Below are 46,069 nucleotides of genomic sequence, written 5' to 3' on the forward strand. Positions count from 1 at the left end.
CGGTGGTTTCTGCCGTGTCAAACCGGTGTTTCGCGGTTTGGCGGGCTTCCACCCTTTTGCCGGGCACCACTATTCGACCGACTCGCGCCGGGCGTTTCGTGGATTTCGGCAGGACGGCCGCTGCGGTCTCCCGCTCGTCGTCCGTATCCCTGCCGGCCGGTAACCATACCCGGTCGGTTCCGCCTCGCCAAATCCGCCTCGCGGCGAATTCGGGGCACCGCCCGTTTGTGGTCCCTGCGCTCCGGCCTTTCAGGTCTTTCGCCCTGTTTCGTCCGTTCCGCGCTGGCAGAGAGAAAGTTACGCGCCCAGCGGTTTGATCGTCAAATCCGCTGGGCGCGTCCCGCGTCACATTGTCGAGGTTCGGCTATTTGCGCAGCTCAACGCCGGCGAACGAACGCTTGCCCCGGCGCAGCACCAGGTAGCGCCCGTGCAGCAGGTCCTCCGGCGACACCGTTGCGTCCACCTCGCCGATGCGGGTGTTGTTGACATACGCGCCGCCCTCGGCGATCACCCGCCGGGCCTCCTTCATGCTCGGCACCAGTCCCGACTCCTTGAGCAGGCCGGCCACGTCCGGCAGCTCGTCGAGGTGGACCAGGCCGGCCTCGGTGAGCGCCGCCCGCAAGGTCTCCGGCGTGAGTTCATCGAGCGAGCCCCGCCCGAAGAGCGCCTGGCTGGCCGCCACCGCCTGGGCCATCTCCCGCTCACCGTGCACGAGCGCGGTCAGCTCCTCGGCGAGGGCCCGCTGGGCGAGCCGCGCCTGCGGGCGTTCCGCCGTCGCCTTCTCCAGCTCCTCCAGCTCCTCCCGTGAGCGGAAGCTGAAGTAGCGCAGGTAGCGGGTGACGTCGCGGTCGTCGGCGTTGACCCAGAACTGGTAGAAGGCGTACGGGCTGGTCATCTCCGGGTCGAGCCAGACCGCGCCGGTCTCGCTCTTGCCGAACTTGGTGCCGTCGGACTTGGTCACCAGCGGCGTGGTGAAGGCCTGCACCGGCCCGGCACCGCGCCGGCGGATGTAGTCGACCCCGGCGGTGATGTTGCCCCACTGGTCGGAGCCGCCGTACTGGAGCTGGCAGCCGTGCCGGCGGTGCAACTCGAAGAAGTCGTTGGCCTGGAGCAGCTGGTAGCTGAACTCGGTGTAGCTGATGCCGGTCTCCAGCCGGGCCTTGACCACCTCGCGGGCCAGCATCTTGTTCACCGGGAAGTGCTTGCCGACGTCCCGGAGGAACTCCACCACCGACATCTGGCCGGTCCAGTCCAGGTTGTTGACCAGTTGGGCAGCGTTCTCCCCGGTGTACGAGACGAACGGCGCGAGCTGGTCGCGGATCCGTTGGACCCAGCCGGCGATGACCTCGGGCGGGTTCAGCGTCCGCTCGGCGCTCTCCTTCGGGTCACCGATCTGGCCGGTGGCGCCGCCGACCAGCAGCAGCGGCCGATGCCCGGCGAGCTGGAGCCGGCGGGCCATCACGACCTGCATGAGGTTGCCGACATGCAGGCTGGGGGCGGTCGGGTCGAAGCCCACATAGAAGGTGGCGCTCGGGCCGTCGAGCAGCTCGCGCAGCTCGTCGAGGCCCGTCGAGTCCTGGATCAGGCCCCGCCACCGCAGGTCTTCGAACAGAGGGTCCCGCCCGTGCGGGAGGTTGCTGTCGGTCACAGTCACCGATTCTCCCCCATAACCGGGCCCGGCCCGTAGCGGGTTTGCCCACGGGCGGGGCGACTAGGCTGGCGGCGCCACCGGAGGCGAGGAGGGGCTGCCGTGGAGATGCCGGAGCTGACCGGGGGCTTCGTGGCCCTGCTGGGCCTGAAGTTCGAGGAGGTCAGCGGGGACCGGGTGGTGATCCGCTGGCAGGTCCGCCCGGAGCTGCACCAGCCGTACGGGATCCAGCACGGCGGGGTCTACTGCTCGGTGGTGGAGACGGCAGCCAGCATCGGCGGCGCGCTCTGGCTGGGCGACAAGGGCCAGGTCGTCGGGGTGTCCAACCAGACCGACTTCCTGCGCGCGGTGCGCGACGGCGAGCTGGCCGCGGTGGGCACCCCGGTGCACCGGGGCCGCAGCCAGCAGCTCTGGCAGGTGGAGATCACCGACGCCGACGGGCGGCTCGTCGCCCGGGGCCAGGTACGCCTGCAGAACCTGACCGCCGCCTAGCCCGCCGCACCGTCGTACGCGACGCGGGCGAGGTCGGGACGGGCGCGGACCAGCCCGTCGAGGGCGCCGCCCAGCCGGGGGGCGAGGGTGCCGGCGTAGGTGGCGGTCAGGTGGTTGTTGTCCCGGTAGACCAGCACGCCGCCGATGATCGGAGGGCAGCTGGTCGCCGGGCAGATCGCCTCGTTGAGGTTGAGCGGGACGACTCCGTGCAGGTCGGTGGCGGCCCGCTCGTGGCTGGCGCTCAACTCCGCCGCCGCCTGCTGCGAGAAGCCGCACTCGCTGAGCTCGTCCCGATGCAGGGAGACGCACTCCGGGATGTCGAAGTCCGGGCGCGGGGTGTCCCGCAACGCCACGACGAGGGTGCCCGGCCCCGTGATCGAGGACCACGCCTGCCGCAGGGCGTCGACCGTCGCCTGCTCGTTCTCCGCCCCGTGGAGCGGCTCGCCGTTCCGGATCACCTGGTACGCCGAACTGGCCGTGGCCAGGACCAGGTCGGGCCGGTCCGGGCCGGTCAGCGCGGTGCGGACGTTGTCATTCCACTCCACGCAGCTCGGGAAGGGCTGGTTCTTGACGAGCACCCCGGCCGTCATGAACGGGCACGAGGACTTGATGTACGTGACCAAGCGCCACCCGCGCGCTTCCGCCACCTTCTTCAGGGCGGGGAACCACTGCGCGGCGTGCGAGTCGCCGACCAGCGCCACCGAGAAGTCGCTCTGCTCGTCGCCGTAGACGCAGGTCCTGGCCGCGGAGTCGGTGCCGGAGACGATGCAGCCGTCCGCGTAGACCTCGGCGACGTCCTCGCGGGCCACGGCCGGATCCGGGACAATCTGGTCCACCTGTTCCACGACGGGCGCGTCGCCAGCCGATTGCTCGGACGGCAGCGCCGCGGCGCCGGGAATGGCGGCCTGACCCGGTCGCGGGGCGGCCGGGGCGAACCCGAACTGGAAGGCGATCGCGGCGACCACCGGCACCACGGTGCAGAGCAGACCGAGGCGCAGCGCGCGCACCGGCTCCGTGGCCAGCCGGGGGCTGCGCCGCACCGGATCTTCCACGAGGCGGTACGCCAGCGCGGCCGGCACGACGGACAGGGTGACCACCGCCAGTCCCTCCGCAACGCTGAGTTTGCCCAGGCGTGCCTCGGCGACCACGAGCAGCGGCCAGTGCCACAGGTACAGCGAGTAGGACAGCGCACCGACGGCCCGCATCGGCCGCAGCCCGAGCAGCAGTTCCGGACCGGCCCGGCCGGCGGTGAATCCGCCGGCGATGATCGCGGCCGTGCCGAGCGTGGGCAGCAGAGCCGCGTACCCGGGGAAGGCGGTCAGTGGGGTGATCACCAGGCCGGCGCCGACCACGGCCGCGAGCCCGGCCCAGCCGAGGGCCGCGGCGACCGCGCGGGGCAGCCGGGCCAGCGCGCCGGCGGCGATGGCCAGCGCGGCGCCGACGGCGAGCTCCCACAGTCGGGTGGTGGTGACGAAGTACGCGCGGGCCGGTTCGGTGCCGGTCAGGTGAACCGACCACAGCAGTGACGGCACGGCGATCAGGGCCAGCCCCACCATGGCCAGCGGGCGCAGCGGACGCCGGCCGGTGCGGGCCGCGAACCGGGCCGCCAGCACGCCCACGGCGATCAGCAGCAGCGGCCAGACGAGGTAGAACTGCTCTTCGACGGCCAGCGACCAGAAGTGCTGGAGCGCGCTGGGCGCGTCGTCGGCGTTGAGGTAGTCGACCGCCTGGGCGGACAGCCGCCAGTTCATCACGTACAGGCCACTGGCGACGACGTCCCAGGCCGTGTCCCGCCAGCGCAGCTGCGGCAGGAACAGCAGGGTCAACAGCAGGGTGGTGACGAGCACGACGACCACGGCCGGCAGCAGCCGCTTCGCCCGGCGGGCGTAGAAGCCGACCAGCGAGATTCGGCCGGTGCGCTCCAGTTCGGCGACGAGCAGTCCGGTGATCAGGAACCCGGAGATGACGAAGAAGACGTCCACGCCGACGAAGCCGCCGGGTAGGAAGGGGACACCGGCGTGGCCGAGCATCACCAGCAGCACCGCCAGGGCGCGGACTCCCTCGATGTCGCGGCGGAAGCCGCGGTGCGGGGCAGGGGGGCGGGGGTCAGTCAGGGCCATCAGGAGGCCATCCTTTTGCGGTCTCGCCTCGTCCCCCCCGCGTGGGATCCGGCGGTGTTGTCATGTGCGGCGGCGACTGTAACAGGGGCTGCCGGGGGTGCCACCTGGCACGGCGAACCGCCTACGCCGGATGTTCCGAATATGCGGATAAGGGGGGAAATCCGGACTATCGTCGCGGCGATGAGACCGTACCGCCGCCCGACGTGAGGAAGCTCCTCGCCGCCACCCTCGGCGTCCTCTCCGCCATCGGCGGCTTCGTCGACATCGGTGACCTGGTGGCGGCGAGCCAGGCCGGTGCCCGCTTCGGCATGGCGCACGCCTGGGTGCTGGTCGTCGGGGTACTGAGCATCTGCGCGTACGCGGAAATGGCCGGCCGGATCGCGGCGGTGAGCGGCCGGGCGGTGTTCGACCTGGTCCGGGAGCGGCTCGGACCGCGGGTGGCGCTGCTCAACCTGGTCGCCTCCTGGCTGGTCACGGTGATCACCCTGGCGGCGGAACTGGGCGGGGTGGCCCTGGCCCTGCAACTGGCGTCGGGGTTGAGCTACCTGCTCTGGGTGCCGGTGGCCGCGGTGGCGGTCTGGCTGGTGCTGTGGCGGATGCGCTTCGAGCTGATGGAGCGCGTCTTCGGGCTGGCCGGGCTCGCCCTGCTGGTCTTCGCGGTCGCGCTGTTCGCACTGCCCACCGACTGGGCCGAGCTGGGGTACGGCGCGATACACGTCAGCTCCGCCGGGCAGGGCTGGCCGGTGTACTGGTTCGTGGCGGTGGCGCTGTTCGCCTCGACGGTCAGCCCGTACGAGGTGTTCTTCTTCTCCTCGGGCGGGGTCGAGGAGAAGTGGAGCGCGGCCGACCTGGCCCACGCCCGCTCGAACGTGCTGATCGGCTTCCCGGTCGGTGGCTTCCTCGCGTTGTCGCTGATCGCCGTCGCGGCGGTGGCCTACCACCCCAGCGGCACGTCGCTGGACACCCTCGACCAGGTGGCACGGCCGGTGGCCACCGCGCTGGGCGGGGTCGGGCTGGCGGTCGCGGTGCTGGCGTTCTTCGCGGTGACCTTCGGCGCGGCGCTGGAGACCGGGCTGTCCGCCGCGTACGCCGCGGCGCAGTACTTCGGCTGGCAGTGGGGCAAGCGGATCACCCCGCGGGAGGCGGCCCGGTTCCACGGCGTGCTGCTGGTCGGCGTGCTGCTCGGAGTGCTGCTGCTGATGACCACCGTCGACCCGGTGCAGCTCACCGAGTACATGCTGGTGCTCAGCGCGGTGGTGCTGCCGCTGACGTACCTGCCGATCCTGGTGGTGGCGAACGACCGCAACTACCTCGGTGACCGGGTGAACGGCCGGTGGATCAACCTGCTCGGGGCGGTGTTCCTGCTGCTCATCCTCGCCGCATCGGTGGCGGCGATCCCGCTGGCGATCATCACGGGGATGGGACGATGAGGATCCAGCTCGCCAAGCAACTGCTCGACCGGCAGATCGTCGACCGGGACGGCCGGCTGGTCGGCCGGGTCGACGACATCGCCTTCGCCGTCGACGCCGATGGCTTCCCGTACGTTGACTGCCTGCTCACCGGGCCGGGGGCGCTCGGGGAGCGGATCGGCGGGCGGATCGGCCGGATCCTGGTGGCGGTCGCCGACCTGTTCACCGACAACCCGCCGCAGCCGCCGCTGCGGATCCCGCTCGACCAGATCGCCCAGGTGGACAGCGCGGTGCGGCTGCGCTGCCCGGCGGCCGACCTGCCGCCGTCGCCGGTGGAGACCTGGCTGCGCCGGCATCTCATCGACCGGATTCCGGGAGCGCACCGTGCGAGCGAGTGAGCTGCTCGGCAGGACCGCGTACGACCTGCACGGACGACGGCTGGGCCGGGTGGTGGACGTGGTGGTCCGGGGCGGCTGGCCGCCGGACCGGTTGCGGATCACCGACGTGATCGTCGCCGGCCACTGGTGGACCCGGGTGAGCAGCCGGCTGATCGGGCCGGAGCGGCACCCGTCCGGGCCGTGGCTGCTGCGGGCGGTCGCCCGGGTGCTCGGTCGCAGCACCCACCAGCTTCCCGCCGACCAGGTGCAGGTGCTACCGCCGGTGGCCGGCTTCCCCTTCGGCCCGCCCGGCGACTGAATCGACCGGCGCGGCACCGCCGACCGGAATGTCCAGGTCTCAGCGGTCCGCCGGACCGGCGGTCGCCTGCTGGCCGGTCGCGGCGTCCGGTCCGGCGGCGGCGGGCAGGTCGAGGACGTACGCGTCGCCCTCCCGGCGGAACCCGAGCCGGTGGTAGTACGGGGCGACCATGCCGGGCGGGCTGACCACCCGACGGAAGCCGCGGTCGGTGAACAGGCGGCTGCGCCGGTAGACGAACTCGCCCGGGGTGAAGTCGCGGAACCGCTGAGTGACGTAGTCGAGGTCGATCTGGGCCACCCCGTCGGCCTCCGCGTGCGACACCACCACGCCGACCACCTCGTCGGCCCGCACCACCAGGAACGCCGACCGGTCGGCGGCCGGGTCCCAGCGGAAGGCCGGGTTGAACCGGGCGATGTCGGCCTCGTGCACCCGCAGCGTGTGGGCCAGGAACGCGTCGTCGGTGCCCACCTCGACCACCTGGTACGTCTGCTCGTCGTGCCGGGTGGCCAGCATCGCCCGCAGGTACCAGACGTTGATCCCGGCGAGCACCACGTTCAGCCCGACCATCGGCCACACGTGCACGGCGGCGTTGTAGCCGATCAGGATGAGGCAGCCGACCAGGTTGAGGGCGCGCAGCCGCAGGATGCGCGTCTGCAGCAGCGACCAGACCAGCAGCACGGAGCCGGCCCAGCCGACGAATTCCAGCCAGTTCATCCGGGGGAGGGTAGTGCTTCTCCTGCTCGGGCCGGTGGGCGGGATGCCCTGGTGGCGACACCCGGCTCCGCGGGGCCGTCAAGCCGGGGTCGACTCGGTCAGCCGTCCCTCGTCCTCGCGGTACTCGGCCCCGGTACGTGGGCAGATCCACCGGCCATGATCCTTTGCGACGAGCGGCTCCCCCGCCCGCCCCACCCAGCCGACCCGGCGGGCGGGCACTCCGACCATGAGCGCGAAGTCGGGGACGTCCCTGGTGACCACCGCCCCCGCCGCGATCAGCGCCCACCGGCCGATCGAGACCGGTGCCACGCAGACGGCGCCCGCCCCGATCGCCGCACCCTCGCCCACCACCACGCCGACCGCGGTCCAGTCGTCGCCGCTCTTGAGCCGCCCCTGCGGGGTGACCGAACGCGGGTACTCGTCGTTGGTGAGCACCGCGGCCGGCCCGACGAAGACGCCATCGGCCAGTTCCGCCGGCTCGTACACGAGGGCGTAGTTCTGCAGCTTGACGTTGTCGCCCAGGCGGACGCCCGGCCCGACGTACGCGCCGCGGCCGATGATGCAGTCCCGGCCGACCGACGCACCCTCGCGGACCTGCGCCAGGTGCCAGACACGCGTGCCGGGACGGATGGTGGCGCGCTCGTCCACATCGGCCGTCGCGGCGATCTGCACTCCGTCGCGCGGCGTTCCGTGGGCGTCCGTCATCTCTCGTTCCTTTCCGCTGTACGGCGATCTTTTGTGGGGTGGAAACGGTAGACGTTCGGCAACAAGGCCAATGTCAGGAAGCCGACCCAGTGACCACAGAAGGGGCCATTAGAGGAGGGCGGGCAAACCAAACGGACCGGTTGACCCCGGCGGCACCGCCGGATTTCGGTCTCGGCGCTGGCGCACCCGGCGACGACCTCGGTAGCTTCCCGACTGGACGTCGCGACTCGTTTCCCCCCTCGGCGAATGGTCCTGTCCTGACTAGCGAAACGGAATTCCGTGAACTCATCGCACGCTGCCGACGAACCGATCGGCGTAGCCGTCATCGGCGCCGGTTACTGGGGGCCGAATCTTGTTCGGAACTTCCAAAACTCCGCCGAATTCCGGTTGCACTGGCTCTGCGACCTCGATGTAGGCCGGGCCCAACGGGTGCTCGGTGACTACTCCACCGTCCAGGCGACCGACGACCTCGCCGCTGTGCTGGCCGACGACACTGTGCACGCGGTGGCCGTCGCCACCCCGGCCGGCACCCACCTCGAGGTGGCGATGGCGGCGCTGCGGGCCGGCAAGCACGTGCTCGTGGAGAAGCCGCTGGCAGCCAGCGTCGAGCAGGGGCGCGCCCTGGTCGCGGAGGCGGAGCGGCGGGGACTGTCGCTGATGTGCGACCACACCTACTGCTACACGCCGGCCGTGCTGCGCATCCGCGAACTGCTGCAAGCCGGGGAACTGGGCGAGGTGCAGTACCTCGACTCCGTACGGATCAACCTCGGTCTGGTCCAGCGCGACATCGACGTGATGTGGGACCTGGCGCCGCACGACCTGTCGATTCTCGACTTCATCCTCCCGCCCGGAGTGGTGCCGGTCTCGGTGGCCGCGCACGGCGCGGACCGGATCGGCGCGGGCCGAGCCTGTGTCGCCTACCTGACGCTGCACCTCAGCACCGGCGCGATCGCGCACATCCACGTCAACTGGCTCTCCCCGGTGAAGATCCGGACCGCCATCATCGGCGGGTCGAAGCGGACGTTGGTCTGGGACGACCTCAACCCCAGCCAGCGGCTGTCGATCTTCGACCGCGGCGTCGACGTGGCCTCGGTGGACGAGCTCGGCGACGAGCAGCGCCGGGACATGCTGGTGTCGTACCGCTCGGGGGACATGTTGGCGCCGGCGCTGACCGAGCGGGAGGCGCTGCGCACGATGGTCGAGGAGTTCGCACGGTCCATCCGCAGCAGGACGCCCGCCCTGACCGACGGTCGGGCCGGCCTGCGGGTGATGACCATTCTGGAGGCTGCGTCTCGTAGCCTCCACGATGGCGGAAAACTGGTCGATCTCAGCGAATGGACCGAAGCGTGAGCGGGCGAATCATCGAACTTGGTGCGGCAATTCCTCAGAGCGGCACGGAGCGAGGCGAGGTAACGGCATGAGCGCGGTGGAGATCGCCGGGGCACGCGCCCTGGTCACCGGTGGAGCGGGCACCATCGGTTCCCATGTCGTCGACCAGCTGGTCTCCGGCGGCGCGGCCGAGGTGGTCGTCCTCGACAACTTCGTCCGTGGCCGGCGGGAGAACCTCGTCCGAGCTCTGCCGCACGGCAGTGTCAAGCTCGTCGAGGGCGACATTCGCGACGTCGCGCTGGTGCACGAGCTCGCCCGGGGCAAGGATCTGGTCTTCCACCTCGCCGCCATTCGCATCACCCAGTGTGCGGAGGAACCCCGGCTCGCCAACGAGGTTCTGGTCGACGGCACCTTCAACGTGCTGGAGGCGGCGGCCGCCGCCCAGGTCCGCAAGGTCATCCTGTCCTCGTCGGCCTCCGTCTACGGGCTCGCCGACGAGTTCCCGACCACCGAGCGGCACCACCCCTATCACAACGACACGTTCTACGGCGCCGCGAAGGCGTTCAACGAGGGCATGCTGCGCAGCTTCCACAGCATGTACGGGCTGGACTACGTCGCCCTACGCTACTTCAACGTCTACGGCCCCCGGATGGACATCCACGGCCTCTACACCGAGGTCCTGATCCGCTGGATGGAGCGGATCGAGTCGGGAGTCCCCCCGCTGATCCTCGGCGACGGCCTGCAGACGATGGACTTCGTACACGTCGCCGACATCGCCCGGGCCAACATCCTCGCCGCGCAGGCAGACGTCACCGACGAGGTGTTCAACATCGCCAGCGGCACCGAGACCAGCCTCCGGGAGTTGGCCCAGGCGCTCAGTGACGTGATGAAGTCCGACCTTGCTCCCGAGCACGGCCCCGCCCGCGCGGTCAACGGGGTCACCCGCCGGCTGGCCGACACCACCGCCGCCGCCGAGAAGCTGGGCTTCCGCGCCGAGATCGGCCTGCACGAGGGGCTTCAGGGGCTGGTCGACTGGTGGCGGGCCGAGAAATGAGGGCTCCCCGGATCCCGGTCATGATTCCTCGGCTCGGCGAGGAGGAGGCACAGGCCGCCGCCGAGGCGGTCCGCTCGGGCTGGGTGGCCCAGGGGCCACGGGTGGCCCGGTTCGAGCAGGAGTTCGCCGCCCTGGTGGGTGCCGGCCACGGCGTGGCCGTCAGCTCGTGCACCACCGCGCTTCATCTGGCCCTGGTCGTGCTGCGGATCGGCCCGGGCGACGAGGTGATCGTGCCGTCGTTCTCGTTCATCGCCACCGCGAACGCGGTGCGCTACGTCGGAGCCACCCCGATCTTCGCCGATGTGGACATCAGCACGGGCAACCTCACGGTGGCGACGATCGACGCCGTACGCACCCCCCGGACCCGGGCGGTGATCGCGGTCCACCAGGGCGGCGTGCCGTTCGACGTCGCCGCGCTGCGGGCCGCCGCCGACCGCTGGGGGGTGCCCCTGATCGAGGACGCGGCATGCGCCGCCGGGTCGACGGCGTACGGTCGGCCGGTCGGCTTCGGCTCGACGATCTCGGCCTGGTCGTTCCACCCGCGCAAGCTGCTGACGACGGGCGAGGGCGGGATGGTGACCGTGGACGATCCGGACCGGGCCGTCCGGCTGCGCCGGTTACGCGAGCACGGCATGAACGTCTCCGCGGCCGACCGCCACGCCAGCGCGCAGCCGGTGCTGGAGGCCTACCTGGAGACCGCGTTCAACTACCGGATGACCGACATCCAGGCGGCGATCGGGCTGGTGCAGCTCGGCCGGCTCGCGGAGCTGGTGAGCCACCGACGCGCGCTCGCGTCGCGCTACCACGAGCTGCTCGCGGGCATCGAGGGTCTGACCCCGGTCCGCGACCCGGACTACGGCGAGACCAACTACCAGTCGTTCTGGGTCCTGATCAACCCGGAGTACGGAACAGGCCGCGACGAGGTCCTCGCCGAGCTGGCCGCCGCCGGGGTGTCGGCCCGGCGCGGCATCATGGCCGCCCACCTGGAGCCGGCCTACGCGGACGTGACGCCCGGGCCGCTGCCGGTGACCGAGCGGCTGACCCGCGACTCGCTCATTCTGCCGCTGCACCACGCGCTGACCGAGGACGACCAAGACCACATCGTCGCCGTGCTGCGCAAGCTGGCCGGCCGCCAGCTGGTCCCGGCTCCGGGGGATGACCTGCGGTAGTGCGGAAAGCCCAGGGCGGGCGCGGCGTGGACACGCCACCGCCCGCCCAGGGCGGTTTCAGGTGGGAGGCCGCTCATCGCGCCTCCCGTCCCGTGGGCGGCAGGTAGCGCACGAGCGACTGGCGGGTCACCGCCTACGCGGGTCTGGGGACCAACTGCTGAGTGGGGGTGCCGTCGATCGTGCCCACCACGTTGTTCGTCCAGTCGGCAAAGGTGACGGAGCATCCGGACCCGCACTGGCTCGTGTATCCCCAGTGCGTCGGCCCGAAGACGTTGTTGCGCAGTCGCAGCCCCTCGCCGTCCTGGGCGTACAGCCCGAAGGCTCCGAGCGAGATGAAGCTGTCGTGGACCTGATAGTTGCGCAGCGTGGATCCCCCAGAACTCTGAGTGAACAGCACGGCGGTGATCGCCTGCCAGTAGTTCGGGACCGCGGCGCCGGTGTAGGCGTCGACCCCCGGTTCGAGGCGGCTGTGGCTGATTTCCAGCGGGCCGATGCCGCCGTAGGGGAAGACGCCGCCGGTGTGGGCCTGGGAGGGATCAGCCAGGTGGGCGATGTAGTTGTCGTGGAGCCAGCTGTACTCGATGGTGGTGTTGGCCCCGCACAGGCACATGCCGCCCGTGTTCGCCACATCGACGCGACTCAGCCGGATCGTGCAGGTGTCGCAGTCGTTGATCGCATGATCGGTCAATGGGGCGCTCTTCATACCCAGACCGACGGGCTCCGGTCGGATGGTCGTGTTGCTGATGTTGAGCCGGAGGCTGCCCGAGGCGTTCGCGTTGACCAGGATGGCCCGATTGAGCGAACCGGGTGGCGGCGCGATGATCGAGTTCGTGATGTTGACCGTGCCATGGCAGCTCGTGCCGATGTAGATGAACGCGTGGAAGTACTTCCGGTCGAGATTCACCGTGCCGTTGCAGTCGTACAGGTCCCACTCTTTGCTCGCGTTGTTGTGCGGGAACACCTCCTGATAGCCGGCCGGCACGGGCAGCCTGGCGTCGGACTGGCGATACTTGCCGACACCGGGCGCACCTACCGAGAAGCGCTGGGGGTACCTGCCGCCACCGGTGGGGTCGCTGCCGGTCGGGGCCGGTGCGGACGTGGTGGCGCTGGGGGTCGGCGTCGCGGGCGGCGTGGCACTGGGCGGCGTGGCACTGGGCGGTGTTGTGGGTCGGGGGGATGCCGTCGTGGTGGTGGGCCGAGGGGTCGGGCTGGCGGTGACGGGAGTGCCCGGCTTGAAGACCACGTCGACCCAGTAGTTGGTGGCCTTGTAGCCCTGGTTCGGAAACCCGCTGGCGCCGTATCGGTAGACGCCGTTCGCGCCGCGCGCTCCGTCGGCCGGCGCGCGCAGCGGGCCACGGCTGCGACCAGCCGTGAAGTATCGGTCATCGGCCGAGTACTGCCCCACGTTGGTGTGATACGACACCACGTACAGCGCATTGGCCTTCACGGCCACCGGAGCCGCGAAACCCGCGTACTGCCATCCGGACCGGGTCTCGTTCGAGAACCGTACCTCTGCCAGCCGAGTGCCGTTGCTCGCCCAGAGGGTGCCCGTGTGCACGCCGGTGTTCGTCCGTGACTTGTAGAAGCGGACGCCGAGGACGGTGCCGTCCTGCACGGCGGTGAACTTCACTCCCAGTTCCACGGCCTGTGTGTCCGGGTCGGTCACCGTCCGCGGTACGTCCGAGCCGCTCCACAGCGAATACGTTCCGGAGGGTGCCGCCGCGGGCTGAGCGCCGTCCGTGTTGGTGGCTATCCGACCCGCCAGCGCCGTTCCGGAGATCGCCATCGCGCCGGCAACGGCCAACACAACGACAGCTCGTGAATTCCTGACCATGTGGTTCCCTTCTCCACATTCGGTGTCACTCGGACCGGTGCGGGGGAACGCCGGTACGGAAGCTCGTGTCGCGTACCTCGGACGGCTCGGTAGTCACGCACCGTCAGCCGGCGGCGCGGGTGAGACTCATCGCGCCGCCAGTCCTGGCGACCGGCGGACGCGCGCTGTGGACAGCGCCGTGCGCGGAGGTGGGGCCCGGGCGCCGCCGGACCCGCCGACTCGCCCGGAACTGCTGCGATCCTGCCGGGGGCACGACACATAAACGACCCAGATGCCCCTCAAGTCACCCGCTATCGCGGGTGGCCCGCCGGTGAACTGGGTAAACGGCCGAAGCCGTGCGAAGCGGCAGGTGGTCAGCCGGCGGGCCGCTGCGGTGCCGTGGCGACCAGCAGGTTGGTCAGGAAGGCCACCGTGGCAGGGGCCGGCTCCCGCCGCCCGGCCAGCACCTCGTCCAGCCAGGCCTCCCGGACGATGCCGTTGTTCCGCAGCGGTGCGAGGACGTCCGGCTCGTTGCGCCAGTGCTCGGCGACGAGCGCCGCAACCTCGGCCGCGCCCAGTTGCGCCCGGCCGGAACGGCGCAGCCGCTGCCGCACCTTGCGGGAGAGCTTTCGCGCGGTGACCCTGGCCGCCGCCGCACGGTCGCGGAGGCCGCGCTGCCCCAGCCGGGCGGGAACGAGCCCGGAATCCAGCGGCACCGCGGCCAGTGCGGGGTCGAGCCGGTGGATGAGGTGCCCGGTCAGCAGCCCGCTACCCTTCTGCTCCGGCGACACGGCGTGTGCCAGCTGGATGAAGCGCCGGTCGAACATGGGGTTGATGAAGAAGCGATTGACGGCCGCGACCGATCCGTGGGCCCCGGCCCACCGCTGCATCCGCTGGTAGAGATAGAAGTGGTCGGTGGCCCTGAGCCACGGCTGCGGGGCGCCGTCGAAGGACGCCGTGATCCTTGCGACCGCGTCGGTACGGCCGGAGTCCACGAAGCCCGGTTCGAGTGCGCGGGCGTCGACCGCCTCGTTCGCGTAGAGGCGCCAGTTCGCCAGTTGGGCGATCAGGTGGGGCGAGGTGGTCGCGTGGCGGGGCTGGCCGAAGTAGTAGAACCCGCGGCAGGCTTCCCCACCCAGGCCGGAGAGGCGGTGCCCCTGCTCGAGATGACCCTCGGCGAGGAGCAACGGCGCCAGGGCCAGCGGACTCGCCATGCAGTCCAGCGCCGCCGCCGCCACCACCGCCAGGTGATGGGCCACGGCTGGCGTGACCGGAGGCTGCTCATCCAGCCAGTGGACCTGCAGGTCCAGCCCACACATCGCGCTCAACTTCTGCGCGACTGCGGCGTCTGAGCCGCCCCGAACGTCGAGGGTGAGCGCACGGAGCCCGCGGCGGGTCTCCGGTGACAGCGCCGCGAGCAGCACCCGGGTGTCCTGACCACCGGTCAGCTGAAGCACCGTCGTGGGATGGTCGGCGACGTACGCCCGCAGGATGTCCCGCAGCATCCCGGCCATCTCGTCGACAGCCTCGGACAGCGACGGTGCCGGGCCGTCCAGGGCGAGCGACTGCTCCACATAGCGGTGCGTCTCCACCCGGCCCGCGTCCAGCACGGCCAGGCATCCGGCCGGCACCTTCTCGACCTGCGCGAACACCGTGCCGAGCCCCACCTGCCAACCCACCAGGCTCTGCAGGCCGAGCGCCGCGTGGTCCAGCCCCGCCCCGGCCAGTGCACTCAGCGCGAGCGCGCTCGTGGAGACCGCGGCCACCCCGTCGCCCTGCCACCAGAAGACCTGCTGGAAGCCGAGCCAGTCCGAGGCCACCACGACCGGCTCGCCGGGCCCGGAGCGGTGCGCCGCAGCGAACGGCGGCACCAGCTCGGCGAGCGCGGTGCCATCCACCTTGGTCCCCTTGCGCAGCAGCTCGGCCAGCCTGACGGTCGGGACATCGGTGGCGCGGGTGCGAGTCGCCCTGCCCAGACGCAGCGTGAAAGCCGCACCGACGGCGTCGACCCGATCGCCGGGGTCCTCGCCGTGGAACGCGATCCAGCCGTCATCGGTGTGCAGCGTCCGCGCGTCGTCGGCCAGGCAGCTGAGGGCCGCGGCAAGGGGCGCCGGGTCGGTCACGGCCGGCCGGTCCTCGGCGTACGAGACGGCAAGGAACGACTTCATCTCGGCAGCACCGTGGGCGGCGTGGCCGGCTCACCTTGCGCAGACATGGCGGCCAGCGTAATGACCGCCAACCGGCCAGGGAAAGGGGCCCCAATACGGCAAAGGCCATATGGGATGACAGAACCCCGGCCGCTCGATGTCGACTTCCCGACCAAGGAGAGTAGCTACCTTCCTTTCCGACCGTGGTTGACTTTCGCGGTGGCCGCAATCCGAGCGAGGCAGACCCTTGCCGATGCCTTCTCGTCGGCGGACAACAGCTTCGGCTTTCTCCGCCTGATGTTCGCCTTTGCCGTACTCGTGTCCCACTCTCTGCCGATCGGCTTCGGTACGGACGACCCGGGCGGCGGGCTCACGAACGGTCAGACCGGGCTGGGTGAGATCGGAATCCTGGGATTCTTCGTCATCTCCGGCTTTCTGATCACCCGCAGCGGAGCCCGGGTACCGGTGCTTCGATACCTCTGGCACCGCGGCCTACGGATCCTGCCGGGCCTGTGGGTGTGCCTCGCGGTCACGGCCTTCGTCTTCGCGCCGATCGTGTCCCTCTGGGAGCGCGGCACGCTCCACGGCCTCTTCGACCGCTCCGACGGGCCGTTCCAGTACGTCGCCCACAACGCCTTCATCATGATCTGGCAGTACGGAATCTCCGGCCTGCTGCTGGACACCCCGTACGGGCAGCGCACCGGCGCGTCGGTCTTCGACGGCTCGCTCTGGAGCCTCATCTACGAGGTGTTCTGCTACCTCCTGGTCGCCGGGTTGGCGGTCGTCGGAGTGCTGCGCCGGGCCCCCTGGCTGGTGGCGACCCTCGCGCTCGCCGGGGTCGGGGTCCTGGTGCACGACCTGCTCCGGGCACCGCAGATCCCGGGGCCCCAGGGCGTGCGCGGCCCGGTCTTCGGCATCGACGGGCTGGACCGCTACTCCCTCATCTACCTGACCTACGTCTTCCTCCTGGGCGCCGTGTGCCAGCTCTACCGGGACCGGATCGTCCTCCACGACGGTCTCGCCGTCGTCGCCGCCGCCGTGGTGGTCGCGACCACGCAGTTCGGGGCCTTCGCGGTGCTGGGTTATCCGGCCTTCGCCTACCTCGTCCTGTGGCTGGCGGTACGTCTGCCGCGCTGGACCCGCCGAATCGGGCGCCGGCACGATTATTCCTACGGCTTCTACATCTACGCATTCCCGGTCCAGCAAATCCTGGCCCTGGTCGGCGCGCCCCGGCTCGGCCTGATGCCGTACATCGCGATGTGCACCGTCGCCACCGTCGCGCTCGCGGTTCCGTCGTGGCATCTGGTGGAACGGCCGGCGATGGCGCTGAAGGGCTGGTCCCCACGCCGTCCTGTCCCGGAGAGGGACGTCCCGCGACAAGCGCCGAAGTCGGGCACGGAGAAGCTGCCCACCGCCGTCGGGGCACGCGAGGCGACTACCGGACGACCGCCGGCGACCAGGCATCGCGAATGAACAGTTCGGCGACGCCACCGCCGTCCGCCGGCAAGGCCCAGAGGTCGCTCGTGGACGGGCCCTCACCGGCGCGCGGCAGGCCGTAGATCACCCGCGTGTCGTCGAGCCACTCGATCTGGTCGTCGACGCTGCGCTGCTCGGCCAGGATGGTCGCCCGGCCGGTGGCGATGTCGTACACCGCGATCCGCCAGTGGCCCGGCGGCTGCCCGGCCCGCGTCTTGAATGCGATCCGCTTGCCGTCCGGCGAGAGGGATGGGCATTCGGCGTCGTCGCGCAGCGCGACGAGGCGCTGCCCGGCGAGGCTGCCGCGGACAAGCCAGGTCTTGCCCCCCGACGCCGCCGTCGCATAGAAGGTGTCCGCGTCGGCAAACGTCACACCCCAGAAATTGCGGTCCGCGGCGGTCGCCCGCTTGCCACCGATGGTGAGCTGAAAGTGCTCGATGTTGGTGGAACGCCCGTCGGCAACCCGGGTCACCAAGGTCTCGGTGGAGAACTGCCCGGGCGTCGAGTAGCTGTGTCCTGCCACGAAGGTCGTCGTCGCCACGAGCGATCCGTCGCGCGACAGCCGGGTACGGCTCGGCACGCCGGAGAGCGGCAGCTCGCGGGTGGCCCTCCAGTCCGGACCGAGGATCTCGGCCCGGTACGTCGTAACCAGGCCGGGCTTGGCGCGCAGGCACACCGCCTCGCTCCGCCGCGCGTAGACCCGGTCGCAGGAGACCGGGGTGAACGTCCGGGGGCCGGCGGGCTCGCTGAGCGCGAGGACGGCCACCCGGCCGTAGTCGCTGCCGGCCGCGGTGCTGCGGAAGACGACGTGGGGCACCTCGGCCACCACGGCGAGGTTCGTACCCGCGGGCGCCGGCGACGGCGTGGCGACGCCCTGCGTCTGCTCGCGACGAACGGAGTAGACGTACCAGACCGTTCCGAGCAGGGTGACCAGGACGATGCCGGCCAAGGTCCACACCCGCGCGCGGCCGCTCATCGCTGATTCTCCGCCGCCGTGCCGGACGCCATTGCGGCCTCGGCCGAATCGGCGGCGCTCGCCAAGGGGCTCGCCACGGACCCGGAATCCTCCTGCCCGGACAGCAGCCAAGCGGCCATCACCACTCCCATCATCAGCAGAACGGCCAACAGACAGAGGGCCTGCTGGCGGCCGAGGACCTGCCACAGGCTGCCGAAGGTGAGCGCGCCGGCGAACCGCGCGAGCACGACGACCGTCTGGGCGGCAGCGATGCCGCTCCCCCGCGCATCGCTGGTCACTCTGCGGCTGACCAGCGCGGCGAGCACCCCGTCGGTCGCGGCGTAGAACGTACCTAGCAGGGCCAGGGCCACGACCGTCAGCCCCAGCCCGCCCAACGGCGCGGCGGCGACCAGATAGGCGGCGACGAGCGCAAGGTGACCACCGACGAGAACGCGCGCGCGTCCGAGGCGATCGGCCAGGCGGCCCAGCGGGATCGCCAGGGTGAGATAGGCGACGTTGGTGCCGACGAACAGCAGCGGGACGAAGCTCGCGGCGAACTGGTCGCGATCCTGCAACGACAGATAGACGAACCCGTCGCCGATCGTGAACAGCCCCAGCACGCCGGCGGCGATCAGCGGACGCCGGAGCCGGGGACCGGTCAGTTCCCGGAGCACCCGCCGTCCCGGCGGGGCTCCCGGCGGCCGGCTGCGCCGGTCCGGCACGAGGAGGACCATGACGGCGACGCCCAGCACGGCGAATGCGAACGACGCGACGAACACCGCCGAATAGCCTCCCGGCACGAACCACAGCAGCGAGAACGCGACCAGCGGGCCGGCGGCCGCTCCGATGGTGTCCAAGGTCCGGTGCACGCCGAAAGAGCGGCCCAGCGTGCGCGGATCGGACGCCTCCGCGATGAGTGCATCCCGTGGCGCCGTACGCAAGCCCTTGCCCAGCCGGTCCGCGGTCACCACGGCGGTGACCACGCCGAGCCCGTGCGCGGGCAGCATGGCCAGCCGGCTCGCAGCCGAGACGGCATACCCGGCGGTGGCAACCCACTTCGGGCGGTTGGAGCGGTCCCCGAGATACCCGCCGAAGATTCGCACCAGAGCGCTGGCGCCCTGGTAGAGCCCGTCGACAACGCCGTACGCCAGCACACCGAGCCCCAGCTCAGCGGTGAGATACACCGGCAGCACCGCGGCGACCATCTCCGACGAGACGTCGGTGAGCAGGCTGACCACGCCGAGCAGCACCACCGTGGCGCCGACCCGGGGCAGCATGCCGCCCGCCGCGCCCGCCGGATCCGCGCCCGGGTTGTCCCGGACCGACACGTACATGGCTGGGCGTCGAGCTACGCCACCGACCGCAGCGCCGCCGCCAGCGCGTGCGCGACGGCTGCCTGCTGGTCGGCCGTGATCTGCGGGAACAGCGGCAGCGACAGGATCTCCGCCGCGGCCCGCTCGGCGTGCGGGAAGCTGCCCGGGCGGTACGGGAGGTCCGCGAACGCCGGGGTCAGATGGATCGGGTAGGGGTAGTGGACGCCGGCGCCGACACCGGCCTCGTTCAGCCGCCGCAGGACCTCGTCGCGGCGCCCGGCTCCCCCGGGGATCCGCACCACGTAGAGGTGCCACACGTGCTCGTTTCCGGCGAGGACCACCGGACGCGCCACGTCGAGGGGCGCGAGCAGTTCGTCATAGCGTGCGGCGGCGGCACGGCGGGCCTCGTTCCACGCGGCCAGGCGGATCAGCTTCGCCCTCAGCACCACTGCCTGCAGCGCGTCGAGCCGGCTGTTGACCCCGACCATCTCGTGGATGTACTTGACCAGACCACCGTGGCTGCCCAGCGTGCGTACCACCGTGGCGAGCCCCGCGTCGTCAGTCAGCACCGCCCCGGCATCGCCATACGCTCCCAGGTTCTTGCCGGGATAGAAGCTGGTGGCCGCGATGCCGCCGGCGCCGGCGCCGGCGCCGGCGCCGGCGCGGGTGGCGCCCTGGCACTGCGCGGCGTCCTCCACGATCGCGACGTGCTGGCCGGCGAGTCCGACACGGAGCCGCTCCACCGGAGCGAGCTGCCCGTAGAGGTGGACGGGAACCACCGCTCGGGTCGCCGGGCCGACGGCGGCCAGGGCGGCGTCGGCGTCGATCAGGTAGGTGGCCGGGTCGATGTCGACCAGGACCACGCGCGCGCCGATGCGGGCCACCGCCTCGGCGGTCGCGACGAAGGTGTTGGCCGGGAGCACCACCTCGTCGCCGGATCGCACCCCGGCCGCCCGCAGCGCCAGCTCGACCGCGTCCGTGCCGTTGGCGACGCCGACGCAGTGCCGGACGCCGGAGAACGCGGCGAACTCCCGCTCGAACGCCGCGACCTCGTCGCCGCCGACGAACGCGGTGTTCTCGATGACGCGCTTGAAGCCGATGCTGACCTCCTCGGCCACTTCGGCATGGGCGGCCCGCAGGTCGACGAGTGGAATCATCTGGCGCTACTCCATCTGCCGCGAGTGCGGCGAGCAGGGTCGATCACCGACCTGGGCGGAACCAACGGTGGCCGGACGGCGCACAGCCCCCGGTCGGCGAACGATCGGTGCCGGTGGCGGTGCGGCACCGCCGAAACCTGGCAGGCAACGTACCCAAGGTGGGTATTCGACGGGCGGATGTGACGGGTATCCGGCAGAACCATTCTCGTCATGCCCTCACGTCGTACCTACTCGGTTAGTGTGCCAAGCGACGGCGACGCGGCGAAGCCGCCGCACGGTCACGGGCCCCTGTCCATTCAGTCGGATTCCCCCGATCCATGTCGGAACGTGATGGATAAAGGTTTCTCCTGCCGGCAGGATGATGCCCGGTAACGTGGCCGCGGCGGGCCCGGGTCATTGCGGACCACGAGGTGCGTGCAGTGCTGGAAAAGGAAGGCAGACTGTGTCGACGGCAACCACATGGCGCGGCGTGAATGTCGCCGCACCTGATCTCTGGCCGGTGGCCGGTGCTGATGGAAGCGCCTCCCCGTACGCCCCGCGTCCCAGTGACGAACGGCTCACCGGATTGCCCGGCGAATCGGATGACCTTCGCCTCTACCGGCGCATGCGCTTTATCCGCCGTTTCGAGGAGACGCTGCTCGCACTGTTTGAAGAGGGCGTCCTGAATGGCACGACACACGCGTGTATCGGCCAGGAGGCCGACGCGGTCGCGGTAATGGAGCACCTGGTCGAGGAGGACCACGTCTTCAGCAACCACCGCTGCCACGGTCACTACCTCGCCCGCACCGGCGACGCCCTGGGGCTGCTCGCCGAGATCATGGGCAAGGAAGCCGGTGTCTGCCGCGGCATCGGCGGCAGCCAGCACATCTGCGCCCCCGGGTTCAAGTCCAATGGTGTCCAGGGCGGCATCGTGCCGGCCGCCGCCGGGATCGCCCTCGCCGCCCAACTGGACGGCACCCGCCGGGTGAGCGTCGTGTTCATCGGCGACGGCACCCTGGGCGAGGGGTTGCTCTACGAGACGTTGAACATCGCTGCGCTCTGGCGGCTGCCGCTCCTCGTGGTGTGCGAGGACAACCGGTGGGCGCAGAGCACACCGATCGGGGTCAACCTGGCGGGCAGCATGCCGGGCAGGTTCGAGGCCTTCGGCATCCCGGTACGCGAGGTCGACAGCACCGACGTGATGGAACTGCGCGAGGCCGCCGGTGCGGAGGTCCACGCGGTACGCGGCGGCAGCGGTCCCCGTGTTCTGCTGATTCACACCTACCGGCTGTGCCACCACTCGAAGAGCGACGACGAGCGCCCCGCCGAGGAGATCGCCGCACGATGGGCGGTCGAGCCGTTGCTGGTCCACGGCCGACGGCTCGACGACGACGAGCGGCGGGCCATCGACGGCGAGGTGGAGGCCGCGCTGGCGCAGGTGGTGGCGACGGCGAGGGCGCTGCCGTGATCTTCTCGAAGGAACTGAACGAGACGCTGCACACCTGCCTCACCACCGACCCCCGGGTGCTCGTGCTCGGCGAGGACATCGCCGACCCCTACGGCGGGGCGTTCAAGGTCACCCGGGGGCTCTCCACCGCCTTCCCGGACCGGGTCCGCACGATGCCGATCAGCGAGGGCGCGATCGCCGGGATCTCCGCGGGGCTGGCGCTGGCCGGCTACCGGCCCATCGCCGAGATCATGTTCGGTGACTTTCTCACCCTCGTCTTCGATCAGGTCGTCAACCACATCGCCAAGTACCAGGCGATGTACGCCGGCCAGGCGAGCTGCCCGGTGGTCGTGCGCGCCCCCTCCGGCGGTCACCGCGGATACGGTCCGACGCACAGCCAGAGCCTGGAGAAGCACTTCCTCGGCATACCCCATCTGCGGGTGGTCGCCGCGTCCCTGGTGCACGACCCGCGGACGGTCTTCGACGAGTTCCTCTCCCAGGACAGCCCGGTCCTCTACGTCGAGCACAAACTGCTCTACCCACAGCACCTGACCGTGCCCGAGAACGGGCGGGTGGGAGACCTGCTGGCCGCACACGACGCCAGCCCCGGCATGCTGCCGACGGTGTGTCTCTCCGCGGTGCCGCGCGAGGAGTGCACGGTGACCGTCCTGGCCTACGGATACCAGGCCATGCTCGCCGCGAAGGTGATCGACCGCCTCGCTGTCGAGGAGGAGATCTTCGCGGAGCTGCTGATCCCGGCTCAGCTCGCTCCGATGGACTGGGCACCGGTCGAGCGCTCGGTCGGCGTGACGGGGCGGCTGGTCACCGTGGAGGAGGGCAGCGGCGGTTGGTCGTGGGGCACCGAGGCGGCCGCGACCATCTCCCGCCGGCTGTTCCGCGAGCTGCGTTCCCCCGTCGACGTGGTGGCCAGCGAGCCCACCGTCATCCCGTCGTCCAAGGCCAAGGAGAGTCGGATCCTGGTCGGCGAGGGCCAGATCGAGGCGGCTCTGCGCGCCGCGGCCGCCTGAGCCCGACGATCCAATAGGAGGAACGACTAGTGGTTGTTTCCTTTCTAGAGCCGTCTACAGTCGGCTGCGGTGGGCAGCATGTATCGGATCGGAAGTTTGCCGTGCGGGTGGGCCACTCGGTGAGCACGGTGCGTCGGTTGGTGGAGGACCTACAGGCGGTTAGGCGCGCGCTCTCTTCTCGGCTAGATGGTCGGCAGGGCTATGAGAAGGAAGTCCCAGGGACGGCCCTGACCGTGGGGGATGGCCGGTGAAGGTCACCCGGATTGCGTACTCGGCCCAGCTGAACCCGGGCAAGTACGCCGCGTTGGCCGAGCAGGCTCGCCGGCTGGGTCGGGTTCGTAGTGAGGTGTGGCAGCGTTACGGCTCGGTTGGCGGTGTCGGGTCCGGGCTGCGGGACCGGCAGGTGCGGGACCGGTGGTTGGCGGATGACACCCACACACGGTTCGGTGTGTTGGCAAACGCGTGGAAGGAAACCGTCCGCGACGCCATAGCTAACATCTCCGCGAACCGGGAGGCGGCCAAGGTCGAGGTGCGCCGGGCGATCGGCCGGCGCACCGACGATCCAATCGCGCTGAGGCGGATGTTCGACGCGTTGAAGGCCGACCAGTGGACGCAGGATCCGTTCCTGGCCCGGCAGATGCGCCAGCACTGGAAACGTGGCCGCAATCGCACGCACGATCAGATCGTGGTACGCGCCGACCAGCACAACACCGTCACCGACGGGTGCGGCAGATTGTGGCTGGCCGTTCCCGGCCTGCAACGCCGCAGGATGGTCCGGATTCCGCTGTCCACGACGGTCGCGCCGACGGGGACGCTGCGGTTGATCTTGCGGGGCGGCCGGGTGGAGGTGCACTACCAGATCGACGCGGCGCAGATGCGGTCGTCGCAGCGGCCGTGCGGCGAGGCGACGGTCGGGGTGGACAAGGGCTACACCGAAGCCCTGACCGACTCCGACGGCCAGTCCCACGGTGAACGGCTCGGCGAGCTGCTGACCGCCGAGTCGGACCGGTTGAAGGAACGCAACCGGCGGCGGGCGAAGCTGCGGTCGATCGCCAACAACGCCGCCCTGAGTGGTGACCGTGCGAAGGCGCACCGGATCAAGGTCAACAATCTCGGGAAGGTGAAGCGGGATCGGCAGGCGGCCCGGCATCGGGCGCGGGTGCGGACGGAGATTTTTACCGCCGTGCACGAGGTCGTGGACAAGGCAGCCACCGTGATCGCCGAGGACCTCACCAAACGCTTCACCGGCCGCAAGCCGCTCGGTAAGAACGTCAACCGGCGTCTCGCCGCGTGGACCAAAGGAGTCACCGCCGAGGCCCTCAAAAACGTGTCGGAGCGCAGAGGTTCTGCGCTCGTTCCCGTCAACGCCGCCTACACCTCACAAACCTGTCACCGCTGCGGACGGTTCGGCCGCCGTAGCGGGGACCGGTTTCACTGCACCTGGTGCGGGGTGGTGTGGCAGGCCGACGTGAACGCCGCGATCAACATCCTGCACCGAGCCGGCGACCCCGACATCGCCCTGCACACCCCGTATCACAAGGTGAAGCAGATCCTGCAGGACCGGACCGATCGCCACCGGACCAGACTGCCGGTCCAGGACTCCAGCCCGGCCAACAAGGCCAAGCGGAGAGCGAACCATCCGAACCGCTCAGCGTGAGCAACTAGTAGGAAGCAGAGAGTGTGAAGCCGGTAATCGTACCGACCAGCGACGTCAACAGCGATCACGGGATGCTCGTGGCCTGGTTCGTCGACGACGGGGCGAAGGTGGAAGCGGACACCCTGCTCGCCGAGATCGAGACCAGCAAGGCGGTGCTCGAGGTGGTCGCTCCCGAGGCCGGCATCGTCCTGCACCTGGCCGAGCAGCTGCAGGAGGTCCCCCTCTCCGAGCCGATCGCCATGCTCTTCGAGACGTCAGCCGACCTTGCCGAGTACGTGCGGGAACGCGAGGCGCGGGCGGCGGCCGTGGCTGCGGCGCCGGCACCCGTCCGAGCGAGCGTCAAGGCCGTGCGGCGGGCCGAGGAACTCGGCGTGGACCTGGCGGCCCTCCAGCCGGGACGGCTGATCACCGTCAAGGACGTTGAGGCGGCCGCCTGTGCGGGCGGCGTCGACTACGGCTCCCTCCCGGCGCCGCTGACGGCCGAGCCCGGCGTCCAGCGCATCCTGCTCGTCGGCGGGGCGTTGGGTGCCACCCAGGTGCTCGACATCCTGGCCGGCTCCACGCAGCAGCGGGCCGTGGCCATCGTCGACGACGACCCGCAGCGGTGGGGTGCGGACGTGCACGGCGTACCGATCGTCGGCGCAACGGACCGGCTGGCCGCGCTCTTCGCCGAGGGTGCGTACGACGCCGCCATCATCGCGATCGGCACCTCCGTGGAGACCCGGCAGCGTTTCCGGGAGACGTGCGCCGCGGCCGGCATCCCCTTGGCGAACGCTATCGATCCCACCGCGAAGATCGCCACCGACGTGGTCCTCGGGCAGGGAAACATCATCTGCGCCTTCGTGCATCTCGGCACCGGAGTCCGGATGGGAGATAACAACTTCCTGTCCGCCTACACCTCGTTCGACCACCACAGCCGGATCGGCTCCGACAACGCCACCGGCCCGTCGTGCGTCTCGTCGGGCAAGGTGACGATGGGCGACCGGGTGCGGCTCGGCACCGGCATCTTCCTCGAGCCGAACGTCGTCCTGGGTGACGGCGTGGTGGTCGCCTCCGGCGCGGTCATCGTCCGATCGGTTCCGGCCGAGCACGCCGTCAAGACGAAGGTCGTCACGACGACGGTGGTACCGCTGCGGCGGCCCGGACGGTAGCACCGCCCGGGCCGCGGGGTGGTCCCTCAGATGCCACGCCGCTTCCATGACTGCCACCAGAGCCACTCCCGGCCCTTGGCGGCGACCGCGGTGAGCACCAGCGGCTGAAGGTACGGCATGACCTTCGGCCCGATCCGCTTCCGGAGACGCAGGCCCCGGTACTCCGGCAGCGCGCGGTACTCCGGCCAGCAGTCTGCGGCGAAGGCGACCAGCTCGTCCTCGGGCACGCTCGCCGTGCGGCCTCGGTCGTAGGCGCGCGCCGCGCGCCACAGGGCGTAGCGGGCGAGGCGGCGGCGCACCATCGCGCCGAGCCGGTCGGCGTCGGGCAGCAGCGGAGCGCACTTGCTGAGGACCGCGTCGTAGGCGGCCCGCCGCTCGCGCAGGTCGTTGAGGTAGCTGGCGTGGTCGGTCTGCGACATGTTCCTGCCGTGCAACCGGTAGTACGCCTGGTCGGCGCGGACGTACCCGACGTCGGCGTGCGCGGCCAGGCGCATCCACATCTCGATGTCGCCGGCCGCGGGCAGCTCGGGGTCGTAGCCGCCGACCTTGCGCTGCAGGTCGGTGCGGACCACCACCTCCGGCGAGGTGATGCACCCGGTGGCCTCACGGAAGCGCCGCTGCAGCCACCAGTGCCCCGGCCAGATCGTGTGGCCCCCGTTCCCCGTCCTGGCTGGCGGCGGCGGACCGGGATGGGTGAAGTGCACCGGGTGCCCGTAGACGAAGCCGACGTCCGGGTTGGCGTCCAGTACGGCCGCCGCCCGGGTCAGGGCTCCCGGCGTCAACAGGTCGTCGGCGGAGAGCAGGACGGTGTAGTCGCCGTCCGCCCATTCCAGCAGGCCCTCGTTGTAGGTGGCGATGTGGCCGCGGTTCGTCTCGTGGACCCAGACTTCGACCCGCGGGTCCGCCGCCGCGACGGCACGCGCCTTCTCCGCCGAGTCGTCAGGCGAGGCGTCGTCGATGATGAGCACCCGTACGTCCACGCCGGGCTGGTTGTCGAGCACGCTGCTCACGCATGCCCGGAGATAGTCCCCGTACTTGTAGCACGGAATGACCACGCTGACCCTGCTCACTGGCACCCTTCCGTTGGCTCGTCCGCCCCCGCACCTCAGGGCTCGCACCGGCCGGTGCGAGCCCTGAGGCCGTCACGGGGTTGTCGTGAAAATCACATCAACCCAGTAGTTGCCCGAATTCCAGGTGCCCGTCGGGAACGCGACGCCCGGGCCGGTCCGGAACAGTCCGTTGCCGCCGCTGGGCGAGTCGGCAAGCGCCGTCAGCGGATAGGACACGGTCGGTTGGCTGAAGTGGTTCGCGGTGTAGGCGTAGAAGCCCACATCGGTGTGGTACGAGATGACGTACGGTGTGTTGGCGGTGATCGCAACCGGGTGGTCGAAGGTCATGCTCTGCCAGCCGCTGCTGCTCTCGCCAGTGAAAGTTCCGGTGGCGAGTTGGGTGCCGGTGTTCGACCAGAGCGTCCCAGTGTGCGTGCCGGTGTTGGTGCTGCCCTTGTAGAACCGCACCCCCGTCACATAACCGTCGAGCGCCGACGAGAACCGCATGCCCAGCTCGACCGAGTTCGCCTCCGCGGCGCTCGGTATCGCCGGCACCACCGAGTCGTTCCACACCGAGCAGGGGCAGCTGACCGACGTACCGGTCGTGAACGTCCAGGTGTACGGCGCCGGCATGACGTTGCCCCAGGCGTCGGTCGCCCGGACAGACACGGTGTAGGCGGTCGACGGGGTCAGGGCGTTGTGCGGCTGGATGGTCATCCGGCGCGTGGTGTTGTCGTACCGGAAGCTCGCCGCGACGGGGCCGGCGCTCGAGGTGAGCGAGTACTCGATGGAATCCGGGTCGACGTTGTGGCTGAAGGTCGCGCTCGGCGTGGCGTTGCGGGCGACGCCGGACGCATTGGGCGCGGGCGTCGTCGATGTGATCGTCGCCGGTTCGGTTTCCGCCCCCACCGTGTCGATGACCACGTCGACCCAGTAGTTGGTGTTGTTCCAGCTGAGGTTCGGGAAGCCACCGCCGGATCCGTACCGGTAGACGCCGTTCGACCCGTCCACCCCCGACTGCAACAGTCGGACGGCCGTCAGCCCCGCGCCCTGGTCGGCGAAGTAGTTGCTGGTGTACGAGTAGTGGCCGGTGGGCGTGTAGTAGGACGCCACGTAGGTGGTGTTGGCGGCGACCGGCACCGGGTTGGCGAAGGTCAAGGTCTGCCAGCCGCTCGCCGTCTCGTTGGTGAACGTCCCGGAGGCGAGCAGGTGACCGCTCGCGGTCCACAGCTTGCCGACGTGGGTGCCCGTGTTGGTGCTGGCCTTGTAGAACTTGATGCCCTTGACCACACTCGGCGCGCCGGCCCGGAACTTCACCCCGAGTTCGTTGGGTGAGGGATCGAACGAGTCGACGTTGGTCGGCACTGCGGTCGGCGGGTAGGCCGCGCAGGGACACTGCTGCGGCCCGACGGTCACGCTCCTCGTCGCGACCGTCCCGATGTTGAGACTGTCGTCCGAAGCCCGCACCTTGATCTGTACGGAGCCCTGCACGCTCGGTGTCCAGGTGTAGGACCAGCTCGCCTGCCCGGTGGCCGCCGCCCAGGTCTGGCCGCCATCCGTGGAGACCTCCACCCGCCCGAGCTCGCCGCCGCCGACCTCCGTCGCGGTCCCGGTGAGGGTCACCGGCGTGAGGACGGGCAGGGTGGCGTTTGCTGCCGGCGCGGTGATGGTCACCGTCGGCCCGGTGGTGTCGGTGGACTTGGTAGCGGCGACGAGGTTGGCCTGCCGGGTCAGCGGTTGGGCGCCCATGTCTGCGAGCAGGTTGACAGTCGCCTGCTGCATCCGCTGGTCCTCGGTGCTGGGCAGCACGGTGTGCAGGCTGCTGAGCCCCCACGACCACTGCACCGTCCCGGCGCCGAAGACCAGCGCACCGGAGGACTGGTCGCGGTAGGCCACGAGGCTGTGCGTGGCGGTGCCGTTCCCGTAGTTGTTTCCCTCGTCGAGCAGCAGGGTGCCGTCCGTGATGGCCAGCGTCGTCGACGAGAACGCCACGGCGCCCGGCGGGCGGACCGCGTTCTCGACGTCGGAGTCCCACTCGTAGCCGAGGGTGCCGACCGGGAACGTCGCCACCTGCCCGGCTGTCAGGTTCTTGATGGACGGGATGTTCCGCCACAGGCGGAGATTCCGGTACGCGGCGGGAACGGTGATCGCGTCGTTGCGGTAGCCGTTCACCGTGAAGATCGTCCCGGTGAGCTGATTGGGCGGGGTGGCGCCTCCGGAGCCAGCGCCCGCGGAGTCGACCCAGGTGCCGGTCCACTGCCCGCTCGGGTCCGCGATCCCGTTCGGCGGATTCTGCCGCATCTTCGTCATCTTGTAGCAGACAAGGGTGCGGTTGGCCCCTCCATCTGCGATGGAGGGCTCCAGCCGGGTACGCCAGAACAGCTCGTTGCCGCTGAAGAAGGCGAGGTTGACGCCGGCCTTGCGGGCGGCGACCACGTTGTCCCACTGGGCCTGGTTCCAGTACTCGTCATGGCCGGAGGACATGAAGACCTTGTGGTTGCGCAGGATGGCCGGCTTGGTGCTCACGTCGATGCTCGACGCGTAGCTGACGTCGTACCCGTTGCGCTCCAGCCAGTAGATCATCGGGTATTCCGCCGAGAGGATGCCGTTGTCGCCGGCGATGCGCATGGGGCGGTTGTAGCTGACCTTGTAGGCCCGGCCGTCGTACGCCGGCCCGCCACCGCCGTAGAAGTCCTGGCCGCCCCAGTCGTTGTACGCCTGCCAGGTCTGGTCCGAGGTCTGCACCAGGATGTCGGACTGGTACGAATCCTTGGCGACGACGAACGGGACCTGGGCGAAGCCGGCGCCGTCCGGCTGCTCGAGCGTCGCCAGGTAGACGCCGGAGACGGCATCCGACGGCACGGCCCAGGTCGCGTTGGCCGTCCAGTTGCCACAGTCCACCAGCCCGGTGCCGGCGTCGTGGCGACAGTCCGGCTGGGTCCGGGCGGGGAAGCTGCTCGTCGGCGAGGTCGGCATCCGGCGAGCGCCGTCACCGCCGTAGTAACCGAGCCGGTAGATGCCGACGTTGAACGTCGTCGGCGACTGCACCTTCAACCGGAGTGTCTCGCCCGGTTGCACGCTCGTCTGGGTGGCGAATCCCTCGACATCCCCCCAGGCACTGTCGCCGAACCAGTCCTCCTGGGGTGTGCCCGGTTTGGAGTTTTCGCAGACGATGGGGTTGGAGCCGGCGCCGCACGGATCGGACGCGGCAGACCTCGCTGATGCGGGAATCAGCACCAGTGCTGCTCCCGTGGCCGCCACTACCGCGGCCCGAAACACTCGATGCCTCATACCGATCGCCCGCTTCTCAAGAATGGCCGCTGGACGCTACTGAGCGTACGTAAGCGGCATGGAGATACCAGCTCTGCACGTGTCGGTTGCAACACCGATCGGACAGTACGTCGCCGAGTGCCGGCGGACGATCGTTCCGCGCCGCACAGCCATTCGGCTTGACGCGCGCCGCCGACCGGCGGTGTCCGGTCAGGACGGTTGGGGCACCGCCTCACCGGTGGGCGTGCCGTCGATCGCGCCCGCGACGTTGTTCGACCATTCGGTATATGTGACCTTGCAGTCCGACCCGCATTGGCTGGTGTGCCCCCAGTGCGTCGGACCGAAGACGTTGTCGCGCAGCCGCAGGCCGATTCCGTCCTGCGCGTATAGGCCGTACGCGCCGAGGGAGATGAAGCTGTCTCGCACCAGGTAATTGCGCAATGTGGAGTCGCCCTGACTCTGCGTGAACAGGACCGCGGTTATCGCCTTCCAGTACCCCGGCACCTCCTTTCCGGTGAAGGCGTCGACCCCCGGCTCGAGCCGGCTGTTGCTGATTGTCACCGGCCCACTGCCCCCGTACGGGAAAACGCCTCCGGTGTGCGCCTGGGACGGGTCGGCCAGGTGGGCGATGTAGTTGTCGTGCAGCCAACTCCGCTCGATGGTGACGTTGGCACCGCACAGGCACATGCCCCCGGTGTTCGCCACGTCAACGCCGCTGAGCCGAATGGTGCAGGTGGCACAGTCGTTGATCGCGTGGTCGGTCAGGGCGGCGTTCTGCTGCCCGCTACCGACCGGCTCCGGCCGGATGGTCGTGTTCCTGATGTTGAGCGTGAGGCGCCCGGACGGGTTGGCGTTGACCAGGATGGCCCGGTTGGCCGAGCCCGGCGGAGGAGCGATGATCGAGTTCGTGATGTTCACAGTGCCGTGGCAGTCCGTGCCGACGTAGATGAAGGCGCGGAAGTAGATCCGGTCGAGATTGACGGTGCCGTCGCACTTGTACAGGTCCCACTCCTTGCTGGCCTGGTTGTGCGGTTCGTACACCCGGAAGCCGGGCGGCACCGGCAGCTGGGCGTCCGACTGCCGGTAGCGCTCGACACCGGGTGCGCCGACCGCGAACCGCGCCGGGTAGCGGCCACCGCCGGTGGCATCGGCGGCCCGCGCCGCGGCGGGTGTCGCTGCGGCTGCGGCCGGCGCGGGAGTCGCGCCCGCGGTGGTGGTCGGGGCCGGGGTGGCCCCCGCGGTGCCGGCCGGCGCGCCAGCGTCCCCCTCTGCGGCGGCGTCGACGCGGCACTCCGCCGGGCCCGCACAACCCGTCGGGTCAGCCGCGCCGGTGCCCAGCGCCGCGACGATCAGGGCGGCGCCCACCAGCAACGCGCCTGTGGCGACCAGGATCGGCCAGCGCCTCCGACGACGGGACGTGTTGGGCAAGGCTGCGGGCATCAACTCTGACTTCCTTCCGGGCCTGGGATGCGGCGCCGACCCTGGACTCAGGTCAGTTTCCAGGGCGTCCAGTAGCTCTTCGGGTTGATCACGTAGTCGACCGTCGGTTCGGGGATGTGCTCCACCCGGTGCCGCCGGCTCAACCGGTAGATGAGCTCCCAGTCCTCTTTCGGGGCCACCGAGGTGTTGCGGCGCAGCCGGCTGAACATCAGCTCGGGCGTGCGCCTGGCCACCAACGGGTTCGGATCGAGAAAGCACCGTTCCCAGGCCAGCTTCCGATCGAACGGCACGGAGAGGACATCATGTTGGAGGCCTTCCGGCGTGACCCGGCGCATCGCTGTGTAGACCGCGTCCGGCCGCGGGGAGTCCGCGCCCTGCAGCCGGGCGAGTGTGGTCTCCAGGTGGTGCGGGTGCCAGAGGTTGTCGTCGTCCAGGAACGCGACGAACTGCGAGTCGGCCAGGCGGATGCCGATGTTGCGGCTCACCCCGGGCACGTTGATGTTGCGCCGCTGGCTCACCACATGCAGGCGTGGATCGGCCGGCAGCTCGGGAATCTGCCCGCCGCCGTCGTCGACGACGATGACGACCTGGTCGGTCACCGTCTGCGCCAGCACCGACTCGACCGCCCGCCGCAACACGTCCGGCCTCCGGTAGGTCAGGATCACCGTCGCCACCAGGGCCTTGGGCTTGACGCCGCCGGGCAACGTGGCCAGGAGCCGCGCCGCCTCAGCCCGCTCGAACCGGTGGAGCCCGACCGCGGTGTGACCCAGCAGTACCTTGTTGCGCAACTCCTCCAGCGGCAGCCAGCCGAACCTCGCGCGGAGGCGCCGCTTCACCCAACCCATCACTCGGTCTCCCCGCTCAACGTTCCGCGACCGTCGCGAGCGGCTTCTCGCCTTCTGGCTGGACCTCGCGAGCGGGCTGCGCCGTGCCGGCTCGGCCGCGTCGCAGCAGCGGCAACACGAACGGCAGGTACACGGCGAGCGACGCCAGCCCGATCACCGTCAGCGCGAGGAAACCGCCACCGAGGAGACGTCCCATCCCCCAGGCCAGTACGCCCATCGCCGCCCCGCCGAGCGCCGGCCGGACACAGGCGCGCAGTATCAGCGCGGGCCGGATGCCCAGCCGGGCCAGCACCACCACGAACACCGGCGTGACGAGGAGGCCGGCCACCACCACCTGCCCGGCGGCCACGCCCGCGATTCCGAGCCAGTGGCCGAACAGCAGGAGGATCGGGGTGAGGCTGAACAGCCACCAGGCCTGCATCACCATCAGGGTCTTGCGCACCCGGGTGGCCAGGCAGTCGTACGCCAGGTCGACTGCGACGCGGATCAGGCCCAGCGCCGCGAGAAGCTGCAGCGGCACGGCCGCACCGGCCCACTGGTCGCCGTACACCAGGCGGATGACCGGGTCGGCGAGCACCCCTAGCAGCACGCAGAACGGCACGGCGGCGGCCAGCACCATGGCCAGTGCCCGGTGGAAGCCGGCGGCGAAAGCCTCCGGGGAGTCCGCCAGCCGAGAGAAACCGGCGTACGACACCCGACGCGCGGTGTCCGACACGATGCGGACCGGCCAGCTCGACATGTTGAAGGCCATGGCGTACAGACCGAGGGCGGCCGGACCGAGCACCGAACTGACGACAACCGAGTCGACGTTGACGATGCCGAGGGTGAGCAGACTGGCGGAGGCCAGGGGAAGCCCGAACCGCAGCAGCTGCCCGGCCTGCGTCCGGTCCCAGCCGAATCTCAGCATGTCCGGGGCACAGAGCGCGAAGCCGACCAGCGCCACGATGTTGCCCGCGATCGAGCCCCACGCGAAGGCCATGGCGCCCATTCCCATGGCGGCCAGGCCAACCGTGACAGCGGTGTTCACCAGCAGGTTGGCGACCTCGACAATCGTGCGCCGGAACTGCTGGAACTCCCGGTTGAGCTTGCCGATCGGCACACAGGCGATGCCGTCGATGATCACGGTGAGGCAGAGCAGCCGCAGCATCGTGGTCGCCTCGGGGGACCCCAGCATGCGCGCCACCGTCGGCGCCGTGACGAAGAGCAGGAGATAAAAGGCGCTGCTGGAGACTGTCGACAACGTCAGGACGGTCGGCGCGAACCGCCTGATGTCGCCGTCCCACCTCACCAGGGCCAGGCTGACGCCCATCTCGTTGAACGAGAGCAGCATCGCCAGGACCAGCAGTCCGACGGCGTACAGCCCCCACTCGTACGGCCCGAAGAAGAGCCGCGCCAGCACGACACCGGTCGCGAACGTGCCGACCCGTCGCACGATTGTATTGATCATGCTCCAGCGGGCCGCCGAGGCGACCTTCTGGTTCAAGTCCGTCACGGAGCCGGATCTCCCCTCTGGAGCTCCTCTGTGCGGGCGATGCCCAGGTACGCGCCCGATAGACCGAGAAACAGGAAGGTGGTCCCGGCCACCATCGGGAAACTAAGCGTGTCGAAGGTGAACGTCACCACGAGCATCACGAATCCGACAGCAACGAAGCCCTGTCCGGTCTCCCGCCGGGCCGGATCGGTGAACCGCCGTCGGCCGGCACCGCCGCAGTGCAGCGTCGTGACGTAGATGACGACGATGGACAGCACCCCCACCACGCCCATCTCCAACAGGGCGAGCAGGTACTGGTTGTCGGTGTAGCGGTAGATCAACGGCAGGAAGGTTCCGAATCCCCGGCCCGTCCAGGGCCGCTCGGCGATGTAGGCGTTCACGCTCGCGCTCGTCGCGGTGCGGGACTGGGTGCTGTTGTCGCCGCCGTCGAACATCGCGGTGAAGAGGCCGATGATCGTGACGGCGAGGCCGGGCAACACCACTCGGGCCACAGCCAGCGCCGGCAGCACGACAGCAAGGGTCCCACCGGCCCGACGCGCGCTCCACGTGGGCAGCAGCACCAGCATCACCACGACGAGACCGACGACGGAGGTCCGCGAGACGGTCGTGATGGCGCCCATCGCGATCAGCGCGACCGGCAGCCAGCGCCGCAACGCCCCCCGCTCGCCGCCATGGAACGCCTGCTTGAGGGCGAATGGCAGCGCCGTGGCCAGCACGGCGGCGAGTTCGAGAGTGTTCGCGGCGGTCGCGGTGGGCCGGACGAAGGCACCCCTGGTGACCAGTTCCTGAGGGCCGCTCGACATTCCTGGGATCTGGATCCAGGCGGTCAGGCTCATCCCCAACACGAACTCGCCGATGGCGACCGCCGCGATCACGGTGCAGCACCGGACGAAGATCCGCAACACCCGGTCGATATGGTCGTAGTCCCGGACCGACGTGGCAAGGAGCACGATCGACGTCCACACCAGGAGCTGGATCAGTCCCCGATCCGCCGCGCTCACCTCCAGTGGGTCGGCGTCCCGTCGCGCGGCGGCTATGTAGCTGAGCAGCACCGCCACCGCGATCCCGAGAAGCGCGAGACGGGGCGGCCGGGTGAACGGTGCCGACTTGATCCGCCTCATCAGCCAGCTGGCCAGGAACCAGACCAGGCCGACGAGGACGAACAGGTTCGCCACCGTCCCGCTCGCCCCGATGCCCGGGAACACCAGCCGGGACGGGACCAGCATCAACAGCACGACGTAGAGGGTGAGCAGCGACTGTGGCCCCAGGTTGGCGATGCCCTGCTGGGAGAGATAGATGCGGCTGCCCCGTCGGGGCTCGGGGACCGCGGGGTGCCGCTCAGCCTCTGTTACGTCGGTCGGCACTCTGGCCTCTGGGGTGGGACCTCTCGTGTGACCGGTACGTGGTCGATGGTGCGCTCGGTGGGGCGCCGACCGGCCATCCTGCGCCGTCCCGGCGCGGGATCGGGCCGGACGCCGGCCGCACGTTGAGAATCAGCGTCTCCTCCGACCCGACGGCCCCGCCGCGGCGCTCGGCGCTGGCCACGGCCGGCTTGTCGGGTGTGGCAGCGCCATTGCGGGCGGCGTTCGGCGGTTGATGCGCGGGCCGCGCAGGCGACGGTCGGACGGGTACGCTCGCCGAGCCCCCGGCGGCCGAGGACGTGGTGGCGGCCGCCGGCTGCCGGCGCCGCCGGCGGGACCGCGCCACGCTCTCCACCACGAACGTCAGCAGCAGGGCGAGGGCCGTGGTGCCGCCGCCCGCCGCGATCACCATCTTGAGCTTGTCCTTGAGCTGCGCTTCCGGCTTCTGCGGCGGGATGATCTCCGTCAACCGGATCATGTCCTGCGGCTTCACGCCGTTCACCGCCTGGATCTTCACCAACCGCTCCTCGGCGTACTTGGCGATCGTCGCGGTGGAGGTGAGAAGGTGGGCCTGGTCCGTGCCCGTGACGGTGAAGGTCAGGAACGGTCCCTGTGCCCCCTCGGCCAGGGCGACCTCGAAGTCCTCGGTGACCCCCATCTTGAGCAGCTCCGCCTGCGCGTCGTTCGACTGCAGGCTGCGACCGAGGAAGTCGGCGGTGGCGACGAGCGAGCCGTTGAAGTTGAGGAACGGGTTGTCGTTGTTCTCGCCCTCGGTGGCCGCGGCTGTTGCCGACTGCGAGTTGAGCAGGCTGACAGTCGTGGTCGACTCGTAAGAGGTCGGCACCATCACGAAGGCACCCACGCCCAGCCCCACCGCCAGCAGCAGCATGGGCAGCAGGATGTACCAGCGGGTGCGAACCACCGAGAGGATCTCGCCTAGGTCCACGACGCCCCTCCAGATCTTTTTAGGACGTCAGTCGTCGACTACAAATGAGCTACCCACGACACCGCGGGCGATCGGCGCCACGCCTAACCAAGGTATACGGACCGTACGCACGACGGGTACTGCCGATCCGGTCGAGTTCCTGGCTGCATTCGTCCATGCTGCGTGGCATCCTGCACCACCGAGCTACCGCACAGCTTAAATGGCAACGCGTTGCCGGCGGACCAGAAAGGACCCGAAGGCATGTTTTTGCCCGATCTCTTCGCGAGGTTGCGCCGGCGCTGGTACCTCATCGCCGTCGGCATGGTGGTGACCGCCGTCGCCGGGCTGGCGGCCACGCAGGTCACACCTCGCTACTTCGCCTCCGAGGTCGTCGTGATGCAGCCGCCCGTGTCGCCGTACGCACCCAACCCGATGACGGGGCTCTACCCGTCGATGGCGGTAACCGGGGCGGCGGTGGCGCAGCGGCTCAGCACGCCCGACGCGCAGGCACGGTTCCGGGCGGCGGGCGTCACCGGGCCCTACGACTTCCAGCCCCGCAACACCGGCACCAACCAGGAGCCCCGGTATGTGATCGGCTCAATGACCGTGACGACGATCGCGCCCGACGAGGCGAGCGGACTGCGCGCGCTCACCATCCTCACCGACGCCTTCGAGCAGGAGCTCAAGAGCCTGCAGGACCGGTGGAAGGTCGCCCGGCAGCTGCGCATCACCATCGCCGTTCTCGTGCCGCCGAGTGCCACCCTGCAGCCGCACTCTCCGGCGCGGGCCCTGGTCGGCGCCGGACTGCTCGGCACCGTCGCGACCCTGGCGGTGACGCTCTGGACGGACGAGTTCCGCGGCCGCCGCCGGGTGTCCGGGCAGCGCCGATCCCTCGCCCACGCGGCCAGGTAGCCGACCGTCCATAACGGGCCGGACATTCGGCGTCCTGCCGCCACCGAAACGGTAATGGGCTTATTCGCAGGTCAGCCGCCGGATTTCAGGATCTTCGATGCCCTTTGTAAACATCCCGACACGTCGGGCAACCCAACGGTTGTTGTTTCACCTTCCATCGGCCGGGAGCGTACGCAGGAAATCAGCTCGAGACGTGAACCGAGGTGACCCCGGACGTGCGTACTTCCCGGCCCCAGATCACCATCCTCGTGGCCAATCTTCCCGCCGAGCGTGATCGTCGAGTTATCAGGGAATGTCTGAGCCTGGAGGCGAGCGGCTTCGACGTCGCCGTCATCGCGCCGCGCGGAGACAAGACTTTGCGCGTACTTCCGGGGAGTCGAAACACGAGACTGCGGCCGTATCCGATCTTCGTGTACGGCCACGGGGTGCTCTCGTACGCCGTCGAGTTCGGCTGGTCGTTCCTCTGCATCGCGGTCCGGCTGATGGCCGAGGTATTCAGCGGACGGGCGCACGCCGTGCAGGTGTGCAACCCGCCCGACGTCTACTGGCCACTGGCGCTGCTGCTGCGCGCCCTGGGCCGCCCGTGGGTCTTCGACCACCACGACCTCTGTCCCGAGGTCTACGCGTCCCGCGTCGGCGCTCCCAACAAGTGGGCCTTCCAGTTGCTGCGCGCCTTCGAGTGGCTGACCCTGCGTACGGCCACCGAAGTCGTGGCCACCAACGAGTCCTTCAAGGACAACGCCGTTCGGCGTGGCGTCGCACCCGAGCGGGTGACGGTGGTCCGCAACGGCCCGACCCGGGGGGAAATAGCCGAGCCGTGCGGAGCGACCGACCCGGCCGGATCCGATCACCGGGTGGTGTATCTCGGCGTCTTCGGTCCCCAGGACAACGTGGAGGGCGCGGTGCTGGCCGCCGAGGAGCTGACCCGCCTCCGGGGGCGCACCGGATGGCGCATGGTGCTGGCCGGCGACGGTGAGAGCATGCCGGCCCTGACCAGACTGGCTGCGGACCGGGGCCTGACGGACGTCGTGGAGTTCACCGGGTGGCTCGACGGAGCCGCCGTCGACGAGCTGCTCCGCACCGCGACCATCGCGATCCAGCCCGATCTGCCGACCCGTATGAACCAGCTGTCCACCATGGCCAAGACCGTCGAGTACCTCGGCCGCGGTGTGCCGGTCGTCGCGGTGGACCTGCTCGAAACCCGCCGCAGCGTGGGTGAGGCGGGTGTCTACGTCCCCACCGGCGCACCGGAGGAGTTCGCCGCGGCCATCGACGAGCTGCTGGACGATCCCGCCCGGCGGGCGCAGATGCGCGCCACCGGCCTGGCCCGCTTCCAGGAGAGCCTGGCCTGGGAGCACCAGGCCGACGCGTACGTGGCGGTGTGGCAGCGGCTGCTCGCCAAGCGACTGCCCCACGGCGGTCCGACGTCCGCGCTCCCCGCTGGTGTGGGCGCCGGTGTGGTCGCTCCTCCAGCGGGCGACGACGCGCTGGCTCACCGCCACGCGACGGCGGAGTCCGAGGCGCGGGCAACGGCACGGTGACCAGCATCGTCGTCGCCGCCCACAACGAGTCCGCCGTCATCGGCCGCTGCCTCGACGCCCTGCTGGCCGAGGCCGGGCCGGGCGAATTCGATGTCACCGTCGTCGCCAACGGCTGCACCGACGACACCGCCGCGATCGCGGCCGCACGGCCGGAGGTGCGGGTCATCGAGCTCGCCGAGGCCGGCAAGACGGCCGCTCTCAACGCGGGTGACGAAGCCGCCCAGGGATTCCCGCGTATCTACCTCGACGCCGACATCGTGCTCACCACGCGGGGGGTCCGGGCGGTCGCCGCGGCACTCGAGGGACCACACCTGGCCGCGACGGTCCGCCGGGACCTCGACCTGATCGGCCGGCCGGTGCTGGTGCGCGCCTATTTCGGCGTCCACCGTCATCTTCCGGTCTTCCGCGACGGTCTCTTCGGGCGCGGGGTGATCGGCCTGTCCGAAGCCGGGCGACGGCGCTTCGACCGGTTTCCGGCGCTCGTCGCCGACGACCTCTTCCTCGATTCATTGTTCGCAGCGGCTGAGAAGCGGCAGGTCGACACGGTGGGCTCGCGGGTGGCGACGCCGCGGCGCACCCGGGACCTGGTGCGCCGGCTGAGCCGGGTACGCGGGGGCAACTCGGCCATGCGAGCCGCCGCCGACCGGGGCCGGGTGGCCGCGGCCGTCCGTCCCGCGGCCCGCCTCTCCTGGCTCCGTCACGTCGTCCTCCCCCGGCCCTGGCTGGCCCCGGCCGCGTTCTGCTACGTGGCAATCACCGCCCTCGCGGCGCTGTCCGCTCGGCACAACCGCAACGGCGCGGCCGGCTGGTCACGCGACGACTCATCCCGACAGGAAGACCGGCATGCCTCAGCCGAACGGTAGCCGCCTGGCGACCGACTCCACCGTCAACATCTGCTTCCACGGCATCGGCGAGCCACGCCGCGAACTGGAGCCCGGCGAGGAGCGCTACTGGATCCACCGGGACCAGTTCCAGGCCATCCTGGACGAGTTGGCCACCTGGCCCTCAGTGCGGATCAGCTTCGACGACGGCAACCTCTCCGACGTGCGGATCGGCCTGCCCGCCCTGGCCGCACGCGGGCTGTCGGCCGAGTTCTTCGTCCTCGCGGGGCGGCTCGGAACGGCCGGCAGCCTCGACGCGGACGACGTGCGGGAGCTGCAGGACCAGGGCATGGCCATCGGCACCCATGGACTGCGCCACCGCTCATGGCGGGGCATGGACGAGCGGACGACGTACGACGAGCTCGTGGCAGCCCGCAGCCGCCTCGTCGAGGTGGTCCAGCAGGACATCACCACGGCCGCCTGCCCGCTCGGGCAGTACGACCGGCGAGCGCTCGGCGAGCTCCGGCGGCTCGGCTACACCGCGGTCTTCACCAGCGACCGGCGGCCGGCCAGGCGAGGAGCCTGGCTGCAGCCGAGGTTCAGCGTCCGCCGCGACGACACCCCCGCCTCCCTGCGCGAGGCGGTACGGGCCAGCCGAGGCTGGCCCGCGCAGATCCGGACGGGGGCCGTGGGCCTGGCGAAGCGCTGGAGATAAACGGCCTCATCCGACGGAGTGCACAGTGGCCGGTCCCGGCACCTCGCGGATCTTCGCAGGCCTCAGCAGGTCCCGCACGGCCGCTCGGCTGGTCTCCCTGCCGAGGAGAGCCCGGCTGACCTCACGACCCAGGAGCACGAACCAGTAGGCGGCGGTACGCATCAGGCCGTGCCTGCGGCGAAAAAGGCGCACGCGATTGAGGGTGAGCAGCGCCCACAGCTTCGGCGAGTGCCGCGAGTCACCCTCCAGATGGACGGCGCGGGCCGCCGGAACGAAGCGGGTGGCAAAGCCCGCATCTCGGGACCGTAGGGCGAAATCGGTCTCCTCTGAGTAGAGGAAGAAGGATTCATCCCACGGCCCACACTGCTGCCAGCATTCCCGGTTGATCAGCATCGTGGAGCCCTCGGCCCAGTCGATCACCGTTTCGCGGGCATACCGGCGATCGTCGGTCACCACCTCGCCGAGGATGGCGTAACGGCCGGCTCTGCGTGCCCCGAGAACGGCGTCCCCAAGGGCACGGAGGATGGTGGGTTCGCGGCGCAGCGTCGGGATGAGCGCGCCGGCACCGTCCACGATGTGCGGCACGGCGATGCCGGTGCCGCTCGTGGCGAGGGCGGCCAGCAACGTCTCGACGCAACCCGGCTTGAGCCGCACGTCGGGGTTGAGCACGAGCACTGCGGCGTGCGGCGGCGCGGCAGCGACGGCGGCGTTGATGCCCGCGGCATACCCCGCGTTCCGCCCCATCTCGACCACGGTCGCGTCGGGAGCCAGGCGGCGGAGGGCGGCGACGGTGCCATCGGCGGACGCGTTGTCGGCGACCGTCAGATGCCAGGACAGCCGGCCCAGGCCCGGACCCAGTGCGCCGAGTAGTTCGGGCAGCAGGTGCTCGCTGTTGTAGGTCACCACCACAACAGCAACCGTTACCCCGGAAACGCTCATCAGATTCTCCCAGCCGTCAAGATGTCGCCGGTCACCGCTCGTGCACACGTGCCCGGAGACCGCGAAGGAGCCGGCCGGTCCGGCCAGTGCGGAGTCGATCACCGACGGCGCCGGTGCGCATGGAGCGCGTCAACGCGGATTGCGCCCGCCGTGCACCGGCCACCGCCCACGAGCGGCCCACGCGCCCCTCGGCCACCGGCAACCCGTCATTCGTCAGTCGGTTCTTGTAGAGCGCCTCGGACTTGCCGAGATCGATGTGCTCGATGCCGTCGGCAGCGCCGGCTTCCGCCATACGCAGGCAGAGCAGAATGCCGGCGGAGTGCCGCGCGAGGTCCACGTCGTACGACGGGAACCAGTAGGCCAGCACCGACCGGCTCCGGAGGCCCAGATGGGCGGCCACGGGCTGATCGCCGGCGTAGATCGTGGAGACCACGGCACGGCAGTCGGCCGCGGACGAGTGGCACAACTCCTCCAGCACCGCCTGGATCCACCGCGTCCGGAACCGGTCGAACTGCTGCGTCCGGCGGTACTGAGCCGACTTCCAGCGGCGGAGCGCGAGCATCGCGTCCTCGCTGCCGTCCTCCCACTCGAACCGCTCCTCGCCGAGCTCGCGCACCATGCGGCGCTGCTTGCGCAGGGTCTGCCGGATCAGGTTGCCATCGGTCATCCGGTCGTCGACGTAGCTCTGGTAGCCCTTCGACAGATCGATGATGGGAGACTTGGCCACCCGTGCCTGGTACGGCACGAAGGGTGACTGATCCGCCATCAGATGATCGAACTCCCACACGGCCAGACCGCATGCCTTCAACAGGCGGATCGGGTCCCAGTGCAGGCCGGGACGGTGCACCATGCCCTGACAGTCGGAGATGCCGGAGCCGATGGGCACTCCGATGACCCGATGCCGCACCTCGTAAGGGAAGAAACCGACGATCTCCGGGCCGTCCTGCAGCACAGCTACCCGGGCGGTGGGGCGGTGACGACCGACCGCGCGGGCGAATTCCGGGGCAAGGAAGGGGTTCTGCAGCCTCGGCTGTACCTCCTGCATCTGCCGCCACTCGGCGAGCTCGGCCGCACCGAGCTCGCTCGGACGGACAACGGAGATCTGCATCAGTCGCCTTCCCAGGACAGGGCCGTTTGCCGCGTCTCATCGTGCCCACAACCGACGCACGAGGTGAACCGTGGTCGGTGTCGGTTAGCCGTCTCCACAAGTGGACCCATGGCGGCCCGTCAGCGCTGTTCGGCTGACCGGACCTGACCGGCCAGGCGACCGCCTGAGGGACGGCCGAGGGCCCGGTACTCCCAACCCGCCGCACGCCATTGTGCCGCGTCCAGGGCGTGCCGGCCGTCGACGATGCGCGGCTTCGCCACCACGGTACGCAGCGCCGCCGGGTCGATCTCCCGGAACTGCGACCACTCGGTCAGCAGCACCACGACGTCCGCGCCGGTTGCCACATCGAAGGTGCCCTGACCGTATTCGAGCGCCGGATACGCCCGGCGGGCGTTGTCCATCGCCACCGGGTCGAAGACCCGCACCCGTGCCCCCAACTGGTGCAGGGTACTCGCCACGTCCAGGGCCGGTGCATCTCGGATGTCGTCGGAGTCCGGCTTGAACGCCGCACCGAGCGCCGCCACTCGGACCCCGTCAAGGTCACCGCCGGCGAGCTCGCGTACCAGATCCACCGTACGCGCCCGGCGGCGCTGGTTGATCTCGTCGACCTCGCGGAGGAACGCCACCGCCTGTCCCACGCCCAGTTCGTCGGCACGGTGCAGGAATGCGCGGATGTCCTTGGGCAGACAACCCCCGCCGAAGCCGAGGCCGGGCCGCAGGAAGCGGCTGCCGATGCGCTCGTCGAGGCCGAGCGCCACGGCCAGGTCATGGACGTCCGCTCCGATGGCCTCGCACACCTCGGCCATCGCATTGATGTACGAGATCTTCGTGGCGAGGAACGAGTTGGCCGCCACCTTGACCAGCTCGGCGGTCTGCGGATCCGTCACCAGCACGGGGCTGCCCCGGTCGATCACGGGCGCGAACACCTCGCGCAACCGGCGCTCCGCCCATAGCGACGCAACGCCGAACACCAGCCGGTCCGGGCGCATGGTGTCGTCGATGGCAAAGCCCTCGCGAAGGAACTCGGGATTCCAGGCCAGCTCCACGCTGTCACCCGCGGGTGCCACCGTCCTGACCAGCTCGGCGAGACGAGCCGCGGTGCCCACCGGCACCGTTGACTTACCCACGACCAGCGCTCGCCGCCGCAGGTTCCGGGCCAGTGCGGTCACCGCGGCGTCGACGTAGCTCAGGTCAGCCGCGAACGACCCGGCCCGCTGCGGGGTTCCACGCAGACAAAGTGGACGTCACCGAACTCGGCCGCCTCCTGGTAAGAGGTGGTGAATCGCAGCCGCCCCGAGTCCAACGCCTTGCGGAGCAGCTCAGGCAGCCCGGGCTCGAAGAACGGCACCTCCCCGGAGGCCAGGCGCGAGATCTTGTCGGCGTCGACATCCACGCCGAGAACCTGGTAGCCCAGGGCTGCCATGCACACCGCGTGAGTGGCCCCGAGGTAGCCCGTGCCGATGACGGTGAGCTTGGGGCTGGTGGTCGTGACCGGTTCGGCGAACTCGGTCGTCATGCTTCCTCCAGACGTCACGGTCAGTAAGCTCCGGAGCTGCGGACGACAGCGCTCAGCGTGCGGACCAGGATCGTCAGGTCCATGGTCAACGACCAGTTCTCCACATACGACAGGTCGAGCCGGATGGACTCCTCCCACGACAGGTCGGATCGGCCGGAGACCTGCCACAGCCCGGTCAGGCCCGGCTTGACCACCAGGCGCCGGCGCATGTCCGATGGATAGTTGGCGACCTCACGGGGCAGGGGTGGCCGAGGTCCGACCAACGACATGTCACCCTTGAGCACATTGACCAGTTGCGGGAGCTCGTCCAGCGACAGCCGCCGCAGCCACCGACCGATCGGGGTCACCCGAGGATCGTGACGCATCTTGAACAGCTCGCCGCCGGTCTCGTTGCGGTCGAGCAACTCCGCCAGGCGGTCTTCCGCGTCGACGTACATCGTCCGGAACTTGTAGATCACGAACGGGCGGCCGTTCTTGCCCACTCGGACCTGGCGGAAGATCGCGGCGCCACCGGCACCCCGGGCCTGCCGGATCAGGACGGCGATCACCAGCAGGAGCGGGGCAGCGGAAACCAGCAGCAGCAGCGCCGACACGCGGTCGACGACCTCCTTCAGGAAGCGCCGGCCGCCCTTGAGGCGTGGGTGCTCGACATGCAGCATCGGCAACCCGTCAACGGGGCGAATCGTGGTGCGGTCGCCGGCGACATCGACGAGGTTGCTGGCGACGATGAGGTCGATGTCGTCGCGTTCGAGCTGCCACCCCAACCGGCGCAGGGCGGCTCCCGCCATCTCCGGGCAGGAGAGGACGACGACCGTGTCGGCGCCCGCCCGCCCGGCCGCGGTCGCCACGTCCTCGAACGTGCCGAGGACCGGCGGCAACGGGCCGACGGCGGGCCCCTCTCCATGGCCGGCCGGTGAGTACGGCAGGCAGGCGCCGACCACGCCGAGTCCGTGGAAGCGCTCGCGGCGCAACCGCCTGGTCATCTCGGCGACGGCGCGCTCGTGGCCGACGAGGACCACCCGGTGCAGCCGTTCCCCACACGCCCACGAGCGGTGCAGGTTGTATCGGACCAGGTACCGCATCGCGACGCCGGCGACGGTGACCAGCGGCATAGCGATGAGCAGGTAACCTCTGGCGAGCCGGAATTCGAACGCGAGGGAAATGACCGCCAAGGTGGCGGTAAGGGCGATACCAGAGCGAAATACCCTCGCGTACTCATCATTTCCCACGAAAAGATAGCGTGATTCATACGCTCGGTTGAGGGTGAGAGCCACCATCCAGACGAACGGCAGCACAACGGTGAGCCAGAGATAGCCACGGTTGTACGGCTCGGCCGTCGCCGAGCCGAATCGAAGGGTCAGGGCCACGACCGCCGACGCCAGTCCGACCAGGAGGTCGACGAGGCACAGGGTGGCGATGTACCGGGTCTGCCAGCCCGTTCGCCTCGGCGCTACCGAGCGTCCTGACGGCGCCGTCGCGCCTTGTCGGATTGCCGTGTCGTCAATGACATGCGCGACTTCCACCAGTGCACACCGCCCCCACGTACACAGGACGACCAGCCGTTTGCCCCGACGGCTTGTCCTCCGGCTCGAACTGCTGCGGTGCCCGCGAAGACCGTGCATCCGGGCGCCCCTTGCCCGGGATGCGTCGGCGGGACCGACTGGACTATGAGCATGCTGACCATGGACTCGACGCGCCAGCGTCGTTTTCGGTATTTCTGATCCAAAGTCGAGTTACCGACAATGCGCCGCCGCCCGGTGATCGACGGGGCGCTGAATCGCCGTTTCACAATGGTCCATCCAGTTCCCGGAGGCAGCCGATCGAGGCGGCCCTGCGCGACCTTCGGGCGTTGCCAGAATCGTTCGGTTGTCGGTCATCAACCGGTGCTGTTCGCCGGGTAGCCTCCCGCCATGCGCGGAATCATTCTCGCCGGCGGCACCGGCACTCGGCTGTGGTCGATCACCCGTGCGATCTCCAGGCCCGCCGGGGAGGTGCGGCGATGAAGATCCGGCCACTGAGCATCGACGGTGCATGGGAGATCAGCCCCCAGCAGTACGCCGACCCACGCGGGCTGTTCCTGGAGTGGTACCGCTTCGACCGGCTCGCCGCCGCGGTCGGGCATCCGCTGCGGCTCGCCCAGGGCAACCTCTCGGTCTCGGCGCAGGGCGTCGTCCGGGGCATCCATTTCGCTGACGTGCCACCCGGTCAGGCCAAGTACGTGACCTGCGTACGGGGAGCGGTCATCGACATGGTCGTGGACGTCCGGGTCGGTTCACCGACCTTCGGCCAATGGGAGGCGGTCCGCCTCGACGACGTCGACCGCCGCGCCGTCTACCTCAGCGAAGGCCTGGGGCACGGCTTCTGCGCGTTGACCGACGACGCCACCCTGAGCTACCTCTGCTCCACCACCTACAACCCGATCGCCGAGCACGCGGTGCACCCCCTCGACCCGGACCTGGCGATCGACTGGCCGGCGGAGGCGCCGCTGCTGTCGGTGCGGGACGCCGCCGCGCCGAGCCTGGCCGAGGCGCGGGCGGCAGGACTGCTCCCGGACTACCGGACCTGCCGGTCGCTCATGGCCAGCCTGAGCTCCGGCGCAGCTCGTAGCTGGGCGGAAGGCGGTCAGCCGTGAGGATCCTTGTCACCGGCGGTGCCGGATTCATCGGGTCGGAGTAC

Annotated in this window: 37 protein-coding genes and 1 pseudogene; 18 read left to right on the forward strand and 20 right to left on the reverse strand. The window is 70.1% G+C overall.

From position 1 onward, the window contains the following. Window positions 1–364 precede the first annotated feature (364 nt). Window positions 365–1,648 (reverse strand): tyrosine--tRNA ligase, encoded by a 1,284-nt coding sequence (tyrS, locus tag ACNAVT_RS29125; protein ID WP_416300935.1) that lies wholly within the window; start codon window positions 1,646–1,648, stop codon window positions 365–367. 108 nt (window positions 1,649–1,756) lie between these two features. Between tyrS and ACNAVT_RS29130 the strand changes: the two genes are divergently transcribed. Continuing rightward, on the forward strand, window positions 1,757–2,140 hold the full coding sequence (locus ACNAVT_RS29130; RefSeq protein ID WP_416300936.1) for a PaaI family thioesterase: 384 nt from the start codon (window positions 1,757–1,759) through the stop codon (window positions 2,138–2,140). Here the strand turns inward: ACNAVT_RS29130 and ACNAVT_RS29135 are convergent. Next, on the reverse strand, window positions 2,137–4,260 hold the full coding sequence (locus ACNAVT_RS29135) for an acyltransferase family protein (RefSeq protein ID WP_416300877.1): 2,124 nt from the start codon (window positions 4,258–4,260) through the stop codon (window positions 2,137–2,139). The two genes, ACNAVT_RS29130 and ACNAVT_RS29135, sit on opposite strands and share 4 nt — an antisense overlap. A gap of 203 nt (window positions 4,261–4,463) precedes the next feature. Between ACNAVT_RS29135 and ACNAVT_RS29140 the strand changes: the two genes are divergently transcribed. The 3 genes from ACNAVT_RS29140 to ACNAVT_RS29150 are packed head-to-tail and all read left to right on the forward strand — an operon-like array spanning window position 4,464 to window position 6,365. Further along, window positions 4,464–5,690, forward strand: coding sequence for an NRAMP family divalent metal transporter (locus ACNAVT_RS29140; RefSeq protein WP_416300879.1), 1,227 nt, complete (start codon window positions 4,464–4,466; stop codon window positions 5,688–5,690). Continuing rightward, window positions 5,687–6,067: a hypothetical protein gene (locus ACNAVT_RS29145; RefSeq protein WP_416300880.1), complete on the forward strand. Its 381-nt coding sequence runs from the start codon at window positions 5,687–5,689 to the stop codon at window positions 6,065–6,067. The genes ACNAVT_RS29140 and ACNAVT_RS29145 overlap by 4 nt, the downstream gene beginning before the upstream one ends. Then, entirely contained in the window at window positions 6,054–6,365 is a 312-nt protein-coding gene (locus ACNAVT_RS29150; protein ID WP_416300881.1) for a PRC-barrel domain containing protein, read from the forward strand. Before ACNAVT_RS29145 ends, ACNAVT_RS29150 begins: the two co-directional genes overlap by 14 nt. Window positions 6,366–6,404: 39 nt before the next feature. Here ACNAVT_RS29150 and ACNAVT_RS29155 read toward each other — a convergent pair whose 3' ends face one another. Beyond that, window positions 6,405–7,079: a hypothetical protein gene (locus ACNAVT_RS29155; protein ID WP_416300882.1), complete on the reverse strand. Its 675-nt coding sequence runs from the start codon at window positions 7,077–7,079 to the stop codon at window positions 6,405–6,407. A 78-nt stretch (window positions 7,080–7,157) separates the two neighbouring features. Further along, complete coding sequence (locus tag ACNAVT_RS29160; protein ID WP_416300883.1) at window positions 7,158–7,784, reverse strand: acyltransferase; 627 nt, start codon at window positions 7,782–7,784, stop codon at window positions 7,158–7,160. Between the two features lie 279 nt (window positions 7,785–8,063). Here ACNAVT_RS29160 and ACNAVT_RS29165 point away from each other — a divergent pair, with 279 nt between their 5' ends. The 3 genes from ACNAVT_RS29165 (at window position 8,064) to ACNAVT_RS29175 (ending at window position 11,336) form a co-directional block, all read left to right on the forward strand. Then, on the forward strand, window positions 8,064–9,134 hold the full coding sequence (locus tag ACNAVT_RS29165; RefSeq protein ID WP_416300885.1) for a Gfo/Idh/MocA family protein: 1,071 nt from the start codon (window positions 8,064–8,066) through the stop codon (window positions 9,132–9,134). A 67-nt stretch (window positions 9,135–9,201) separates the two neighbouring features. Beyond that, window positions 9,202–10,167: an NAD-dependent epimerase/dehydratase family protein gene (locus ACNAVT_RS29170; RefSeq protein WP_416300887.1), complete on the forward strand. Its 966-nt coding sequence runs from the start codon at window positions 9,202–9,204 to the stop codon at window positions 10,165–10,167. A 20-nt stretch (window positions 10,168–10,187) separates the two neighbouring features. Continuing rightward, on the forward strand, window positions 10,188–11,336 hold the full coding sequence (locus tag ACNAVT_RS29175; protein ID WP_416300889.1) for a DegT/DnrJ/EryC1/StrS family aminotransferase: 1,149 nt from the start codon (window positions 10,188–10,190) through the stop codon (window positions 11,334–11,336). Between the two features lie 133 nt (window positions 11,337–11,469). Here the strand turns inward: ACNAVT_RS29175 and ACNAVT_RS29180 are convergent, their stop codons facing one another. Then, the gene (locus ACNAVT_RS29180) at window positions 11,470–13,170 is read right to left on the reverse strand and encodes a DUF4082 domain-containing protein (protein WP_416300891.1); all 1,701 of its coding nucleotides are present in this window, start codon (window positions 13,168–13,170) and stop codon (window positions 11,470–11,472) included. 353 nt (window positions 13,171–13,523) lie between these two features. Then, complete coding sequence (locus ACNAVT_RS29185) at window positions 13,524–15,317, reverse strand: hypothetical protein (RefSeq protein WP_416300892.1); 1,794 nt, start codon at window positions 15,315–15,317, stop codon at window positions 13,524–13,526. A gap of 198 nt (window positions 15,318–15,515) precedes the next feature. Between ACNAVT_RS29185 and ACNAVT_RS29190 the strand changes: the two genes are divergently transcribed. After that, a complete protein-coding gene (locus tag ACNAVT_RS29190) occupies window positions 15,516–16,769 on the forward strand; it encodes an acyltransferase family protein (RefSeq protein ID WP_416300894.1) in 1,254 nt (417 codons plus the stop codon). Here the strand turns inward: ACNAVT_RS29190 and ACNAVT_RS29195 are convergent. The 3 genes from ACNAVT_RS29195 to ACNAVT_RS29205 form a co-directional block, all read right to left on the reverse strand. Next, window positions 16,732–17,748 (reverse strand): TolB family protein, encoded by a 1,017-nt coding sequence (locus tag ACNAVT_RS29195; protein ID WP_416300896.1) that lies wholly within the window; start codon window positions 17,746–17,748, stop codon window positions 16,732–16,734. The genes ACNAVT_RS29190 and ACNAVT_RS29195 overlap by 38 nt on opposite strands. Beyond that, entirely contained in the window at window positions 17,745–18,980 is a 1,236-nt protein-coding gene (locus ACNAVT_RS29200; protein WP_416300898.1) for an MFS transporter, read from the reverse strand. The genes ACNAVT_RS29195 and ACNAVT_RS29200 overlap by 4 nt, the downstream gene beginning before the upstream one ends. A gap of 95 nt (window positions 18,981–19,075) precedes the next feature. After that, window positions 19,076–20,197, reverse strand: coding sequence for a DegT/DnrJ/EryC1/StrS family aminotransferase (locus ACNAVT_RS29205; RefSeq protein WP_416300900.1), 1,122 nt, complete (start codon window positions 20,195–20,197; stop codon window positions 19,076–19,078). 604 nt (window positions 20,198–20,801) lie between these two features. On the opposite strand from ACNAVT_RS29205, the gene ACNAVT_RS29210 reads away from it, so the two are divergent. From ACNAVT_RS29210 to ACNAVT_RS29225, 4 genes are all read left to right on the forward strand, one after another. Then, window positions 20,802–21,644, forward strand: coding sequence for a thiamine pyrophosphate-dependent dehydrogenase E1 component subunit alpha (locus ACNAVT_RS29210; protein WP_416300901.1), 843 nt, complete (start codon window positions 20,802–20,804; stop codon window positions 21,642–21,644). Beyond that, window positions 21,641–22,651: an alpha-ketoacid dehydrogenase subunit beta gene (locus ACNAVT_RS29215; protein WP_416300903.1), complete on the forward strand. Its 1,011-nt coding sequence runs from the start codon at window positions 21,641–21,643 to the stop codon at window positions 22,649–22,651. The genes ACNAVT_RS29210 and ACNAVT_RS29215 overlap by 4 nt, the downstream gene beginning before the upstream one ends. A gap of 247 nt (window positions 22,652–22,898) precedes the next feature. Beyond that, on the forward strand, window positions 22,899–24,308 hold the full coding sequence (locus ACNAVT_RS29220; RefSeq protein ID WP_416300905.1) for an RNA-guided endonuclease TnpB family protein: 1,410 nt from the start codon (window positions 22,899–22,901) through the stop codon (window positions 24,306–24,308). Window positions 24,309–24,331: 23 nt separating this feature from the next. Next, entirely contained in the window at window positions 24,332–25,459 is a 1,128-nt protein-coding gene (locus ACNAVT_RS29225; protein WP_416300906.1) for a biotin/lipoyl-containing protein, read from the forward strand. A gap of 26 nt (window positions 25,460–25,485) precedes the next feature. Here ACNAVT_RS29225 and ACNAVT_RS29230 read toward each other — a convergent pair whose 3' ends face one another. The 7 genes from ACNAVT_RS29230 to ACNAVT_RS29260 all read right to left on the reverse strand — a co-directional run bounded on the left by ACNAVT_RS29230 (window position 25,486) and on the right by ACNAVT_RS29260 (window position 35,862). Continuing rightward, entirely contained in the window at window positions 25,486–26,514 is a 1,029-nt protein-coding gene (locus tag ACNAVT_RS29230) for a glycosyltransferase family 2 protein (protein ID WP_416300908.1), read from the reverse strand. An 87-nt stretch (window positions 26,515–26,601) separates the two neighbouring features. Next, the gene (locus ACNAVT_RS29235) at window positions 26,602–29,556 is read right to left on the reverse strand and encodes a DUF4082 domain-containing protein (protein WP_416300910.1); all 2,955 of its coding nucleotides are present in this window, start codon (window positions 29,554–29,556) and stop codon (window positions 26,602–26,604) included. Between the two features lie 432 nt (window positions 29,557–29,988). Beyond that, the gene (locus ACNAVT_RS29240) at window positions 29,989–31,218 is read right to left on the reverse strand and encodes a hypothetical protein (RefSeq protein ID WP_416300911.1); all 1,230 of its coding nucleotides are present in this window, start codon (window positions 31,216–31,218) and stop codon (window positions 29,989–29,991) included. 47 nt (window positions 31,219–31,265) lie between these two features. Next, on the reverse strand, window positions 31,266–32,063 hold the full coding sequence (locus tag ACNAVT_RS29245; RefSeq protein WP_416300913.1) for a glycosyltransferase family 2 protein: 798 nt from the start codon (window positions 32,061–32,063) through the stop codon (window positions 31,266–31,268). A 16-nt stretch (window positions 32,064–32,079) separates the two neighbouring features. Next, window positions 32,080–33,555: an oligosaccharide flippase family protein gene (locus tag ACNAVT_RS29250; protein ID WP_416300915.1), complete on the reverse strand. Its 1,476-nt coding sequence runs from the start codon at window positions 33,553–33,555 to the stop codon at window positions 32,080–32,082. Further along, window positions 33,552–34,919 carry an O-antigen ligase family protein gene (locus ACNAVT_RS29255; protein ID WP_416300917.1) on the reverse strand — a complete coding sequence of 456 codons (1,368 nt, stop codon included), beginning with the start codon at window positions 34,917–34,919 and terminating at the stop codon, window positions 33,552–33,554. Before ACNAVT_RS29255 ends, ACNAVT_RS29250 begins: the two co-directional genes overlap by 4 nt. Continuing rightward, complete coding sequence (locus ACNAVT_RS29260; RefSeq protein ID WP_416300919.1) at window positions 34,894–35,862, reverse strand: hypothetical protein; 969 nt, start codon at window positions 35,860–35,862, stop codon at window positions 34,894–34,896. The genes ACNAVT_RS29255 and ACNAVT_RS29260 overlap by 26 nt, the downstream gene beginning before the upstream one ends. Before the next feature lie 240 nt (window positions 35,863–36,102). On the opposite strand from ACNAVT_RS29260, the gene ACNAVT_RS29265 reads away from it, so the two are divergent. From ACNAVT_RS29265 to ACNAVT_RS29280, 4 genes are all read left to right on the forward strand, one after another. Continuing rightward, the gene (locus tag ACNAVT_RS29265) at window positions 36,103–36,753 is read left to right on the forward strand and encodes a hypothetical protein (RefSeq protein ID WP_416300921.1); all 651 of its coding nucleotides are present in this window, start codon (window positions 36,103–36,105) and stop codon (window positions 36,751–36,753) included. A 215-nt stretch (window positions 36,754–36,968) separates the two neighbouring features. Beyond that, window positions 36,969–38,294 (forward strand): glycosyltransferase family 4 protein, encoded by a 1,326-nt coding sequence (locus ACNAVT_RS29270; protein WP_416300923.1) that lies wholly within the window; start codon window positions 36,969–36,971, stop codon window positions 38,292–38,294. Continuing rightward, window positions 38,291–39,157, forward strand: coding sequence for a glycosyltransferase (locus tag ACNAVT_RS29275; protein WP_416300925.1), 867 nt, complete (start codon window positions 38,291–38,293; stop codon window positions 39,155–39,157). Before ACNAVT_RS29270 ends, ACNAVT_RS29275 begins: the two co-directional genes overlap by 4 nt. After that, window positions 39,138–39,830 carry a polysaccharide deacetylase family protein gene (locus ACNAVT_RS29280; protein ID WP_416300926.1) on the forward strand — a complete coding sequence of 231 codons (693 nt, stop codon included), beginning with the start codon at window positions 39,138–39,140 and terminating at the stop codon, window positions 39,828–39,830. Before ACNAVT_RS29275 ends, ACNAVT_RS29280 begins: the two co-directional genes overlap by 20 nt. A gap of 6 nt (window positions 39,831–39,836) precedes the next feature. On the opposite strand, the gene ACNAVT_RS29285 is transcribed toward ACNAVT_RS29280, so the two are convergent. The 4 genes and pseudogenes from ACNAVT_RS29285 to ACNAVT_RS29300 form a co-directional block, all read right to left on the reverse strand. Next, window positions 39,837–40,769 (reverse strand): glycosyltransferase, encoded by a 933-nt coding sequence (locus tag ACNAVT_RS29285; RefSeq protein WP_416300928.1) that lies wholly within the window; start codon window positions 40,767–40,769, stop codon window positions 39,837–39,839. 31 nt (window positions 40,770–40,800) lie between these two features. After that, window positions 40,801–41,814, reverse strand: a complete 1,014-nt coding sequence (locus ACNAVT_RS29290) for a GNAT family N-acetyltransferase (protein WP_416300930.1) — start codon at window positions 41,812–41,814, stop codon at window positions 40,801–40,803. A 182-nt stretch (window positions 41,815–41,996) separates the two neighbouring features. Continuing rightward, a pseudogene (locus tag ACNAVT_RS29295) lies at window positions 41,997–43,393 on the reverse strand (UDP-glucose dehydrogenase family protein). Window positions 43,394–43,413: 20 nt separating this feature from the next. After that, a complete protein-coding gene (locus ACNAVT_RS29300; RefSeq protein ID WP_416300937.1) occupies window positions 43,414–44,811 on the reverse strand; it encodes a sugar transferase in 1,398 nt (465 codons plus the stop codon). A gap of 492 nt (window positions 44,812–45,303) precedes the next feature. Here ACNAVT_RS29300 and ACNAVT_RS29305 point away from each other — a divergent pair, with 492 nt between their 5' ends. Together ACNAVT_RS29305 and ACNAVT_RS29310 are read left to right on the forward strand one after the other, a co-directional pair. Continuing rightward, on the forward strand, window positions 45,304–45,396 hold the full coding sequence (locus tag ACNAVT_RS29305) for a sugar phosphate nucleotidyltransferase (protein ID WP_416300932.1): 93 nt from the start codon (window positions 45,304–45,306) through the stop codon (window positions 45,394–45,396). Beyond that, complete coding sequence (locus ACNAVT_RS29310; RefSeq protein WP_416300934.1) at window positions 45,393–46,025, forward strand: dTDP-4-dehydrorhamnose 3,5-epimerase family protein; 633 nt, start codon at window positions 45,393–45,395, stop codon at window positions 46,023–46,025. The genes ACNAVT_RS29305 and ACNAVT_RS29310 overlap by 4 nt, the downstream gene beginning before the upstream one ends. Window positions 46,026–46,069 lie beyond the last annotated feature (44 nt).

It is taken from the genome of Micromonospora sp. SL4-19, from assembly GCF_047921475.1.
Taxonomy (GTDB): domain Bacteria; phylum Actinomycetota; class Actinomycetes; order Mycobacteriales; family Micromonosporaceae; genus Micromonospora.

Excerpts from the sequence above, each read along its gene's own strand:
- ACNAVT_RS29130 (WP_416300936.1), top strand. The coding sequence starts at position 1,757 with ATGCCGGAGCTGACCGGGGGCTTCGTGGCCCTGCTGGGCCTGAAGTTC.
- ACNAVT_RS29135 (WP_416300877.1), bottom strand. The coding sequence starts at position 4,260 with ATGGCCCTGACTGACCCCCGCCCCCCTGCCCCGCACCGCGGCTTCCGC.
- ACNAVT_RS29145 (WP_416300880.1), top strand. The coding sequence starts at position 5,687 with ATGAGGATCCAGCTCGCCAAGCAACTGCTCGACCGGCAGATCGTCGAC.
- ACNAVT_RS29155 (WP_416300882.1), bottom strand. The coding sequence starts at position 7,079 with ATGAACTGGCTGGAATTCGTCGGCTGGGCCGGCTCCGTGCTGCTGGTC.
- ACNAVT_RS29160 (WP_416300883.1), bottom strand. The coding sequence starts at position 7,784 with ATGACGGACGCCCACGGAACGCCGCGCGACGGAGTGCAGATCGCCGCG.
- ACNAVT_RS29170 (WP_416300887.1), top strand. The coding sequence starts at position 9,202 with ATGAGCGCGGTGGAGATCGCCGGGGCACGCGCCCTGGTCACCGGTGGA.
- ACNAVT_RS29175 (WP_416300889.1), top strand. The coding sequence starts at position 10,188 with ATGATTCCTCGGCTCGGCGAGGAGGAGGCACAGGCCGCCGCCGAGGCG.
- ACNAVT_RS29180 (WP_416300891.1), bottom strand. The coding sequence starts at position 13,170 with ATGGTCAGGAATTCACGAGCTGTCGTTGTGTTGGCCGTTGCCGGCGCG.
- ACNAVT_RS29185 (WP_416300892.1), bottom strand. The coding sequence starts at position 15,317 with ATGAAGTCGTTCCTTGCCGTCTCGTACGCCGAGGACCGGCCGGCCGTG.
- ACNAVT_RS29195 (WP_416300896.1), bottom strand. The coding sequence starts at position 17,748 with ATGAGCGGCCGCGCGCGGGTGTGGACCTTGGCCGGCATCGTCCTGGTC.
- ACNAVT_RS29205 (WP_416300900.1), bottom strand. The coding sequence starts at position 20,197 with ATGATTCCACTCGTCGACCTGCGGGCCGCCCATGCCGAAGTGGCCGAG.
- ACNAVT_RS29210 (WP_416300901.1), top strand. The coding sequence starts at position 20,802 with ATGCGCTTTATCCGCCGTTTCGAGGAGACGCTGCTCGCACTGTTTGAA.
- ACNAVT_RS29240 (WP_416300911.1), bottom strand. The coding sequence starts at position 31,218 with ATGCCCGCAGCCTTGCCCAACACGTCCCGTCGTCGGAGGCGCTGGCCG.
- ACNAVT_RS29245 (WP_416300913.1), bottom strand. The coding sequence starts at position 32,063 with ATGGGTTGGGTGAAGCGGCGCCTCCGCGCGAGGTTCGGCTGGCTGCCG.
- ACNAVT_RS29265 (WP_416300921.1), top strand. The coding sequence starts at position 36,103 with ATGTTTTTGCCCGATCTCTTCGCGAGGTTGCGCCGGCGCTGGTACCTC.
- ACNAVT_RS29280 (WP_416300926.1), top strand. The coding sequence starts at position 39,138 with ATGCCTCAGCCGAACGGTAGCCGCCTGGCGACCGACTCCACCGTCAAC.
- ACNAVT_RS29285 (WP_416300928.1), bottom strand. The coding sequence starts at position 40,769 with ATGAGCGTTTCCGGGGTAACGGTTGCTGTTGTGGTGGTGACCTACAAC.
- ACNAVT_RS29290 (WP_416300930.1), bottom strand. The coding sequence starts at position 41,814 with ATGCAGGAGGTACAGCCGAGGCTGCAGAACCCCTTCCTTGCCCCGGAA.
- ACNAVT_RS29305 (WP_416300932.1), top strand. The coding sequence starts at position 45,304 with ATGCGCGGAATCATTCTCGCCGGCGGCACCGGCACTCGGCTGTGGTCG.
- ACNAVT_RS29310 (WP_416300934.1), top strand. The coding sequence starts at position 45,393 with ATGAAGATCCGGCCACTGAGCATCGACGGTGCATGGGAGATCAGCCCC.